The organism is uncultured Sulfitobacter sp. (assembly GCF_947500075.1).
Classification (GTDB): Bacteria; Pseudomonadota; Alphaproteobacteria; order Rhodobacterales; family Rhodobacteraceae; genus Sulfitobacter.
Genome location: NZ_CANMQS010000015.1, coordinates 1 through 45,073 on the forward strand (window position 1 = coordinate 1; position 45,073 = coordinate 45,073).

At 61.0% G+C, this 45,073-nt stretch carries 43 protein-coding genes; 16 read left to right on the forward strand and 27 right to left on the reverse strand.

The genetic code is table 11. The annotated features are described in order from the left end of the window. From Q1A91_RS23070 to Q1A91_RS23080, 3 genes are all read right to left on the reverse strand, one after another. On the reverse strand, positions 1-694 hold a 694-nt coding region (locus Q1A91_RS23070), incomplete at its 3' end, for a glutamate synthase-related protein (RefSeq protein ID WP_299883096.1). 107 nt (positions 695-801) lie between these two features. Further along, the gene (locus tag Q1A91_RS23075) at positions 802-1,494 is read right to left on the reverse strand and encodes a hypothetical protein (protein WP_299883097.1); all 693 of its coding nucleotides are present in this window, start codon (positions 1,492-1,494) and stop codon (positions 802-804) included. Beyond that, positions 1,491-2,435, reverse strand: coding sequence for an amidophosphoribosyltransferase (locus Q1A91_RS23080; protein WP_299883098.1), 945 nt, complete (start codon positions 2,433-2,435; stop codon positions 1,491-1,493). Before Q1A91_RS23080 ends, Q1A91_RS23075 begins: the two co-directional genes overlap by 4 nt. Before the next feature lie 122 nt (positions 2,436-2,557). Between Q1A91_RS23080 and Q1A91_RS23085 the strand changes: the two genes are divergently transcribed. The 13 genes from Q1A91_RS23085 to Q1A91_RS23145 all read left to right on the forward strand — a co-directional run bounded on the left by Q1A91_RS23085 (position 2,558) and on the right by Q1A91_RS23145 (position 18,083). Continuing rightward, complete coding sequence (locus Q1A91_RS23085) at positions 2,558-3,220, forward strand: GntR family transcriptional regulator (protein WP_299883099.1); 663 nt, start codon at positions 2,558-2,560, stop codon at positions 3,218-3,220. A 186-nt stretch (positions 3,221-3,406) separates the two neighbouring features. Beyond that, on the forward strand, positions 3,407-4,594 hold the full coding sequence (gene repA, locus Q1A91_RS23090; protein ID WP_299883100.1) for a plasmid partitioning protein RepA: 1,188 nt from the start codon (positions 3,407-3,409) through the stop codon (positions 4,592-4,594). After that, a complete protein-coding gene (gene repB, locus Q1A91_RS23095; protein WP_299883101.1) occupies positions 4,584-5,507 on the forward strand; it encodes a plasmid partitioning protein RepB in 924 nt (307 codons plus the stop codon). The genes repA and repB overlap by 11 nt, the downstream gene beginning before the upstream one ends. A 174-nt stretch (positions 5,508-5,681) precedes the next feature. After that, on the forward strand, positions 5,682-6,818 hold the full coding sequence (gene repC, locus Q1A91_RS23100; protein ID WP_299883102.1) for a plasmid replication protein RepC: 1,137 nt from the start codon (positions 5,682-5,684) through the stop codon (positions 6,816-6,818). Positions 6,819-6,936: 118 nt separating this feature from the next. Beyond that, on the forward strand, positions 6,937-7,986 hold the full coding sequence (locus Q1A91_RS23105; protein ID WP_299883103.1) for a peptidase M29: 1,050 nt from the start codon (positions 6,937-6,939) through the stop codon (positions 7,984-7,986). Between the two features lie 21 nt (positions 7,987-8,007). After that, positions 8,008-9,321, forward strand: coding sequence for an acyl-CoA dehydrogenase family protein (locus Q1A91_RS23110; protein WP_299883104.1), 1,314 nt, complete (start codon positions 8,008-8,010; stop codon positions 9,319-9,321). Between the two features lie 2 nt (positions 9,322-9,323). Next, positions 9,324-10,598 (forward strand): alpha/beta fold hydrolase, encoded by a 1,275-nt coding sequence (locus Q1A91_RS23115; RefSeq protein ID WP_299883105.1) that lies wholly within the window; start codon positions 9,324-9,326, stop codon positions 10,596-10,598. Further along, the gene (locus Q1A91_RS23120; RefSeq protein WP_299883106.1) at positions 10,595-11,263 is read left to right on the forward strand and encodes a TetR/AcrR family transcriptional regulator; all 669 of its coding nucleotides are present in this window, start codon (positions 10,595-10,597) and stop codon (positions 11,261-11,263) included. Before Q1A91_RS23115 ends, Q1A91_RS23120 begins: the two co-directional genes overlap by 4 nt. A gap of 148 nt (positions 11,264-11,411) precedes the next feature. Beyond that, positions 11,412-12,674 carry an imelysin family protein gene (locus Q1A91_RS23125; RefSeq protein ID WP_299883108.1) on the forward strand — a complete coding sequence of 421 codons (1,263 nt, stop codon included), beginning with the start codon at positions 11,412-11,414 and terminating at the stop codon, positions 12,672-12,674. Positions 12,675-12,746: 72 nt separating this feature from the next. Beyond that, on the forward strand, positions 12,747-14,240 hold the full coding sequence (locus Q1A91_RS23130) for a di-heme oxidoredictase family protein (protein ID WP_299883180.1): 1,494 nt from the start codon (positions 12,747-12,749) through the stop codon (positions 14,238-14,240). Continuing rightward, entirely contained in the window at positions 14,237-15,253 is a 1,017-nt protein-coding gene (locus Q1A91_RS23135) for an imelysin family protein (RefSeq protein WP_299883110.1), read from the forward strand. Before Q1A91_RS23130 ends, Q1A91_RS23135 begins: the two co-directional genes overlap by 4 nt. 4 nt (positions 15,254-15,257) lie before the next feature. Continuing rightward, the gene (locus tag Q1A91_RS23140; RefSeq protein ID WP_299883111.1) at positions 15,258-16,337 is read left to right on the forward strand and encodes a DUF1513 domain-containing protein; all 1,080 of its coding nucleotides are present in this window, start codon (positions 15,258-15,260) and stop codon (positions 16,335-16,337) included. A 69-nt stretch (positions 16,338-16,406) separates the two neighbouring features. Then, entirely contained in the window at positions 16,407-18,083 is a 1,677-nt protein-coding gene (locus Q1A91_RS23145; protein ID WP_299883113.1) for an amidohydrolase, read from the forward strand. Position 18,084: 1 nt separating this feature from the next. Here Q1A91_RS23145 and Q1A91_RS23150 read toward each other — a convergent pair whose 3' ends face one another. From Q1A91_RS23150 to Q1A91_RS23165, 4 genes are all read right to left on the reverse strand, one after another. Continuing rightward, positions 18,085-19,275 carry a multidrug effflux MFS transporter gene (locus Q1A91_RS23150; RefSeq protein WP_299883115.1) on the reverse strand — a complete coding sequence of 397 codons (1,191 nt, stop codon included), beginning with the start codon at positions 19,273-19,275 and terminating at the stop codon, positions 18,085-18,087. A gap of 240 nt (positions 19,276-19,515) precedes the next feature. Further along, complete coding sequence (locus Q1A91_RS23155; RefSeq protein WP_299883117.1) at positions 19,516-21,315, reverse strand: NAD(P)/FAD-dependent oxidoreductase; 1,800 nt, start codon at positions 21,313-21,315, stop codon at positions 19,516-19,518. A 286-nt stretch (positions 21,316-21,601) separates the two neighbouring features. Further along, positions 21,602-22,897: a hydantoinase/oxoprolinase family protein gene (locus Q1A91_RS23160; protein ID WP_299883119.1), complete on the reverse strand. Its 1,296-nt coding sequence runs from the start codon at positions 22,895-22,897 to the stop codon at positions 21,602-21,604. Beyond that, positions 22,894-23,973 (reverse strand): DUF917 domain-containing protein, encoded by a 1,080-nt coding sequence (locus Q1A91_RS23165; protein WP_299883121.1) that lies wholly within the window; start codon positions 23,971-23,973, stop codon positions 22,894-22,896. The genes Q1A91_RS23160 and Q1A91_RS23165 overlap by 4 nt, the downstream gene beginning before the upstream one ends. Before the next feature lie 199 nt (positions 23,974-24,172). Between Q1A91_RS23165 and Q1A91_RS23170 the strand changes: the two genes are divergently transcribed. Then, positions 24,173-25,081: an AroM family protein gene (locus Q1A91_RS23170; RefSeq protein WP_299883123.1), complete on the forward strand. Its 909-nt coding sequence runs from the start codon at positions 24,173-24,175 to the stop codon at positions 25,079-25,081. Positions 25,082-25,458: 377 nt separating this feature from the next. On the opposite strand, the gene Q1A91_RS23175 is transcribed toward Q1A91_RS23170, so the two are convergent. The 7 genes from Q1A91_RS23175 to Q1A91_RS23205 all read right to left on the reverse strand — a co-directional run bounded on the left by Q1A91_RS23175 (position 25,459) and on the right by Q1A91_RS23205 (position 31,828). Next, positions 25,459-26,451: an IS30 family transposase gene (locus Q1A91_RS23175; protein WP_299883125.1), complete on the reverse strand. Its 993-nt coding sequence runs from the start codon at positions 26,449-26,451 to the stop codon at positions 25,459-25,461. Between the two features lie 105 nt (positions 26,452-26,556). After that, on the reverse strand, positions 26,557-27,261 hold the full coding sequence (locus Q1A91_RS23180; RefSeq protein WP_299883127.1) for an ABC transporter ATP-binding protein: 705 nt from the start codon (positions 27,259-27,261) through the stop codon (positions 26,557-26,559). Next, complete coding sequence (locus Q1A91_RS23185) at positions 27,262-27,990, reverse strand: ABC transporter ATP-binding protein (protein ID WP_299883129.1); 729 nt, start codon at positions 27,988-27,990, stop codon at positions 27,262-27,264. Further along, the gene (locus Q1A91_RS23190) at positions 27,987-28,931 is read right to left on the reverse strand and encodes a branched-chain amino acid ABC transporter permease (protein WP_299883131.1); all 945 of its coding nucleotides are present in this window, start codon (positions 28,929-28,931) and stop codon (positions 27,987-27,989) included. The genes Q1A91_RS23185 and Q1A91_RS23190 overlap by 4 nt, the downstream gene beginning before the upstream one ends. 225 nt (positions 28,932-29,156) lie before the next feature. Further along, complete coding sequence (locus Q1A91_RS23195) at positions 29,157-30,008, reverse strand: branched-chain amino acid ABC transporter permease (protein WP_299883132.1); 852 nt, start codon at positions 30,006-30,008, stop codon at positions 29,157-29,159. A gap of 70 nt (positions 30,009-30,078) precedes the next feature. Continuing rightward, positions 30,079-31,359, reverse strand: a complete 1,281-nt coding sequence (locus tag Q1A91_RS23200; RefSeq protein ID WP_299883134.1) for an ABC transporter substrate-binding protein — start codon at positions 31,357-31,359, stop codon at positions 30,079-30,081. Between the two features lie 121 nt (positions 31,360-31,480). Continuing rightward, positions 31,481-31,828 (reverse strand): hypothetical protein, encoded by a 348-nt coding sequence (locus tag Q1A91_RS23205; protein ID WP_299883136.1) that lies wholly within the window; start codon positions 31,826-31,828, stop codon positions 31,481-31,483. A gap of 191 nt (positions 31,829-32,019) precedes the next feature. Here Q1A91_RS23205 and Q1A91_RS23210 point away from each other — a divergent pair, with 191 nt between their 5' ends. Continuing rightward, entirely contained in the window at positions 32,020-34,542 is a 2,523-nt protein-coding gene (locus Q1A91_RS23210) for a CHASE3 domain-containing protein (protein WP_299883138.1), read from the forward strand. 56 nt (positions 34,543-34,598) lie between these two features. On the opposite strand, the gene Q1A91_RS23215 is transcribed toward Q1A91_RS23210, so the two are convergent. The 8 genes from Q1A91_RS23215 to Q1A91_RS23250 are packed head-to-tail and all read right to left on the reverse strand — an operon-like array spanning position 34,599 to position 41,302. After that, positions 34,599-35,021, reverse strand: a complete 423-nt coding sequence (locus Q1A91_RS23215) for a Rid family hydrolase (protein WP_299883140.1) — start codon at positions 35,019-35,021, stop codon at positions 34,599-34,601. Next, positions 35,018-36,199: a malate dehydrogenase gene (locus tag Q1A91_RS23220; protein WP_299883143.1), complete on the reverse strand. Its 1,182-nt coding sequence runs from the start codon at positions 36,197-36,199 to the stop codon at positions 35,018-35,020. Before Q1A91_RS23220 ends, Q1A91_RS23215 begins: the two co-directional genes overlap by 4 nt. Continuing rightward, positions 36,196-36,819 carry a BMC domain-containing protein gene (locus tag Q1A91_RS23225; RefSeq protein WP_299883146.1) on the reverse strand — a complete coding sequence of 208 codons (624 nt, stop codon included), beginning with the start codon at positions 36,817-36,819 and terminating at the stop codon, positions 36,196-36,198. Before Q1A91_RS23225 ends, Q1A91_RS23220 begins: the two co-directional genes overlap by 4 nt. After that, positions 36,816-38,195, reverse strand: coding sequence for an aldehyde dehydrogenase family protein (locus Q1A91_RS23230; protein WP_299883149.1), 1,380 nt, complete (start codon positions 38,193-38,195; stop codon positions 36,816-36,818). Before Q1A91_RS23230 ends, Q1A91_RS23225 begins: the two co-directional genes overlap by 4 nt. After that, positions 38,195-39,379: a hypothetical protein gene (locus tag Q1A91_RS23235; RefSeq protein WP_299883152.1), complete on the reverse strand. Its 1,185-nt coding sequence runs from the start codon at positions 39,377-39,379 to the stop codon at positions 38,195-38,197. The genes Q1A91_RS23230 and Q1A91_RS23235 overlap by 1 nt, the downstream gene beginning before the upstream one ends. Positions 39,380-39,398: 19 nt before the next feature. Next, positions 39,399-39,710 carry a BMC domain-containing protein gene (locus tag Q1A91_RS23240; RefSeq protein ID WP_299883155.1) on the reverse strand — a complete coding sequence of 104 codons (312 nt, stop codon included), beginning with the start codon at positions 39,708-39,710 and terminating at the stop codon, positions 39,399-39,401. A gap of 32 nt (positions 39,711-39,742) precedes the next feature. Further along, on the reverse strand, positions 39,743-40,006 hold the full coding sequence (locus Q1A91_RS23245; protein ID WP_299883157.1) for a EutN/CcmL family microcompartment protein: 264 nt from the start codon (positions 40,004-40,006) through the stop codon (positions 39,743-39,745). A gap of 3 nt (positions 40,007-40,009) precedes the next feature. Then, a complete protein-coding gene (locus tag Q1A91_RS23250; protein ID WP_299883160.1) occupies positions 40,010-41,302 on the reverse strand; it encodes a glutamine synthetase family protein in 1,293 nt (430 codons plus the stop codon). Between the two features lie 95 nt (positions 41,303-41,397). On the opposite strand from Q1A91_RS23250, the gene Q1A91_RS23255 reads away from it, so the two are divergent. After that, positions 41,398-42,540, forward strand: coding sequence for an FAD-dependent oxidoreductase (locus Q1A91_RS23255; RefSeq protein ID WP_299883163.1), 1,143 nt, complete (start codon positions 41,398-41,400; stop codon positions 42,538-42,540). Here Q1A91_RS23255 and Q1A91_RS23260 read toward each other — a convergent pair. The 5 genes from Q1A91_RS23260 to Q1A91_RS23280 all read right to left on the reverse strand — a co-directional run. Next, complete coding sequence (locus Q1A91_RS23260; RefSeq protein ID WP_299883166.1) at positions 42,529-42,876, reverse strand: hypothetical protein; 348 nt, start codon at positions 42,874-42,876, stop codon at positions 42,529-42,531. The genes Q1A91_RS23255 and Q1A91_RS23260 overlap by 12 nt on opposite strands. An 86-nt stretch (positions 42,877-42,962) precedes the next feature. After that, complete coding sequence (locus Q1A91_RS23265) at positions 42,963-43,334, reverse strand: PIN domain-containing protein (protein ID WP_299883169.1); 372 nt, start codon at positions 43,332-43,334, stop codon at positions 42,963-42,965. Further along, a complete protein-coding gene (locus Q1A91_RS23270) occupies positions 43,331-43,522 on the reverse strand; it encodes a type II toxin-antitoxin system VapB family antitoxin (protein ID WP_299883172.1) in 192 nt (63 codons plus the stop codon). The genes Q1A91_RS23265 and Q1A91_RS23270 overlap by 4 nt, the downstream gene beginning before the upstream one ends. Positions 43,523-43,573: 51 nt before the next feature. Continuing rightward, a complete protein-coding gene (locus Q1A91_RS23275) occupies positions 43,574-44,269 on the reverse strand; it encodes a type 1 glutamine amidotransferase (RefSeq protein ID WP_299883174.1) in 696 nt (231 codons plus the stop codon). Then, positions 44,266-45,073, reverse strand: an 808-nt coding sequence (locus Q1A91_RS23280) for an FMN-binding glutamate synthase family protein (protein ID WP_299883177.1), incomplete at its 5' end; no start/stop codon positions are given. The genes Q1A91_RS23280 and Q1A91_RS23275, both read right to left, overlap by 4 nt.

Here is a 45,073-nt window from a genome sequence, read left to right on the forward strand (position 1 = left end):
GTTGATCGACCCCTTCCGGCAGCGTCCGCATCTTGGATACGCGAGGCGAGACTTTCATGCCCAGCAGCAGCCCCCCCGTCCCCGGCTTGGCCCCCTGCCCCACCACCAGTTCCAGCGCATCGGCGCGGCGCAAATGGTCAAGGTCGACGCCATAGCGCGCCGGTGACATCTGGTAGAGCAACCGTGACGACGCCGCGCGCTCTTCCTCCAGCATCCCGCCTTCGCCGGTGCAGGTCATTGTGCCGACCTTCGTCGCCCCATGACCCAAAGACGCCTTGGCAGAGGCGGATAATGCCCCAAAGGACATCGACGCGATGTAGATCGGAATATCCAGTTCCAGCGGTTTTTCCACCAGCCCGCGACCGCCGCCAAGGATGGTCTTGGTCTCACATTTCTCCCGGTAGCCTTCCAGCGGCAGGCGCGTCATCGTGGCGGGCACAAAGGTCAGGTCGTCAAACGTCGGCAGCTGCTTGTTGAACGTGTTATACCCGCGCACCTGATAGCGGCCCAATTGCGCCAGCGCGTGCACCTCCGAGATCGCCTCGGGCGTCCAGCGAGTGGAGCCGCCTTCGTCGTAGGAGGACGGCACGCCAGCGGGGCGGCCTTCAACAGCGCCTGCATCGCGGAAGCGGATTTCGTCTTCGGAGGCCATCTCGAAGGGGTATTCGTGCGGCGCTTTGGGTTGGTCAGTCATCTATGTGTCTCCTCGCGGGCAACGATGGGTGCAAGCACCCATCCTACGTGCAGCGGGTTGTGTAGGATGGGTGCTTGCACCCATCACAACCAACCCCATCTCCAAATTCAAATCATCAACCAGGCGCTCGCGTCCCGCGCCTCGAAATACCAAAGCCGCTGACCCGACACCATCTTGCGCCAGTCCCGCGAACTGTCCACCAATCCCAGCGGTTCCAGAATGGCATCGACTTCGGCCACTTCCTCCGCTGTGGGTTCGATCACGTTCACATCCACGCCAAGGCTCTCCACCGGTCCGGCAACCCAGACCTCGCCTTCCCACAGGGCATCGGCGCAGCTCTCCCCTGCCCCGCCAAGTGCGATGATCTTGCCCGCATGCGCCATGAAGCCCGACTGATAGCCAATCGTGCCTTCGACAACGATGTTGCCACCCTTCATCGCCACACCACAGCGCGGCCCGGCATCGCCTTTGACATGGATCGTGCCGCCGATCATCGCAGCACCGCAGGACATGCCCGCGCGCCCGCCTACCTCGATATGACCCTTGGCCATACCTTCGCCGGTGGCCCAGCCGGAATTGCGCTCAATCCGCACGTTAGAGCCTGTATTCAGCCCCCCGCAGTAGTAGCCCACTGACCCCTCGAAGGTGATATCGGCGCCATCAGGCAGACCCACACCAAGGTTGTGACGGCTCAGCGTATCGACCACGCGAATGGGTTTGCCGCTTTTGCAGGCGTCCTGAATTTCCTCGTTGATCTCCCGGATGTGGCGTTTGCCGACCTCGATGACAATCTCGCTCATGCCGCCATGCTCCGGTTGCCCACGCCCCAGATGCCGACAAGGCTCGGCCCGTCGTGGTTGATGACCTCGCATTCGTCGGGGAAGACGGTGCGCACGGCTTGCTCTTCGGTGGCCGCCGCCAGCTCTCCGGCCTGTTCAATCACCACCAGCGGTTTCATCGCAAAACGGTCCTTGGCAAAGCCGATGCCATCCGGCGTGGTGATCATGAAGGTGAAGACACCATCAATCGAATGGATCGACTTGCGCAACGCCTGCTCCATGCTCAGCCCCTGTTTCATCTGGTCGGAGACCCAGACCGCGATCAACTCTGAATCGTTCTCCGTCAGGAAGCGATACCCCTGCCGCTGCAATTTGTCGCGCCAGGTGAAATAGTCGGTAATCTGCCCGTTGTGCACAATCGCCACATCCGAAAAGGGCCGCGCCCAGAAGGGGTGGGAGGCATTGGGCAGCACGCTCGATTCCGTGGCCAGCCGCGCGTGGCCCAGACCGTGGGTGCCGATCATGTCGTGCACCTTGTGCTTCTCACCCACCTCTTCCGATCCGCCGATGTCCTTGACGATCTCCAGCGACCGGCCACAAGACTGCACCTCGATCCGGCCCGACAGCTCATCGGTGTCCTTCACCCAGGCGGCCAGGTCACGCGGATCGCTGATTTCCATGCGGAAACAATAGTGTTTGTTGGCATCCGTGATGATCGACGGATCACCCATCAGATCCGCGCCATGGTCCTTCAGCGTCGCGCGGAACAGTTCCAGATCACCATCCATTTGCGCCTTGTCAAACCCCATGCCACGCAGCACATATCCTGCATCCATCGGTGCGCCGTAGACGGCAAACCCGGTGCTGTCCGCGCCGCGATGTTCCTGCGCTGCCATCAGCGCCACAAGGTCCCTGCCAACGGTGCCGGGGGCGTTAAGAATACGTCCTGCAATGCCGCACATGGGCGTTCTCCTCCAAGGTCAGTTTCGGATACTGTATACAGTATTCAGAGCATGGCAAGAGCTTCGTTGCGCCGGTTGTATTTTTGTATACAGTGTCCAGAATACAGAGTATCAGGGTCCCTATGGCATTGCGCAGCATCACAACTCAACGACGCCGATTGGCCGACGAAGTCTATGACCAACTGGTCAAGGCGATCATGGAACGTGAAATCGGACCGGATGACCGTCTGGTACAGGAAAAGCTGGCCGCCGAGTTGGACATCAGCCGCACGCCTGTGCGTGAGGCACTGTTGCGGCTGGAGAAAGAAGGCGTGCTGCATCTGGCGAACTCCGGCGGGTTCCGGCTGTCACGGATTTCCGAGGAAGAGACGCTTGAGCTCTACCATGCCCGCGCCGCGATTGAGGGGCAGGCCGCGCGCATTCTTACCGCGCGCAACGATGCCGCCGAACTCGACGGCCTGCGCGCCCTGATCACCAAGACCGAAGACCTCAAGAACCCCACGACGCGGGATTACTTCATCGCCAACCGCACCATCCACCGCGCCTTCATGGAAGCGGCGGGGAATCGGTTCCTGTTGGAAATGTTCGATATGATCTGGGGCCGCGCGATGGCCTTTCATCTGTTCGCCGCCATCGAAAACGCTGATATCGCGAAGTCCCTGGGCAACCACGTGGAACTGGTCGATGTCATCGCCACCGGTGACCGGAGCGTTGCACTTGAGGCCTTTACAACCCATATTCAACAGGGGTTTGAGCTGCATATCGACGGCATCCGCAGCAGCTGACGCCCCCCTGCCCTCTTGTGGTCTGTTGCCAACCAGCCCCTAGATCATGACAAAACACTTGCCAGAATCTGTTTTCTTGCCCATTCATATACGGAATGAGGCAAATATAACGACTAAAACCGTAACAATCGGTTGGCGAGGCGGAACATGGCAAAAGACGGAGCGAGAACTCCGGGGGTGACGCACGTGCGCAAGCAGGAACGTATCGACGTTCTGGTGGGGGCGCACGCGGAAAAACTCTCTGAACGGCTGCAGGCGCACCGCGCGCAGCTTTTTCCCCCAGATGCGACACGGCAAATGCGCACTTTCACCAGCGGCGAAGCGGCTGATCTGCTGGGGGTGAAGGACGCATATCTGCGCAAACTCCACCTCGAAGGCAAAGGCCCTTCGCCGGAGGTGATGGGCAATGGCCGCCGGATGTATTCCGTCGATGATCTTCAGGCTCTACGTACCTATTTAGAGACGGGTGCGAAGCAATCCGGCACCTACCTGCCCGGCCGGCAGGACGGTGATCATTTGCAGGTCATCACCGTGATCAACTTCAAAGGCGGCAGCGGCAAAACCACCACCGCCGCGCATCTGGCGCAGAAGATGGCGCTGGACGGCTACCGCGTGCTCGCCATGGATCTTGACCCGCAAGCGAGCCTCTCGGCCCTGCACGGCTTCCAGCCGGAATTTGACCTGCTCGACGGTGGCACGCTGTTTGATGCGATCCGCTATGACGATCCGGTCCCCCTCTCCCGGATCATCCAACGCACCCATATCACCAACCTCGACATTGTTCCCGGCAACCTCGACCTCATGGAATTCGAACATGAGACCCCCCGCGCGCTGGTGGAACGACATGGTAACCTCTTTTTCACCAGAGTAGGCGACGCGCTTGCCGAAGTGGAAAAGGACTACGATGTGGTTATTCTCGATTGCCCGCCGCAGCTGGGGTATCTGACGATGTCAGCCCTCTCTGCCGCAACCGCCGTGCTGGTCACGGTGCACCCTCAAATGCTCGATGTGATGAGCATGTGCCAGTTCCTGCTGATGGTCTCCAACCTTCTGGGGGTCGTCAGCGAAGCGGGGGGCGACATGTCCTATGATTGGCTGCGCTACGTGGTGACGCGGTATGAACCGGGCGATGGGCCGCAGAACCAGATGGTCAGCTTCATGCGCTCGATGTTCGGCGATCATGTGCTGAACCATACGGTGCTGAAATCCACGGCCATCTCGGACGCAGGGATCACAAAACAGACCCTCTACGAGGTCGAAAAGGGCCAATTCGTCCGCGCCACCTATGAACGCGCGATGGAAAGCCTGAACGCCGTGAACGGCGAGATCGAAGCACTGGTGCAGGAAGCATGGGGGCGGACCAATGGCGCGTAAAGATCTGATGAAAGGCCTGATGGAAGCGCCGGAGACAAAATCCGCCACCCCCAAGCCCCCTGCCCGCGTCGATCCGGCAAAACCGCGCTACACCTCCGGTGCGATTGGCGCCGTCAGCCGCTCGATTGCTGATCTCAAAAGCCGATCCATTGTCGATCTGGACCCCCGCATGATTGACAACGCGGGTCTGAAAGACCGGCTCGACAAGGACGACCCCGATCACGCAGCGCTGGTCAAATCCATTGAGGAATACGGCCAGCAGGTGCCCGTGCTGGTGCGCTTCAGCCCCAATTACGAAGGCCGGTACGAGGTCGTCTATGGCCGCAGACGTGTGCGCGCGCTGAAGGATCTCGGTTTGCCCATCCGCGCCATGGTGCGCGATCTGGACGATAAGGCGCTGATCCTGGCACAGGGGCAGGAAAACTCCGCCCGTAAGGATCTGACCTTCATCGAAAAGGTGAACTTTGCCCGCCAGATGCGCGACGCGAAATATGACCGAAAGATCATTGGCGACGCGCTGGCGATGGACAAAACGCTGATCTCGCGGCTGTTTGCCGTGGCCGATCAGGTGCCGGTGGAATTGATTGAGGCGATTGGGTCGGCGCCCTCCGTGGGCCGCGACCGCTGGCTGGCGCTGGCCGACAAGATCAAGGGCCGCGATCTGGCGGAGTTTGCGGTTGGTGACAGTTCTGATGCGCGTTTCAACGCGGTGATGGCGGCGACCAAGGTCAAACCGCCCAAAGCGAAGCCGCCCGCTCAGATCAAAACCACAGACGGCACCGACCTCGCGCAGGTCGCCCGCAAGGGGGATCACACGCAGATCACCGTCACCGACGACACAGGTTTCGCCGACTGGCTCGCCGAAAACCTGACAGAGATTCACCGCGACTGGCAAAAGAAGCGCGGCGGATGATGAGGAGCAGCAACAAGGAGGCACGACCCGGCAGGACATAAGAAAGCCCCCCGGAATACACATCCCGAGAGGCCTTGGTTCGTTGTCTAGCACCTCCGAATCTGGCCCAAGAGTTGACAGCTGTCAACTCTCATCGCTTCCGGCGGCACGATAAGTTTTGCCCAGTGAACATCTATGGACGTATTGACAACGACGCCCTTCGGGCAGCGGCAGGTGACGGCTGGCTTGATGGAACGGGCCGCATTGGCGCAGCGCCCGCCACAGGTGCCGCACAGCGACAAGTGGGAGCTGTTCCGCGAACTCACCACCGCGCGGCTGGCCTATGGTGTGACGGATCGCGATCTGACGGTGCTGAACGCACTGCTCAGCTTTCACCCGGACAAGAACCTCAGCGACAACGCCTCGCTGATCGTCTTTCCTTCCAACCGATCGCTGGCGGAACGCGCCCATGGCATGGCCGAAAGCACGCTGCGCCGCCATCTGGGCGCTTTGGTGCGGGCGGGGATCATCGCGCGGCATGACAGCCCCAACGGCAAACGTTATGCGGCACGGGACAGGGCAGGGGAGGTCACACGCGCCTTCGGCTTCGATCTGCGCCCCTTGCTGGTGCAGGCGGGTCAGATCGCACAGGCCGCCCAAGCCGCACGTGACGCAGCGGAGCGGTTGAGGCGGCTGCGGGAGGACGTGTCCCTGCTCAAGCGCGACGCTGCAAAGCTGGCCGCCTGGGGGGTGGAGACGGGGCAGGGCGGTGATTGGTCCGCTGTTGAAGCCGAACTGCTGGACCAGCACCGCGCGTTTCGCCGCAAGCTGTCTGCGGAGGCCTTGGAAGAGCTCCGGGGCAGGGCGCAGGCCGTGCTGAAAACGGTACAGGAAAAACTCCGTAAATCAGACAATATGAGCGGCAGTGACGTTCAGAATGAGCGGCACTATTCTAATTCAAAACCAGAAGATCCTGATCTTGAACTTTGCTCAGAAGAGACAAAAGGCGAGGCGCCGAACCTGCCTCTGGCCGTGGTGTTAAAGGCCTGCCCTGATATCCTGCCCTATGCAGGCGACCAGATCCGACATTGGCACCAATTGGTTGGTGTGGCCGCGACGGTGCGCGGTATGATGGGCATCAGCCCCGGCGCCTGGGAGGATGCGCAGCGGGTGATGGGTGCGCCCGTGGCCGCCGTGACGGTTGCAGGTATTTTGCAGCGGGTTGATCAGATCAAATCGCCGGGGGGCTACTTGCGCGCCTTGACGCGACAGGCGCAGGATCATGCGTTCTCCCCCGGTCCGATGATCATGGCCTTACTGCGTTCGGGGTGAAGTGGGGCAAAAGTTGACAGCTGTCAACTTTTGTTTGGACGCAGAAAACCCTTGACCTGTAACGCTTTTTGGAAAACCCTTTACGCAAGAGTAAAGTTTTGGTGGGGAGTTGTCAGCGATGATGCAGGAACGGATCGAAGGCAAATGGCTCGCGTCGTTTCGCCGTGTGCTGGCTTTGAATGGCATCGGGGAGGGGACGCAAGTGGTGCTGATCGGGGAAACCCAGTCACGCCCCGTGCTGCTGCATCTGTGTGAACTCGCGCTCTATGATCTGGGCGCTGCGTTCTGCCAGATCACCATGCCAACCCCGCCGCAGACGGCGCCGGTTCCGGTCAAAAGCACGGGCACCTCGCTCGCGATCCAGAACAACCGCATGGCAGTGGAGGCGATGAAATGCGCCGAAGCGATTGTCGATTGCACGGTTGAGGGGATGATCCATTCGCCTGAGTGGCCGGAGATTGAAGAGGCGGGTGCGCGGCTGTTGGTAATCACCAATGAGCATCCCGAAATTCTGGAGCGCACCGAACCAACGGCCGATCTCGGTCCCCGTGTGGAGCGGGGGATCGAGATGCTTCGTGCCGCTTCGGAAATGCGCGTGACCTCCGCAGCCGGAACCGACCTGACGATTGATCTCAAAGACGCCCCTTGCGGCGGCACCCCCGGTTTCGGCACCACGCCCGGCGCGGTGGCCCATTGGCCCGGCGGTCTCTGCCTCGCCTTTCCCGGTCCTGGCACAGTCAACGGGCGGATCGTGATGGACGTGGGCGACATGAACCTGACGTTCAAAAGCTACCTCAGCAGCCAGATCGATTTCACGGTGGAGAATGATTTCGTGACCCAGATCAAAGGCACCGGCCTCGATGCGGAACTCTTCCGCGATTACATGGAAGCCTGGGATGACCCAAAGGCCTACGGCTTCAGCCATGTGGGCTGGGGCATGAACCCCGCTGCGCGCTGGGTATCGGGCGCGCTCTATGACAAGCGCGACATGCAGGCGGTGGAGTTCCGCGCCTTCGCCGGAAATTTCCTGTGGTCCACCGGCGCCAACCAATACGCGGGCCGTTTCACCGAAGGGCATTTCGACCTGCCCATGCGCCATTGCACCATATCGCTGGATGGTGTGGACGTTGTGAAAAACGGCGTCCTGCATCCTGACCTCACCGCATAGACCTCTCAAAGGAGCCTCCCTATGAGCCACTTTAGTGACTACTACGACATGACCCGCGTGCGCCCCGAAGTGGCCGCGGTGCTGGAGACGATCAACACGCTGGGCGCAGAGAAATTCGTGCACCGTGCCAAGGGGATCGACGATGATGCGAGCTTCCCGGTGGAGAACTACAAGGACCTCGCCGCACACGGGCTGATGACGCTTACCGTGCCGGAAGCCTACGGCGGGCATGGGTTCACCTTGGGTGAATATGCGATGGCGGGTGCGGAGATCGGCAAGTACTGCGGGGCCACGGCGCTGACCTTCAACATGCACAATTCCACGATGATGTGGTCGCGGTTCATGTATGAAATGCCCCACCTGACAGACGCGGAACGCGCCGCTTTCGCCCCTTTGCGCGAACGCCAGTTCCGCCGCGCGGTGGAGGAGCAGGGGATCTACTCGCAGCCCATTTCAGAGGCGGGTCAGAACTGGACCTCCAAGCCTGCGCAGACCCAATGCCGCAAAGTGGATGGCGGCTGGCGCATCACGGGGTTCAAGAAATTCGCCTCCCTCGCGGGGTATTGCGATTACTATTCCATCGTTTGCACGGAGGTCTTCGAGGGGCAGGAGCCGCAGCACGAGGACACGATGATTTTCGTGGTCCACAAGAATGCGGAGGGTCTCAGCGTGCAGGGCGAATGGGACCCGCTGGGGATGCGCGGCACCAATTCGCGCGATCTGATCCTCAAGGACGTGTTTGTGTCTGAGGATGACATGCTGATGCCCAAGGGGATTTTCATCAAGACGATGCCCTACTGGCCGCATATGATGGCGACGCTGTCACCGACCTACATGGGTGTGGCGCAGTCGGCCTATGATTTCACCGTCGAATACCTGCGCGGGGAAACCCCCGGCCTGCCACCCATCGACCGGCGGCAGTTCACCACCAAGCGCCATGCGGTTGGGCAGATGTACGCGCGGCTGGCGGGGATGCGCGCGCTGTGGTGGCAGGCGTTTATGGAGGCGAAGGGCTTCCCCTCCAAGGCTGAAGTCATGCGTATGTACGCGGCGCAATACAACGTCATGGAAGGCGCGCAGGAATTGGCGGCTTTGGCGATCAGGACCTGCGGCGGGCAGTCGATGTTGAAGTCCTTGCCGCTGGAGCGGATATACCGTGACAGCCGCTGCGGGGCGCTGATGTTGCCTTATACCTCTGAAATCATGGAAGATTATATGTCCACGCTGGCGCTTTTCGATGTGGAGGAACTGGACGATGCCCCCGGAGACGCGCATGGCGCGCGGACCTCGCTGTGGCGGGGGGACGGCGGGCAATTGGCCTTGGCGGCGGAATAGCCGTGGCACGGGACAGCGCGCGGGCGCAGGTCCAACTGGATGTGACGCCCGACACCGCATGGGCCGCGTTGCGCGATTTCTGCGCGCCCTGGCATCCGTGGATCGCGACCATGCAGGCAGAGGAGGGCGGGGGCGTTCGGGCCTTTACGGTCAAGGCCGAAGAGACGCTCTACCGCGAACGGCTCACGTGGTTTTCCGATACCGACAAGGTCATGTGCTACACCCATCTGCAAGGCATCGACGGCGCGCAACGCTATGACGGGATGCTGAGTGTTGCGGCGGCAGAGAAAGGTGGCAGCATCGTCACCATGAGCGCGGAGATTGAGGCGCTGGCCGAACGCGCAGCGGATATCGCGTGCGGCACGACAGCTGTGTTTGAGGCCGGTTTGGCCGCGTTAGAGACGGGTCTGTCGCAGGCCGGGGCAGGGGGCGCTCCTCTGAAGCCGTTGCCTTTGGAACATCGCACCATCGACGATCTGCCACGTCTGGGGCTGACCATGACCCCTGCAAAAGACGGGCCATTGCTGTTGTTTCTGCATGGCATCGGCGGCAACCGCTCCAACTGGACGCGGCAGCTGGGGCGGGCGGGGCATGTGGTGCAGGCCGCCGCGCTTGATCTGCGGGGATATGGCGACAGCACGCTGGGCGCGGGCCAATCCACGGTGGAGGCCTATTGCGCGGACATCCGGCGGGTGATGGAGGTGCTGGGCAAGTCTCAGGTCATCCTCTGCGGGTTGTCCTATGGTGCATGGATCGCGACGGCATTTGCGGAAAGCCATCCTGATCTGACGGCGGGGTTGGTCGTCTCTGGTGGTTGCACAGGCATGTCGGAGGCCGGACCGGAAGAACGCGACGCTTTCCGCGTAAGCCGGGAGGTGCCGCTGGATGCCGGGCAAGCGACGGCGGATTTTGCGCCCGGTGTGATCGGGGCAATCAGCGGGCCGGAGGTAGACGCAAACATCCGCGCCGAACTGACCGCCTCCATGGCGGCGATCCCGACAGAGACCTACCGCGACGCGCTGCGCTGTTTCACCAACCCGCTGCGGCGGTTTGACTTCGCGCGCCTGACGATGCCGGTTCTGTTGATGACCGGTGAGCACGACAAACTCGCCCCGCCGACAGAGATCAAATCGGTTGCCCATCGTATCCATGCCGCCAGCCCAAACCCTGACGTGCGGTTTGAAATCATTGCCGGGGCAGGGCATATCTGTAACGTGGAAAAACCTTATCTCTATACCGCGCCCTTGATGGAATTCCTGCGCAGGGTCGCGGGATGAAACAACTGCCCCGCCGCGAATTGAACCGTCTGGCGCGCAAGCAGCAATTGCTGGATGCAGCCTTGGTTGTCTTCGCGCGCGAAGGCTATTCCGGCGCGTCGATGGATGCTGTCGCGGCAGAGGCAGGCACCTCAAAACCGACCCTATACAAGCATTATCCCAGCAAAGAGGCGCTGTTCACCGCGATGATGCGCGCGCGCCGCGATGACATGTTGCTGAGCATTGAACCGGGTGACCCAGACGCAATGGTCGCGCAGTTGCACGGATTCGCCTGGCGCTATGCGCGCACGGTGATGCGGCCCGACTTGCTGGCACTGGCCCGGCTGATCATTGGTGAGGCGCAGCGGTTTCCGCACATCGGCGTCGCCTATCAGCAAAGCGGGCCGGATCAAGTGCTGGACGGGGTGATGACATACCTCAGCCACCTGCGCGATGAGGGACGTTTGCAGTTTGAGGACGCGGAACTGGCCGCGCAGGATCTGTGGGGGCTGGTCTTGTCCGCGCCGCGGACGCGCGCGCTCTATGACCCTCAATGGGTGCCATCCCAGGCCGAGCTTGCGCGGTATATCCACAACGGATTGCGTGTGTTTCTGGCGGGCTATGCGGCGTCGCCCGAGCGTGATCTGGAGGAGTTGGAAGCGGTCATTGCGGCCGGTACGCCCTGAGGCGCGTCTTGTCAGATTGACATACCTTATAAATTCACTCAGAATTATGGTACACCCCAGCCAGCCGTCGTTTTGACAGGTCAGCCAAGTTTCCCAAATCCGTGCGGGCGCGCCTTTGTGTCCCCCACACCTTCAAAGGGACTGACCCATGAAACGACCCCACCTGTTGACCTCTGTTGCCCTGATGGCACTTGCCGCGCCGGCCTTGGCGGCTGAGAAGACCGATGTGCTTGCCACCTATGCTGACATTGCAGCGGCCAAATACGAAGACAGCCTGATCACCGCACAACGATTGCAGACGGCGGTGACCGCGCTGGTCGCGGGCCCATCTGCGGAAAGCCTGACAGAGGCGCGGCAGGCATGGCTGGCCGCACGGGTGCCGTATCAGCAGACCGAAGTCTACCGCTTTGGCAATGCCATCGTCGACGACTGGGAAGGCAAGGTGAATGCCTGGCCGCTGGATGAGGGGCTGATTGACTATGTCGATGCCTTCTATGGCGGAGCGTCGGATGAGAACGCCTTTGCCGCGTTGAACGTGGTTGCCAGCGCAGGGTTCACCCTGTCGGGGCAAGAGGTGGATGCCGCCGCCATCACGCCCGCGCTGTTGTCTGATACCCTGCACGAAGCCGACGGGGTGGAGGCGAATGTTGCCACCGGTTATCACGCGATCGAATTTCTGCTGTGGGGTCAGGATCTGAACGGCCATGGCCCCGGTGCAGGCAACCGGCCCTGGACGGATTACGCAGGCGGCGCGGCCTGTACCAACGGCAATTGCGACCGGCGGGCGGATTACCTTGTTGCGGCCACGGATTTGCTGGTCTCCGATCTGGAATGGATGGCGGCGCAGTGGCGTGACGAAGGGGAAGCACGGGGCACCCTGATGGCCGATCCGGATGCGGGAATTGCTGCGATGCTGACGGGCATGGGGTCGCTGTCCTATGGAGAACAGGCGGGCGAACGGATGCGCCTTGGGCTGATGCTCAACGATCCCGAAGAAGAGCATGACTGCTTCTCTGACAACACCCATAACAGTCACTATTATGACGGTTTGGGCGTGCAGAACGTCTATCTGGGGGCATACATCCGGGTTGACGGATCGCTGGTTTCAGGCGCGTCCCTGTCGGATATGGTTGCGGCCACGGATGCAGGTCTGGATGCGGAGATGAAGACCAAACTGAGCGCTACGATGATGTCGCTGGGGCGGATCAAGACCGCGGCAGAAGCGGGTTTTGCCTATGACCAGATGCTGGAACGGGGCAATGCCGCCGGGGAGGCGCTGATCATGGGCGGTGTGGAGGGCCTGATTGATCAGACACGCTCCATCGAGCGGGTGGTGCGGGTGCTTGGGCTTGACCAGATCGCCTTTGAAGGGTCCGACAGTCTGGATGATCCGGACGCGGTGTTTCAGTAAGAAGGCGCGGGCACAACGATGATGAGGCGCGGATTGAAATGGCCCGTCAGCGCTGCGTTCTGCGGGGTGCTGATGGCGGGCATTGCAGCGGCTGAGGGGCCGCCCTGGGCCGGTCTGGGGGACCCGCATCTGAACGTGGTACCCCGCACCCCGGCAGAGGCGGCGCGGATCGCAAAGGTCACCGCACTGACGGCGGATTTCAGCAGACCCCAGAAATTTGAGGAACGCCCGGCGGGTGCCGCGACCGTGCGGGTGGTGCCGACGGCGGATGCGTTTTCCAAACCCTCAGCCAACATCCGCTTTGAGGATGAGCTGGACTTCAAGGTCGGCAATGGATTGTTCCGCAAACTGTGGGTGTCCGCGCCGGCGTCGACCTTGGCGTCTGATGGGTTGGGCCCGCTGTTCAATGCGCGGTCCTGCCAGCGGTGCCACATCAAGGATGGGCGCGGGCACCCGCCCGAAGGCCCCGAGGACAACGCGATTTCGATGTTCCTGCGTGTGTCTATTCCCGGCGCGGATGCGGGTCTGATGCGGGAGATTGAAGGGTATATCGCCACGTTGCCGGACCCGACCTATGGCACGCAGTTGCAGGATTTTGCCGTGCAGGGGCATGTGTCGGAATACCGGCTGGCAATCAGCTATGAAGAGGAGGTTGTCACGCTGGCCGACGGGGTCAAGGTCACGCTCCGCCACCCGAGGTACGAAGCGGCGGATCTGGGATATGGACCGCTGCACCCGGCGGCGATGCTCAGCCCGCGTGTGGCCCCGCAGATGATCGGGCTGGGCCTGTTGGAGGCGATCCCCGCGCAGGATATTCTGGCGGGGGCGGATCCGGATGATGCGGATGGGGACGGCATTTCGGGCCGTGCCAATGTGGTCTGGTCTGTGGTCCATGATCAGCCGATGCTGGGGCGGTTCGGGCTGAAGGCCGGCGCGCCCACGGTGCTGGAACAATCCGCTGGTGCCTTTGCAGGTGACATTGGCATATCCTCTCCGCTCTTTCCGGCGGCGGCGGGGGCGTGTACGGCGGCGCAAAGCGCGTGCCGGAATGCGATCCACGGGGATGGCGATGATCGCCTGTTTGAGATTGATGCCGAAGGGCTGGACCTTGTCACTTTCTATAGCCGCAATCTGGGGGTGCCCGCGCGGCGCAATCTGGATGATCCAGCAGTCCTGCGCGGCAAGCAGGTGTTTTATGAGACGAACTGCACGGCCTGTCATCGCCCCAGTTTTGTGACCCACCGGCTGGTCGATCAGCCGGAGCAGAGCTTTCAATTGATCTGGCCCTATACGGATATGCTGTTGCACGACATGGGGCCGGGATTGGCAGACAATCGGCCCGAGGCACGCGCGACCGGGCAGGAATGGCGCACGCCGCCGCTGTGGGGCATCGGGCTGACGCAGCAGGTCAGCGGGCACACCTATTTCCTGCATGATGGTCGCGCGCGATCACTGTTGGAAGCGGTGCTGTGGCACGGCGGTGAAGCACAGGCGCAACGCGATGCGGTGGTCGGCATGACAACAGCAGATCGCGACGCCCTGATCGCGTTTTTGGAGAGTTTATGAGACGTTTTGTGATGATTCTGGCCTGCGTTCTGATCCCGTCTGCGGTGGGGGCAGGGCCAAAGGCCATGGTCATCGAGGATAGCATCGAGGGGCATATCCTGCCCCGGTTTGAACGTTTGGCGGAGGCCTCGGACGTTCTGGCACAGACAGCGGGGCAGGGCTGTACCGGCGCCTCAGACGCCCTTGTCAGAGCCTATAGGGATGCCTTTGACGCCTGGATTTCTGCCAGTCACCTGCGGTTCGGCCCGACGGAGGTAGAGGACCGCGCCTTCGCGCTCGCCTTCTGGCCGGACAGCCGGGGCAAGACGCCGCGCGCCTTGCGCAAGCTGATTGCCGAAGCGGATCCGATTGGCCTGTCGGTGACGGATTATGCGCAGATGTCGATCGCGGCACGCGGGTTTCATGCGCTGGAGTTTTTGCTGTTTGATCCCGGTGTCAGCTCAACCGGTGACGCGGGCTATCGGTGCCGGTTGGTCCAGACTGTGGCGGGGGATATCGCGGTGACGGCGGGTGCGATCCTCAAGGATTGGCAGACGGATTACGCGGCGCGGCTGCGCACCCCGCGCGCGCAGGGGACCTACCGGACGGAGGACGAAGCGGTGCAGGTGCTGTTCAAGGCCCTGACCACCGGGTTGCAGTTCACGTCCGAGGTGCGGCTGGGGCGGCCTTTGGGGACGTTCGACCGGCCCCGTCCGAAACGGGCGGAAAGCTGGCGGTCCGGCAGGTCTGCACGGCACGTGATGCTGAGCCTGCGTGCGACCCGTGATTTGGCGTTGCGGCTGGCGGCGGGTGATGCGGCGGTGCACGCGGCGCTGGAGGATGCGTTCGGGCGCGCCTTGACCCGGCTGGAGGCATTGAACGATCCGGTGTTTGCCGGTGTGGCTGACCCGCAGGGCAGGTTGAAGGTTGAGGTGATGCAGCAGGCGGTGGACAGCATCCGCGCGGTTGTGCAGCAGGATCTGGGGCCGACGCTGGGTGTGGTGGCCGGGTTCAACGCCTTGGACGGGGATTGAGGACATGGGACAGCGCACCGGGCGTCGGCAGTTTCTGGGGGGGTTGCTTGCCGCCGGGTTGATCCCGAAACCAACCTGGGCGGATGCCGGGGCGCCTGCGTTCCTGTCCGCTGCGGCGCGCCCGGATGGCAGATATGTGCTGTGCGGGATCACCGCGCCGCTGGAAGTGGTGTTCGAGATTGATCTGCCCGCGCGCGGTCATGCGGCAACGGCCCATCCCCGGCGTCCCGAAGCGGTTGCCTTTGCCCGGCGGCCGGGGACCTTTGCGGTTGTGATTGACTGCCTGCAAGGCCGGGCCAAGGCCACGCTGACCGCACCGGAAGGCAGGCATTTCTATGGGCATGGGGTCTATTCTGAAAGTGGGGATTTCCTGTTCACCACGGAGAATGACTTTGAAGCGGGGCAGGGCCGTGTCGGGGTCTGGGACGTGGGCGCAGGATACAAGCGCATCGCAGAGTTTCCCAGCGGCGGAGTAGGTCCGCATGACATCAAACGTCTGCCGGGACGGGAGACACTCGTTGTCGCAAATGGAGGGATAGAGACTCATCCTGCCAGCGGACGGGCGAAGCTCAACCTGCCCGACATGCAGCCCAACCTTGCTTACATCGACGATGGTACCGTCACAGAAGTGACAATGCTGCCCGCTGGGATGCACCGGAACTCCATCCGCCATCTGGCGGTCAGCGCACAGGGGGCGGTGGCCTTTGGCATGCAGTGGCAGGGCGATGGTCCGGCGGCGGCGCTGGTCGGGTACCACTGGCAAGGGGGGGCAATGCAGGTGATGCGCACGCCCGGAGAAGACCTGCGTGCGATGGCGGGCTATATCGGCAGCATTGCCTTTGCCCCCGATGGAAAGCGGATTTGTGTGACCTCCCCGCGCGGGGGGCTGTTGCAGACCTATGACGCGGTCACGGCCCAGTTGCAGGACAGCAGACCGCTGGCGGACGTCTGTGGCGTTGCGCCGCTTGTGGGTGATTTTCTGGTAACCTCCGGCACCGGGGTTTTGCAACGGATGTCACGCCTTGCGGTGCCCCATGCGGTGCCGTTGATGTGGGACAATCATCTGGTTGCGGTCGCGGCGTAGTCTTCGCTCTTGTTCAGCCGGGTTTGGCGCAGGTAGGCTGATCCGAGATCACCAGCGATGGAGCGCGCCATGACCCCAGACATCATCATCCACAACGGCGCGCTTGTGACCTTCGATGACAACACTCCGGAGGCGCAGGCGCTGGCGGTTGCGGGGGGCAAGATCACTGCCGTGGGAGAAGATGCGGGCATTCTTGCGCTGGCAGGGCCGCAGACCCGGATCGTAGACGCAAAGGGCGGGACGGTTCTGCCCGGTTTCATCGACAGCCATGTGCATCTGTTCGGCGGCGCGGTCGAACTGGCCTGTCCGAACCTCTACGGCGTCAGCGGTCTGGACGCGATGAAAGCGGTGATCCTGCCTTTTGCCCAAGCCAACCCGGACGACCTGATGATTTTCTGCGTGATGGCGGATTATGACATTCTGGGCACGGGAAAGATGCTGACCCGGCACGATCTGGATGCCATTCTGCCGGATCGTCCGCTGGCGATGTTCTCGCCTGATCACCACACCATCTGGGCCAACACGCCTGCGTTGGAGACGGCGGGCCTGTTGCAGGGGGCGCAGGTCGATGCGGGATCCGAGATCGTGATGGGCGCGGATGGCCTTGCCGCAGGCGCGTTGCTGGAACCGGGGGCCTATGCGCCGGTGCTGGAACTGACCCGCCATGGTGGGCGGGAGATGCTGGGGCTGACCACGGGCAAGGACCCGGTGCCGCCCGCCACGCCTGCGCAGCGGGAGATGGACAAGGACGTGATCGAACGCGGGCTGTTGCATTGCGCGGCACAGGGCATCACCGGGCTGCATCTGATGGATGGGAACACCTACCAGCTGGAGCTGTTGACGGAGCTTGAGCAGGAGGGGCGGCTGGCCTGTCGCTGCAATGTGCCGTTTCACATGAAAGGGGTTGATCCGCTGGACCGGCTGACGGCCGAGGCCCCGGTGATGCGTGATCGGTTTCAGGGCGACATGGTGCGCTGTTCCCACGTGAAGATGTTCATCGACGGGGTGATCGAAAGCGGCACGGCCCTGATGCTGGAACCCTATCCCGGCGAGATGGGGCAGGGCGGCAATGCAGGGGATGAGGTGTTCACGCAGGATCACTTTGTGGCGTGTTGCGTGGAAGCCGACAGGCTGGGCTTTCAGATTGCGGTGCATGCCATTGGCGACGCGGGCGTGCGGCGCACGATTGACGCCTTTGAAGCCGCACAATCCGCCAATGGTCCCCGCGACAGCCGCCACCGGATCGAACATCTGGAGGTGATGCATGTGGATGACATTCCGCGTCTGGCCGCGCTTGGCATTGTCGCTTCGATCCAGCCGGGGCACGCGCCGATGGGGCATATCTTTCCCCCCACGGGGGTCAGCAACTATCTGCATCCGCACCAGTTGGCGGGGGCCTATGCCTGGCAGACGATTCGGGAGACCGGGGCGCGGGTGGTGTTCTCAACCGATTGGCCGGTGATTCCGGTGGATGTGATGGACAACATCAAAGCCGCGGTTGCGCCGCTGGATCTGGGGGAGGGGTGGATTGATCAATCCCAGAGCCTGATGGACACGCTGGCCAGCTACACCCGCGACAATGCCTGGGTGGCGTTTGAAGAAGATCAGGGCGGACGATTGCAGGTGGGAATGCGCGCGGATATCGCTGTGATGAGCGATGATCTGACGACGCTTGCACCGGCGGACGTGACAGAGGCCCGCGCGGTGCTGACGGTTTGTGCAGGTCGCGTGACGTTCGAGCGGTAGATCAGGCCTGCTGCACCCGCCGCAGCCGCGCCGCCCAGAGGGCAAGGCACAGCCCGGCCCCCGAGGAGGCGAGCATGAGCCCCAACAGGGTTGCCCCTCCGTCAACCTCTGGCACAATCACCCCCGTCAGCGCGGTCAGCACCGCACCTCCCGCCACGATCAACGCGCCGCTGATCCCGGCGGCACTGCCGGACAGATCGGGCCGGACGGACATGGCACCGGTACTGCTGCCGGGCATCGTGATCCCGTTGCCCAGCCCCACGAAGACCGTGCTGGCAAAGAACAACGCAGGCGATTGAACGCCAAGGGTCAGAAGCACAAGGCCCGCCGCCAGCCCGCTGCATGCCACGATGCGGCCTGCCAGCATCATTGTCGTCAGTTCATACCGCGCGCCGTACCGCCCGGACAAAAACCCGCCAACCATGAACCCCACTGTGATGGTGCCGATGTAGACGCCCAGTTCCGCTGTTGTGACGCCGAATTGCGACAGGGCAACAAGGGGCGCACCGGTCAGGAAGATGTAGAACGCCCCGACAGAGAATGCCCCGCAGAGCGAGAACGCCCAGAAGAGCGGCTCTGACAACAGCGCGCCTGCCTTGAGGGGTGGTGCATCGGTGCCGGGGGAGGTGTCGGGTCTGGTCTCCCCCAGATCGATCCAGCAGAGCGCGAACAGGATAAACCCCGAGACGGTGTAGAACACAAAGATTGCCCGCCAGCCGAAGGCGGTGTCGAGCAGACCGCCCAACATAGGCCCTAACATGGGCGCAATGGCCATCGACATCCCGATATAGCCGATCAGGCTGACGGCCTCCCGTTCGGTTCTGGTGTCGCGGACAATCGCCATGGACAGTGTGTATCCAGCCGTCATGCCGCCCTGAAACACCCGGAAGAACAGGAAGGTTTCAATATCCTGCGCCAGCACGCAGCCAGCAGACGCGCAGGCGAAGATGAACACCGCCACCAGCAGCACCGGCCGCCGCCCGATCCGGTCCGACAGCGGCCCGATGACCAGTTGAATGACCGCCGTCACCGCGAGCGAGGCAGAGACGGCAAGGCTGACCATGGCATAATCAGTGGCCAGATCATTGGCGATATTGGCCAAGGACGGCATGAACATGTTCAGCGACAGGGGCGAAAAGCCGGTCAGCAGGATCAACGTCAGCAGATGGGGAGGTGTGGCGGGTTTGGTCATTTGGGAAAGGCCTGCGGTAGAAACAAAAAAGCCCCCGAACAATGTCGGGGGCGCATGGGTCGGGATATGGAACCCCTTAACGGACCATGCACCTGTTGCCTGCGACGACGAAAGTCAGTTTCATTTCACTCTCCTGTTGGGGGAACCTACGGGCAGATTTGTTTCTGCGCAACAGGCAAGACTGCTGCGCTGTTGAGTAAGAGGGCAGCCTGCCAACGCGCGGCAGGCTGCACCGATGCTTCAGCTTGTATGATGCACTTCTTGCAAGCCGTAGACAGGGGTGTCGATCCCCTCCATCCGCGCCTTGAGTTGCAGGGACAGAAACTGCGAGTAGTGCCGCGACTGGTGCAGGTTGCCGCCGTGGAACCACAGGTTCTGCTGCTGCGTGGGTTTCCACATGTTGCGCTGTTCACCTTCCCACGGGCCGGGGTCCTTGGGCGTGTCTGACCCCAGACCCCAGACCTTGCCCACCTTGTCGGCCGTTTCCTGATCCACCAGATCCGCGACCCAGCCGTTCATGGAGCCATAGCCCGTGGCATAGACAATCACATCCGCCTCCAGCTTGGTGCCGTCGTCCAGCACCACACCGTCTTCGACCACTTCGGTGACCTGCCCGTGGGCGAGCTTGATCTCTCCGTCAATGATCAGCTGGCTGGCGCCCACGTCGATGTAATACCCCGACCCGCGGCGCAGGTATTTCATGAACAAGCCCGATCCATCCGCGCCCCAATCGAGCTTGAACCCGGCGTTCTCCAACCCCTTGTAAAAGTCCGCATCAACCTCGGCGATTTTCTCATACACCGGGATCTGGAATTCATGCAGGATCGCGTAGGGCAGGGAGGCGAAGATCATGTCGGCCTTGTTGGTCGTCATGCCTGCTGCCACGGCGCGTTCGGAATAGAGATCGCCCAGCCCGTGTTCCATCAACGGCTCGGACCGCACGATATGGGTGGAGGAACGTTGGACCATCGTCACATCCGCGCCGCCTTCCCACAGGGCTGCACAGATGTCGTGGGCCGAATTGTTGGAGCCGACGACCACTGCTTTCTTACCTTTGTAGGCATCGGGGCCGGGGTGTTGTGAACTGTGGTGCTGATCGCCTTTGAATCTGTCCATGCCGGGGAAGCTGGGCAAGTTGGGCTTTGCGGACATACCCGTGGCAAAGATGACATGGGTGGGGTTCAACGTCATGGCGGTGCCGTCACGGTCAATGTCGACGGTCCAAGTGCCTGCGGCTTCATCAAAGCTGGCCTTCTTGCAGGTCGTCTTGGTCCAGTAGTTCAGCTCCATCACGCGGGTGTACATTTCCAGCCAATCGCCCAGCTTGTCCTTGGGGGCAAACACCGGCCAGTTCGGCGGGAAGGGCAGATAGGGCAAGTGGTCGTACCACACCGGGTCATGCAGGCAGAGCGATTTGTAGCGGTTGCGCCAGCTGTCACCGGCCCGTTCGTTCTTCTCAACAATGATCGTGGGCACGCCCAACTGCCGCAGACGCGCGCCCAGTGCGATGCCGCCCTGACCGCCGCCAATGATCAGGCAATAGGGTTGGTCGGTGATGCCGAGGGTGGCCAGCTCATGCTCGCGTTCTTCTTTCCACGTCTTGTGATCCTTTGCCGCGCCATGATGGGCGCCGAGGGGGCGTTCATTGCCCAAAGGTTCCTCATGCCCTTTGAGTTCCACCATGGAGGTCAGCAGCGTCCAGATCTTGCCGTCGCGCAGACGGACGAGGCCATAGCCGCGTGCGACGCCTGTCTCGAAACTGATCCAGGCGGTGGTGATTCCGTCTTCCTCTGTCGCCGTCTCCCCTTCGGCGATGGCCCAGCCTGTGGGGGCGGTTGAGGTCAGCTGGCTTTTCAGCATGTCGGCCACTTGGTCAGGGCCTTCCATCGTCTTGATATTCCACGTGAAGGTGACCAGATCGCGCCAGTAACAATCATCGGTAAACATCGCGCGCGCGGCGTCGATATCGCCTGCCTCAAGCGCCTGACCGAAGCTGTCCAGAAACGCCTGACACTGATCGTGTGTCGAAGAATCGAGCATGTAGTGTCCTCCCAAAGTCTCTACCCGGCCAAGTCTGCGAGGCGGGAGGACATCGGGCAACGACAAAGTGACGTAAGGGCAGGCAATTTTCCGCCAGTCGGGGTGCTGTGTTGGCGGCGCGGCGCAGGATTGGTCGGGTGCGGTGGTTTGTTTTGAAGCCACGCGCGGGCAGGAGTGGCGACTTTGGGCCGCTCTCGACGCCGAAGGTATCGCGATGCGGCAATGGCCACTTGCCCTCGTCAAATCAGGGCAAGACTGAACGCCTCATCCTACAGTTGCCACCGGCCTAGTCGATATCGCCCACAACGCGCACCCGGACCCGGCGAGAGCCTCCGGGCAGGTATGCAATAGGCAGATCTTCAACCTCAATTGTCTTGATGCTTCCAACACAGGCTCCAGCCTCGGCTGCGCGGCACCGGGCGATAGCCTCGGCCTCCGCAAGCGCGGCATCACGGGACAGCCCGCTAAAAACCTGGTCGACCTCGCCCGACACCTGCGCCATCGCGGCACCGATTGCATTTGCGACCCCGGCTTGTTCCATGCGGTGAACCTTACCTACACCGGCAAGCGTATCCGGGATCAAGAAAGAACCACCACCAACTGCAATCAGATCAACAGGCGCAGACGATGTTTTCATGCGGTCTATGCTGTCTTCCAACATCGCAATCATCCGTTGCAGAAGACCGTTCACCTGTGCTCCATCAAGATGACGAACACGGCTCTTGTCACCGATGTCGGCGCGCCCCGCAGCAACGAGAAGATCGGTTGCAGTTAACGTGTCTCCACCAAACACCAGCGCCGCGCTGCTGATGCGGTAGCCAACGCTGCGCGGGCCAATCCTGCCGCGCTCTACATCCACGATCGAACCGCCGCCCAAACCAATCGGGAGCAGGTCCGGCATGCGAAACAGCGTTCTGACGCCACCAACTTCAACGATATTATTCGCTTCGCGGGGAAAGCCATTCACAAGGCATCCAATGTCGGTGGTCGTCCCGCCGACATCAGCAACCATCGCATCTTCGAGCCCCGTCAGGAACGCCGCCCCCCGCATCGAGTTCGTTGGTCCGGAAGCAAAAGAAAACACCGGGCTCTTTGCGGCGACTTCCGCCATCACGACCGTTCCGTCGTTTTGCGTCAAATAGAACGGGGCATCTATGCCGGCTTGCTCCAAGGCGGAGCCGAAGGCATCGACGGTCTTTCGCCCAATGCTTTGCAAAGAGGCATTCAGCATCGCTACGTTTTCGCGCTCAAGCAATCCAATCCGGCCGAGTGTGTGAGACAGAGTTATCTGAACATCGGGCACAACGGACCTGATTATTTCGGCCGCTTCCAGCTCACACTCCGACGTCAAAGGTGAAAACAGCGCGTTGACCGCAACGCTACGGATGCCAGCCTCCGCGATCTGATGGGCCGCACCGTTTTTCAAATGACTGGCCTGATCGAGCACGCCTTTCGTGGCGCTGACAACGCCACTCATCACATCGGACGTCGTTGGGACTTTTATCGAGGCCAGGATTTTTTCACCGTCAATCGGAACTGCGTCCGTGTTGGTTCCGCCGACGTCGATGCCAATACGTTTCATATCGCAAATACCGATCTGTAATCAAAGTCATAGCCGAAAGTGCGAGGGCCGACATTCAAGAGGCCCCGCTCAGTTCTCAAGATCTCTGGTGAGGGCAAAGCGATCACTGTCACACGCTGCCCATAGCGCACGGTCTCGGTTCCAATTGCATCTCCACTGTCGGTGTCCAGCAGGCAAATGAGATGAGGGGTCATCGCAATCGGTTCCTCATTGCGGCGCGCAACGAGCCATTCGTTCTGAAACTCCAGCACAAGGTCTTCCCCTTGGTCGTTTCCGAGGCCGGACACCTTTGCCTTGCCCCTGAGAAACCCACCCGTGGCGACCCGATCAACATCGGTAATCTTGCCGACGAAAAGGGTCTTGCCGCCCTCCAGTTCCAGGATCGCCTGAACCGGGTCGTTGTGATTGCGCCGCGCTTCGAGCACGGTTTGGCCAATGCGGGTAGCTTGGGTCACGGTATGGAGGATTCCCCACTCCTTAACTTCGGCACCGGTGCGCGGGGCCTTGCAGGTTGATGCGACAGAGCCGACCTCAGTTGTGATTGTTCGCGATATGCGCTCCATCCAGATCCAGGATGGAACCTTTGAGACAATGGATTCGTTGTCACGGCAATCGACCAAACTGAGCGGATACATCTTCAGGTTCCCGATCGCGAAGCTGGTGTTCTGAGCTTCCGGATAGGCGCGTCCCATGGCATCCGCATCGACCACGGGGAGATCCAGAAGCGCGGCAGCCAGGTAGGGAGACAGCACATTGCCGCCGCCGATTTCGACCGCCATGATCGCAGTGAATTTCTGACCGATGAACTCTTCCATCAAGCAAACCGCACGGGCGAGCGTCGCGGGATCTATCAACCTCTCCTGCCCGACGAGCGGCGCGCCCATCTGCGACACAACCGCCACCAGATCGTCGTCGCGCAGGTCTTCAGGTTGGATGAGCCTACAGGTTTTACCCTGTTTGTAGAGGTTTGTGAGATTAAGCTGCGCGAGGTAAGGACTGCCGCCGCCCCCAGTCCCAAGGATCCACGCTCCAATAGCAAGGGCGTCGATACTCTCTATTGGGAATTCCCGCTCCATATGTTCCTCCGCCTGATTGGGGTGACCGTATCGCAGCGGGTATTCTGTGTGTATAAGGGTTAGCCCTTAGTGTCGCCTAATTCCCTTGCCCGCCGCTGGTCACTATGAAGGTTGACAAATACTTGTTCCGAAAGTCAGCGTGCGGTGGCTTCGGTGCGCCCTACATCATGCCCGCGCTTTTGAGTGAGAGCCTATAACAGTGTCCAAAACTCGCATCCTTTTTGTCACGATTGGCCAGTCTCCGCGACCGGGTTTGCTGGCCGCGCTGACCGAAAGCCTGGCAAAGCCTGCGAAGATCACCGAGATCGGACTGCTTGACGGATTGAGTGGCTCGGAGATCGAAGACTTGCAGGCAAAACCGGACGAGCCTGCGGTTACCGCGCGCCTGGCGGGCGGCGTATGGCTCTCGCTGTCTCGACGCAAGATAGGCAACCGTGCGAATGCGAAGGTCGCCGCAGTGGGCGGAGGAGATTTTGATCTCGTTGTTCTCATGTCGACCGGAATTTTTCGTGACCTGGAAAGCACTTGTCCGACAGTCAATGCACAACGCGCGCTGGAATCTGCGGTTATCTCGGTTGCGGCGCAGAGCGACACCGTCGGTATGATCTATCCATTGGCGCAACAGGCCTTGGCCCCCGATATTCCATCGATCTCGCTGTTTGAGACCGTCTCTAGACATGCAGCCCATTCAAACACTGACCAATTGAAAAAGGCGGCACGGGCCCTCAAGGATTGCTCCTATGTCGTTTTGAATTCTGTTGGCTACACAGAGGATGACCGGCGCGCGGTTTCCGAAACGACCGGGCGGCCAGTGATCCTGCCGCGTCGGATTGTGACCAACTCGATTCGCTTGATCCTGAGCAGCTTGGTCTCTGCGCCCGTGGCCGAATTGTCGGGTGAACTTCGTGCAAAGCTTGAAGATCTGACAAACAGAGAGCGTCAAGTCCTGTCCCTTGTTTGTGAAGGCCTCACGAACAAGGAGATCGCACGTCAACTTAGCATCAGCCACAAGACCGTCGAAATCCATCGCTCGAATGTTCTTAGAAAAATGGGAGCGCCATCATCGGGAGCACTCATACGGCAAATGGTCCAGGCGGGCTTCGCTTAACCCACTAGGTGTTTACCCGTATTGCGCAAACAGTGAGCGGCCATAGCATGGTGAGCAACGTGTTTCACTGGACTCAAGATGGCCGTATCCCAAAAACCACTCGTTATTCAGAACAAGTGCATTGAGGTTTATTCCGACGTCAGTGGCACCGAATTGGCCCTTTGCACGCCCTTCATGAATGGTGAAACCCTCCTTTGGCTTGGAGGGAAGACATGACGAAGCCAGCCCCCTCCATTGCGCAAGACGAACCCCTTTCTGGCGTCAGCCGCAATCAGCTTGGCGCCACGCAATACGCTGGGTCTGTTGATCCTGCCCTGCGGATTGTTGTTCGTGCTTTTCTTTGTGTGAAGGCTCAAGGGTCGTTGCGACAGTTTCCGCTATCTCAGTTTCAACATCTCTGCTCTGAATGCTTCGGTTGGGGTTCGCCATCCGAGGCACTTTCTGGGTGTGCCGTTCAGGCGGTCGCAAATCGCCTTCATATTGCGATTTGAGAGCGCCGCCAGTTGCGTGTCTCGGGGCAGATAGCGCCGCGCCCGTTTGTTTAGGTTTTCAACTGAACCCTTTTGCCACGGTGCCTGTGGATCGCAGAACCATGCCTCTGTGCCTATCCCAGGCTTCAGTTTGCGCCAGTTCCTGAACTCAAAGCCGCGATCAAAGGTGATGGATTTCCGGGCTGGTTGGGGCAGGGGCTCCATCACGCCCATCAACCTGTTCATCAGGTGCGTCGTGCTGCGATCGTTGTTGCGGAAGAGGACAGCAAAACGGGTCTTGCGCTCGACCGGAGAGGCGACATTCATCTTGCCCTGAGCGCGTTCAAAGATCATCAGATCACCTTCCCATTCGCCAAATGTCTCGCGGGTATCAACGTAGTCAGGACGTTCGTGGATGGACCGATCCGGCGGGAACACAAGGCCACGGGGCCTGCGTGAATGATGCGGACGCCGCTTTTTGCGACGGTTGGGCAGGTAGCGCGCCAGCTCTCTGGATTGGCCATCCGGGCTGTAAACATAGGCGTAGATCGTTTCGTGGCTGACGCGCACGGGCTGGCCTTCAAACTGCAATCGGCCTGCGATCTGTTCTGGCGACCAGCCTTCTTTGAGCTGCTTAATCACTGCCTTTCGCAAGCCATCCAAACGTACCAGTTTGCGACGGCGGGCGCGTCGAGCCGTCGCATAGTCCTGCGCGTTAACTCCATAGTACCCATTCAGATAAGGGATCTCTTCATCGTTGTAATAGTTGCGCTTGATCTCGCGGTAGACTGTGGATCTATGCCTGCCAATCTCGGCCGCAATTTCACCGATTGATAATTTAGCATTCAACATATCTTCAATCTTGCGCCGCTCGCGCAGGTTCAGCTCTCTATGCGCCATCTTTCATTCTCCTTGCTTTCCAGCAAGATAGGGGAAATTTCGCAACCCAGTTTAGAATGTGCCCCCGCTACAGCCTCCGATACTGAGAATGAGGTTTATGTTAAATTACGCCCCGAAGTAGCTTTTTGCCAGCTGGTCATCCTTGGCCAGCTCTTCTGCCGTACCCGTGGCTGTGACGTGGCCGCCTTCCAGCACGTAGAGGCGGCTGGCGAGGGACAGGGCGAAGTTTGCGTTTTGCTCGGTCACGATGACGGTGAGGCCAAGTTCGGCGCTGAGCTTACGAAGGACCTCAGCGATCTCGTTGCAGACCTTGGGGGCCAGACCGATGGTCGGTTCATCCACCAGCAGGATTCTTGGCGAGGTCATCAGCGCGCGGCCGAGTGAGACCATCTGGCGCTCACCCCCTGACTGGGTCGACGTCTCCTGCCCCTCGCGTTCTTCCAATCGGGGAAAGAGACGGTGCACGGCGGCCATGTTTTTCTCGATGTCTTCCCGCGCGGTATAGGCACCGACCAGAAGGTTGTCGCGGACGGTCATGTGGGGGAACAGGTTGAACCGTTCAGGCGCGTAGCCGATGCCGCGTTTGACCATCTGGGAGGATTTGAGACCCGTCACATCTTCGCCGTTCAACCGGATCGTGCCGGTGGTTTTGACCAGCCCCATGATGCAATCCAAGAGGGTGGATTTGCCCGCACCATTCGCGCCAACGATGGCGATTGTTTCGCCCGGTTCGACACTAATGCTCACGTTAGAGAGGGCCTGGGCCTTGCCGTAGAAAGCGCTGAGGTTGTCGATGTCGATGATGCCCATTTATCCCTCCCCCAGATAGGAGGCGCGGACGGCGTGGTCTGCCAGCACCTCTTTGAAGCTGCCGTTGGCCAGAAGTGTGCCGCGTTCGATGGCGATGGCGCGGTCGATCAACGGCTCCATCGCGGGCAGATCGTGGCTGACCATGAGGAAGGTGAAACCGCGCTGGCGGAGGTCCTGGATCAGTTCCGCGATCATGGCGATTTCGCCGGTGGTGAGGCCTGCGAAGACTTCGTCCAGCAGCAGGACTTTCGCCCCGGTGGCAAGTGTCCGGGCGAATTCGAGTTTGCGCAGGTCGCCCATGGCCAACTCGGTCGCAGGGCGGTCGAGGTCGGCGGTGGCGAAGCCAACCGATTGTGCGATCTCCCCCTCGCGCGCGGTGTCGCCGGTGCCGAAGATCATGGCGCGCAAGCTGTCCGGCATCAGGCCCACGCGGATGTTTTCGCGCACGCTGAGGTCCGCAAAGGGGCGGGGGACCTGATAGGTGCGGCTGACGCCTTTGGCGATGCGGTCAGGGGTGGACAGGGTTGAGATTTCCTCCCCCATAAACGTGATCGTGCCGGAGGTCTGGCGCAATTCGCCCATGATCTGACTGAACACGGTGGTTTTGCCCGCGCCATTGGGACCGATGAGGCCGAGGGATTCACCCTGCGCCAGATCGAAGCTGAGGTCGTTTGTGGCCGTGAGGCCGCCGAAGCGTTTCACGAGGTTGCGGATTTCGAGGGCGTTCATGTGCGTGCCCCCCGCAGTTTGGCCCAGCCGCTGTCGATGATCGCCATGATGCCTTTGGGTTGGTACATGTAGAGCAGCAGCGCGATCAGCCCGTAGACAAAGAACCGCTCCTGCCCCGGCAGGAAGGGGCGGAGCCATTCGAGCATGAACACCATGAAGAACGCGCCGATGATCGGTCCGAGGATGGTGCCTGCCCCGCCGATCAGCACCGCGACGATGATCTGGAACAGCACGTTGATGTCAAAGAACGCGCGCGGGGTGATCGTGCCGAGGTAGTGGGCGTAGAATGCACCGCCCAGCCCGGCGATGGCGGCGGAGACGAGGAAAGCGAAGCTTTTGAGGCGGGTGGTGGAGAGGCCCGATCCGCGCACGGATTCCTCGTTCATGCCGATGGCCCAGAGTGCTGTGCCCAGCCGCGTGCGCATCAGGAGCCAGGCGAAAAGGGCGATGGCGAGCATGAGACCTGCTGCGAGGTAATAGCCGTTTTCCGCGCCGCGCGTGAGGGCCGGCAGGCGGGAGATGCCACGGGTGCCGCCTGTCAGGTCCGGGCGGACGACGGGCACAAGTTGATACATCAGTTCCATGACCGCCAGCGTGACGAGGGCGAAGTAGCTGCCTTTGATGCGCAGGGCAGGCAGGAGGACGATCAATCCGCCGATCATGGTGAAGAGGACCGCGAGGGGGATCGAAGCCTCGACCGGGAAACCATAGCGGCGGGTCAGGATCGCGGTGGTATAGGCGCCGATGCCCACAAGGAACGGGTGGCCGAAAGAGATGTAGCCAGTGCGGCCGGAGAGGATGTCCCATGAGATGGCGAAGATGGCGAGGTAGCAGGCGAAGATCATCGTGCGCAGGGTGCCGTTGCCGACGAATTGCGGCATGGCGAACATCAGCGCGATGAAGGCGGCCCAGAGGAGGAAGTGGTGCGGGCGGAGGTTCATACGGTGGCCTCCGGGCGATTTGAAGCGCAAGCGTATGCGCCAGACCCGGCCTCGGGAGGGGTTGGGCTTGGTTGGACAGTCTTTTTGGCCAAAACAGTTGCAGTGCTTTTGACATCCGTTTCAAAAGACCCTCCCGGGGGGGAGGTCGGGTCTGGCGCATGCGCGCCGGTTGCTCTTTGGAGTGACGGTTGTGTGAAAACGCGGGTGTTGTGGGGACGGTTCATGCTAATGCTCCTCCCGCCCAAACAGCCCCTGCGGCCGCATGATCAGCACCCCGATGATCAAGAGCATCGTGAACACCCCGCGCAGCTCCGGTGCCCAGACGGCGACCACGATGATCTCCAGAAACCCGATGATATGCGCCACGATCAACGTGCCGATGATCGACCCGATCCCGCCGACGATCACAATGGCGACCGAGATAATCACGGGCGCCACCCACATGGTAGGCGAAAGCTGCGTGTAGCTGGCAAAGAACACGCCGCCTGCCGCACCCAACCCGCCTGAAATGGCCCATGTGATCATGTTGATCCGATCCGGGTCCACGCCCGAAATCGCCGCACCCTTCTGGTCCATCGACACGGCCTGCATCGCGCGGCCTGTGTGGGTGCCCCGAATGAAAGCGTACAAGGCGAGGATAATCACCCAGCTCATCACCGTTGCGGCCAGAATGTTATACGTCACCTGCGCGCCCGAAATCGTCACGACACCGGGGATGATCGGCAGCAGGATCTTGGAGGCATCGCCAAACAGCAGCACGACAGCCGACTGCATGATAACGGCCAGGATCAGGGTCGAAATCTCCACCGCGACCGGATCACCCTTGAGCGGTTTCACAATCAACCGATGCTTGAGCAATCCCATGATCGCGCCCACCACCACGGCCCCCAGAAAGCCCACAACCTTGGGCATGCCAATCTGCTGGGACAGCCAGAAATAGATGTACCCGCCCACCATGATATAGGCGCCATAGGCCAGGTTCAGCGTCCGCCCGATGGAGAAGATGAGCATGAAGCCCATCGCAATCAGGGCGTACAGGCCGCTGAGCAACAGCCCCTGAATGATGATCTGCATCATGGTGTTTGCCAGTATTGGAAGGTGTCGGGAAAAGGATGAGGCGGGCGCGTCCGGCCCGCCTCAACAGGGATTATTTCACCCAGCTTGGCACTTCAAATTCGGTATTTGCATACTCGAACGGATAGACCACCCCGACGGAGCCGTCTTCTTTCCACTGGATGACCACCATCGAAGGCTGCGCATCCTCATAGGGTGCGGTCAGATCAAACAGCGCGTTCTGGGGATAGGTGCGCTGGGTCACTTCCTCAACCTCACCATGCTGCCAGAAGCCGTAGCGCAGCCACAGCTTGCCGTCTTTCTCCAGCTTCAGGTCCTGCTTGAGCATCGCCGCGTTCCACGCTTTGACGTCACCAAAACCACCCGCTTCTGCCGCGGCGGCCATGGCCTGCTTGAGACCGTGATAGGCGTTGAAGCCGTTGAAGTGCGGCATCTTGGGGCGGCTGTCATAGCGCGCCTGATAGTCGGTCACGAACTGGGCGCTGACCGGGTCGAGCTCAAACCCCACGGAAGGGATCGGCGACAGGGTGGAAATCCCACCGCCCGCACCGCCGGTGTCTTCCCAGTATTCCAGCCCAAGAGCCGAAACGTTCACACCTGTCATCGCCATCGGCACCTGCAACTTCACATACTGCGAAGAGATGACCTGTGAATTCACCGAAGACACCTGATAGATGAAATCCGCTCCCGAGGCCTGCGCCTTGGAGAAGATCGGCGCGAAATCGACGGTGCCGATGTCGTAGTTGATGATCTCTTTCACTTCGATGCCCGCAACCGGACCCAGCGCATCGGTGACCAGCCCGGTGATTGCCTCACCAAAGGCGGTATCCTCGGCCAGAATGACCACGCTTTCCCAGCCCATCTTGGCCTTCAGCACATCCGCACCAAAGTTGATATAGAGCGTCGCCAGCGCTTCGTCGCTTGCGATGTTCATGAAGTAAGGCGCCATCAGATCGGGGTCTTCGACCACCATGTCGATGATGCCGATATAGGACGTCCAGGTGTCCAGCGTCGGGATCTGGAACTCCTGCATCCGTGGCAGCCAGCCGAGCGAGACGTCGTCAATCGAGCCGGAGATGATGAAATCCACCTCTTCGCTCTCGGCGAGATACTCATAGGCTTTGACGCCTTCGGTTACGTCTTCACCGGTGTCGGCGCTCACAAGCGTGATCTGTTCGCCCATCACACCGCCCGCGGCGTTCAGCTCATCAATGGCCATTTCCGCCCCGCGCAGGGTCGAAAGCCCGGTGTCGGAGCTGAGTGATCCGATGAAGCCCACCTTGATTTCTGCCATGGCCGTGGTGGCCATGAGGGTAGCGGCCACTGTGGTGGCGATCCCGTATTTGAATGTCATAAACGTCTCCCTTGCTGTTGGCTGCGCCCCTTTTGGGGTCTCACTGTATTCTGTATACAGTACACAACTCTGCAAAGGGATCAACGATTATGAATCGATTCCGTCAAACTTGGTGATGGGTCTAGTCGGTCACCGCAACGCAACAGGCTTCGTCCAGAATGAACACCTGTTGGGGGTCCAGCATCTGTGGTGCATTGTCGATGTACCACTTCGCGCTCTCTTCGTTGTGCAAAGCCAGCAGCCCCAGCAAATCGCGGGCATTGGCGGGATATCCACGACGCTCTTCAATCTCCGGTTTGCCCTGTGCGGCAGCCATGATCTGCGCCAGCACCCCGCCACTGGTGCCTGCGGCGCGGGTCTGCACGGTGACGGGGTGGGAGTCCAGAGGTTGAAACTGTATCCCAACCCAGCCGTCGCGGACCCAGGTTGGAGAAGAGCCATGCGGGGTGGAGATGATTTCAAATAGCATCTGTGGAGCCTAACGCGGTGCTGGCGGTCAGGGCAAATGGAGAATGCAGCGACAGATGCCGCCTGAAAACAGGTTGCGCCATACAGACAAAATTAAGGGCGGCTTGTTACCCAGCAGCATGGGAATCTGCAGATGGGAAAAACATGGCGCGTTGGTTTGAAAATCTTTCATTGAATCGCAAGGTCTTGGCTGTGATCAGCGTCCCTTTGACGTTGATGGTTGTTGTGGGTCTGGTTGCGGTGGTCGTTCTGCAATTCATCTCCTACAGCGCCAGATGGGTCGATCACACCCATCGTGCGATGGCAAAAAGCGATGGAATCGTTGCTGCCGCCGTTGACATGGAAACCGGCATGCGTGGTTTCCTTCTGGCGGGTCAGGAGAGTTTTCTGGAACCCTATGTCGCTGGCGAAAGCCGGATTTTCAGCGCGCTTTCCGAACTGCAAACAACCGTTTCAGACAATCCGCCGCAGGTTCAAAGGCTGCGGGAGGCGGAACAGATCATCGCCGAATGGCAGCAGGAAGTTGTCCAGTTCCAGATTGATCTGCGCCGGGAGATCGGTGATGCGGAGACAATGAACGACGTCGCCGACATCGTCAGCGAGGCGCGCGGCAAGACTTTCTTTGACAGCTTCCGCGGACAGATCGCCCTTTTCATCAAGCGAGAAGAAGATCTGCTGGTGGACCGAAACGCCATCCTTCAGACCTCCATCAACAGCGGGCGTATGGGGGGGTCAGACGCGCTGAATGCGATCGAATGGGTGGCGCATACCTACAAAGTCATTTCGCGGGCGCAGGAAATGCTCGGGGCCGCCATTGATATGGAAACCGGAATGCGGGGGTATCTGCTGGCTGGAATTCCTGAGTTTCTGGAACCCTACAACAACGGCGGCACCACGTTCGACACCATCCGGGCTGAGCTGGCGCAAACCGTTGACGACAATCCAGCGCAGGTGCAGTTGCTTGGCGAGATTCAGGCAACCATTGATGCCTGGCGCGCTGAAGTGGTGACACCGATGATAGATCTGCGGACCCGCATCGGGGATGCAAAGACAATGGATGACATGGCAGATCTGGTTGGTGAAGCGCGCGGCAAGACGTATTTTGACGCCTTCCGGCTGAAAATGGCGGACTTCAAAGCCGAGGAAGCAGCACTGCTGGAGGTACGCTCGGAGAACCTTCAGACCGCAAAGACCGTTGCTTCGATCCTGATTGCTGTCTTCGTGGTGACTGCCTGCATCAGCGGGTTCATGTTGGCTGCGCGGGTTGGCAACAACATCGCGCGCCCGATCGGCGACATCATCGCCGCCATGCGTGCGATCATCGATGGCGCCACCGATGTCACCATTGACGGGCAGGACCGCAAGGATGAGGTCGGCGCGCTTGCCAAAGCGGCCTTTGCCTTCAAGGAAAATGCACAAAGGATTGTAGGACTTGCAGAGGCAGATGCGGAGAATTCGCGGAAACTGGAAGAATCAGCACGAAGCCTCGCGGCGGAAGCAGAAGCCGCCGCCGAACAGCAAAAAGAGAATGTGAAGAGAGAACAGCGGCGCAAGGATCTGGTGGACAAGCTGCAAACCTCGATCAAATCCGTGGTGAGCGATGCGCTCGCCGGTGATTTCTCCTCCCGTGTGATCACGGATCTGAGCGATGAGGACCTGATCGAGGTTGCTCAGACCGTCAACACCATGCTTGAGAACGTGGACGACGGGATTGCCGCAACCCGGCAGGCCATGGGGCGGGTGGCACAGGGCAATCTGACCACCGGGATGCAGGGTGAATTCAAGGGGGCCTTCAAAGAACTGCAAAGCAACGCAGATGAGATGATCTCAAGCCTCAAGGAACTGATTGGGGGCATCTCCAACAGCACGGAAAGCCTTGCCCATTCGTCAAGTGAACTGCGCGACACATCCGATGTGCTCTCCCGACAGGCGGAACAGAACGCCGCTTCTCTGGAAGAGACGTCAGCGGCATTGGAAGAACTCTCCGTGAGCATCAAGCAGGTGGACAGCAACATCGCCCATGCCAACAAGAACGCCCAGACCGCCAGCCAGGATGCGCGGGAAGGCAGCTCCGTCGCATCAGAAGCGGGCGAAGCGATGCACCGCATCAATGAGGCGTCGAGCGAGATTTCAAAAGTTGTCAGTGTCATTAATGACATTTCCTTCCAGATCAACCTTCTGGCTTTGAACGCAGGGGTCGAGGCTGCGCGCGCCGGCGAGGCAGGCCGGGGGTTCTCTGTGGTTGCGTCCGAAGTGCGGCAACTGGCGCAGCGCGCCAGCGACGCATCGGGTGAAATCGCCAGCGTCATCGCAAAAAGCGACACCGCAGTTGCAGATGGTGTGGAGAAGGTGAAAGCCGCTGAAACCTCCCTTCAGAACATCTCGCAAAGCGTGCTGGATGTGTCGGGCAATATTGATGAAATCGCCCGCGCCGTGTCCGAACAGGTCAATGGCGTGTCAGAGATCAACACAGCCGTTGCGCAGGTCGATCAGAATACTCAAAAACAATCGGCCTCTTTCGAAGAAGTCACAGCAGCAAGCGCGCTTTTGTCGGGGGAGGCTGAGACCCTCAAACAAGCAAGCAGCCGTTTTGACATCGGGTCAAACGTGGTCAGCATGCGGTCACCCCCGCCCAAGCCCAAAGCTGCACGCCCAAAGGTCAGCGTCGCACAGCCTCACGTGACAGGTAATCTTGCGGCAGAAGGTGACGCCTGAGATGAGTTCTAGGGCATGTACCCCAATCATGTAGCGAACGTCGGGAGCGGCATTGTCTAAACGCCGCCACTGCCCTCCCCCACAACCCCATCCGCATCATGCACAACCGCATCCACATCAATCTCCACCACCAGCCCCGGCTGCGTCAGCCCGGCGGTCACCGCCGTCAGCACCGGGTTGATCCCGTCAAACGCCTCCCCATGCGCCTTGATGAAACCGCCTGCGTGGCTCATGTCGGTCAGATAGACCCTGACACGGGCCACATGGCGCATTTCGGCACCTACCTCGCGCAGGAATTCCTCGGTGCGCATGAGGATGTATTTGGTCTGCGCATAGGCGTCATAGGGCGCGTGGATCTTGCCGGTAGGATCTAACGCGGTGGTGCCGGCGGTATAGGCAAACGGCCCGATGCGTTTGGCGCGGGCATAGCTGCCGATCTCCTCGAACCGGCCACCTGCCTTGTGGATTTCGACCGTCATAGGCCAAGCCGGGCGCGGATGGCGTCGGCGGCGGTGTGCAGGGCGGCGTGTTCATGATCGGTCAGGCGCAGTTCTTCGACCTTCACCAGACCCCCCTGCCCCAGATGCGCAGGCACGCCCAGCACCACGCCGTCGATGCCGTATTCCCCCTCCAGCATCACCGAGACGGGCACAGGCCCGCTGCGCGCGCCGCGCATGTGGTCAATGAGTTCAATCGAGGAATGGGCGGGGGCGATGGTGGCGGAGCCGGATTTCTTGAGCGCAACCACCTGCCCGCCGCCAGTGATCGCGTCCTGCACGCAGGCGTCGATTTGATCGTCGCTGAGGAAGACGCTCAAAGGCCGCCCCTTGATCGTCGCGCGCGACGGGATCGGCGCCATTTCCTCACCATGGGAGCCAAGCGTGATCGCCTCCACATCTGCGGGGCTGACGCCTGCGGCACGTGCAAGGGCATGTCTGAACCGACTGCTGTCGAGGGTACCTGCCATCCCCAGCACCCGTTCGCGCGGGAAACCGGTGGCGCGCAGCATCTCGACGGTCATTTCGTCAAGCGGGTTGGTGACAACGATCACCACCGCATTCGGTGCCTCAGACCGGATCGCCTCGCCCGCAGCCCGGATCACCCGCGCGTTCACGTCAATCAGATCGGCCCGCGTCATGCCGGGGGACCGCGCGCGGCCAGCCGTCACCACGACCACTTCGGCCCCCGCGACCATGTCCAGCGTTTCGCCACCAATGCAGCGCCCACTGGCGCCCGTAATCCCGGACGTGTGGTTCAGATCCAGCGCGGTCGCTGCCGCCATGCCGGGTGCGATGTCGATCAGCGTGATTTCTTCCGCCATATCCGCCATCGCGGCCAGATGCGCGATGTTGCCACCAACGCCCCCTGCCCCGACCAGCGCGAGTTTTCCCAACCGCCGCGCCTTGCGGGGCTGCCGCGAGGGCGCCTGCCATTTGGGAGAGCGCCGATAGAGCGACCGCCGCATCGACGTCGCCCCATCGGTGCGCACGGGTGCCGGCATCTCCACCGGCCCATCGACCAGCCTTAACCCCAACCGCTCCGCCGTTTCACGGGCCAGCGCGGTGACGATATCATCCGGCATCACCTCGACAATCAGCCGCCCGCGTTGGCGCGCGTCTTCAACGGCGTCGGCCCCGATGACGCGCCCTTCGCTCATGCCGCTTTGCCGTCCACGGCTTCGATGGCTTTCACCGCCGCTTCAACGCCTGCCTTGACCGAGTTCTCCGATCCGGAGATGAACAGCCGCCCGAACCGCCCCACGGCGCGCACTTCGACCATGTCGATCTCTGCCGCCTTCTCCGCCTCGTTCGCCGCGATGGAGATATAGGCGGCCGGGGCACATTCGATGATGCCGAGTGTCTGACCGGGCACCAAGAGGGAGCCCTTGCGCCATTTGTTCAAAAGCTGCGCCTGATAGGGCTCAACGCTGGTGATGATCTGCGTATTCGTGATGGAGGGTTTCAACCGATCCGACATTGACGCGCCCAGTTCCGACAGCATCGCGTCGCGCGCGGCGGTGACTTCGGCGTTGGAGGGGGAGCGCAGGATGAAAAACCCGAACTCCCGCTCCACCATCTGCGTGGTCGCCTCCACACTCGACGCTTTCAACGCCCGGTCGATGAGGGAGAACACCCCGTTGCCCGGCGCGAATTCCCCGATCAACACGGTATCCCCTGACAGCGGCACAGAGCCCTGCACCGTCGCGCCGTTATAGGCGGCGAACTTCGGCTGGAGGTTGTCGATTTGCATCAACGCCCGAATGGTAATCTCGCTCATGCGCCGTATTCCTTATAAATGTCGCGCCAGGGGCGGCTTTCGTAGGCCACGCGCTTGATGTTGATGAGGTGCAACGCAGTCACGTTGTCGGAAGTGATGGAGCCGGACCATGTGCCTGTGCCCAGCATGAAAGAAGGCTCTAAATCGGTGGAATAGCCCATGCCGCCCATGATTGCGGGGGTGTTGACCAATACCCGACCCGTGGGGATCGTGGCGAATTTGGCGACGATTTCCGGGTCGTCGCAGTGCAGGACGGAGGAATGCCCCCAGCCTTCGAAGCGCGCGATCTGTTGGGACAATTCCAAACCATGTTCCGATGATTTCGCCGCGTAAAACGCCAGCACCGGGTTCAGCTTTTCCGCCGACAGCGGGCGCTGCCAGCCGATCTCCGTCTCCTCGCTCACCAGACAGCGGGTGCGCGGCGGGATGGAGAACTGCGCGGCATCGGCCAAGGCTTGCGGGGATTGCCCGACACGTTCGGCGTTCATTGCCTGTTTGCCGGTGAAGATCACGGATCCCAGACGGTCCGCTTCTGCCGGTGTGCAGAAATACGCGCCCTTGAGTTTCATCTCGTGCCGAAGATCGCGGGCAACTTCCGGATCGGCAATAACCGCCTGTTCAGAGACACATGCAGTGCCGTAGTCAAAGCACTTCGAGGTCACGATCATCTCCGCCACTTCGGCCAGATCGTGTTTCTTGGACTTGTGCACGTAACAGGGCACGTTCCCCGCCCCCACGGCAAGCGTCGGCTTGCCGGAGGAATAGGCGGCCTTCACCATCGCAGGACCACCCGTGGCCATGACCACAGAGGTGCGGCGGTGGCGCATCAATTCGGCGGTGCCCTGAATGGTGACCTGATCCATGCACTGAATCAGCCCCTTGGGCGCGCCCATCTGTTCGGCCACGCGCGCCATGATGGCGACGGTTTCCATCCCGCAGCGCACGCCGCGCGGGTGCGGCGCACAAACGATGGCGTTGCCGGCTTTCACCGCCGACAGCACCTTGTAGATGATCGTCGACGTGGGGTTTGTGACCGGGATCAACGCCGCGACCACGCCCATCGGCTCCCCAAAAGCGGCGATTTTCGTAGCGTCGTCGCGCCAGAGCATGCCCAGCGTGGTCACGTCCCGCAGGTAATCCGCCACGGACAGAGCATTGAACAGGTTCTTCACCCGCTTGTCCGGCACATTGCCGTATCCGGTCTCATCTACAGCCAATTGCCCCAGCCGTTCGGCCTCGGGTTCAATCGCGCGGGCCATGACGTCAACGATGGCGTCCACATGGGCGGGATCAGTCCCTAAGAAGGCTTTGTAGGCCTCAAACGCCCGTTCGGCCATGCGGCGCGCGGCGGCGATGGATTGAAGATCTGCGTCCATCAGCGGCCTCCCGGCGTGAGCGTGTCGAAGTGACGGCGGGCGTCATCAATGGTGTCTGCGGTGATGCCCATCGTCTCCAGTTTGCGACCAGAGGCGGCGACATCAGCGTCGAGGATGGCCCCGGTCAGCGCGATCAAGGCTTGCGTCTGCGGCACGGCGATGCCTGCCAATCCAGCAGCGGAACACAGCGGCACCAGCGACCCGATCACCCCGTCGCGCAGCATCGCGCGGGCGGTGTCGTGGTCGGGCACAGCGCGGGTGCCGTCGCCCTTGGCGGTGCCGGAATAGGCGGCGATCCAATCATCCGTCGCAGGCAAATTGCGCACACCAAAGGCACGGGCCACGGCGCGGCGTTCCTCGGCCAGTGTCTCGATCAGGCGCATCTGATCCGGGCCGATGAGGGCATGAAACGTCTCGTTCTCCGGCAACGGCACGCCGCCCATGGGCACGGCGATCCCGCCTGCGGCCAGCCCTGCCCCACCCATCACGAGCGCGGGGATTTCAACAGAGGCGGAAAGGTCTGCAAAACCCGAAGCAACAACGCTGTCCACTTCTTGAAGGTTTGGCAGGATGTGGGACAGCCCCGCAATCGCCTCACTGCGCCCGCGCGGCAGGGTTGCGGCAGCCACGGATGCACGTGCGGACAGGGTCAGAACCGTGCCTTCCGCGCGATACCAGAATGGCAGGCCTTGTGTCTCTACCAAGGTGACATCGGCGGTGCATCCGCCCAGACGCAGCATCCATGCCGCTTCAACCGCACCCAAAGACCGCCCCGGTGCCAGCACCAGAACCTGCCCGTCCGACAGATGATCGGCCAGCACCATCGCGTAGGTGCGTTGCTTGTGAATGGGTCCGGTGAGGAAAATCGCCTCTGCCCCATCCACTGCGGCATCAAGTTCAGCAGTCAGGCCAATCGACGCCTCACCGCCGTCCACCTGATAACTGCCCAACGGCCCTGCCCCGCGCAACGCGATGCCCGAAGACGCGCGCAGCAATTCCAGCTCTCGCCCGTAGGCAGAAAAAAGCGTCACATCGCAATTCTCTGCCAGTGACAAGGCCGCAATCAGCCGTGCATCGGCTCCCCCGCCCAGCACCGCGATGCGGGTCAGGCGGGGTGCGTCCGGTGGCGCGGCGCTACGGCCACGGGAAGCAGCGCGCGCGAAATCCTCGAATTCGGCTGACATGAGCAGACCTCAGATGCGTTTAGGATGCGGAACCGGCACCAAGGTTTGCGATGATCTCTTCCAGCTCATCATGGGGGCGCGCGATGGTGTGCACGGAGACAACTTCGCCCACTTTGTTCGCCGCCGTAGCGCCCGCGTCCGTGGCCGCTTTCACCGCGCCGACTTCGCCGCGCACAAGGGTTGTGACCAGCCCGCCGCCTGCTTTGGTCTGGCCCACGATGGAGACGCTGGCCGCCTTGACCATCGCGTCCGCCGCTTCAATCGCGCCGACAAGGCCGCGTGTTTCGATCATGCCAAGGGCCATCTGGCCCGGTGTTGGTGCTTTCGCCATGGGAAGTATCCTTTGTTAGTGTCTGTTTGATGTCAGGTGTTGAGGTGTTCGACGATGGCAATCACGGCCAGATCGACAGGGGCCGAAGACAGCCCCGCCGCCATCCGCGCGGCAGAGCCTTGGGTGAGCAGAACCGTATCGCCCACGCCTGCCCCCACTGTATCGGGTGCAACCACGCCGGGCGTCAGAACCTTGCCCGCTGCATCGACCACATCCACGACCAGCAGCTTTTGCCCGGTCAGGCGCTCCGCCTTGGCGGTGGCGGTAACGGTGCCTGTGACTTTGCCAATACGCATGAGTTACAACGTCCGCAGATAGCGGGCGGTCTCAACAGGGGTGACCTGCTCGGTAAAGAAGCCCTGCTCGCGCTCTGCCATCTGGCAATAAAGCTCCCACAGGGTTTCCCCCATCACGTCTTTGAGCCAGTCAGACCCCCGTGCCAGTTCCAGCGCGGTGGGCAGATCGGTGGGGATCGGCTCTCCGTGGAATTCCTCATAGGCGTTGCCCAGGGTCGGCTCGGTGGGTTCCATCCCTTGCTCAATCCCGTCAAGGCCCGCGGCCAGATCGGTGGCCAGCAGCAGATAGGGGTTCGCATCCGCCCCCGCATCGCGTTTTTCAACGCGCACGGCTGAATCGGACCCTTCGATGATCCGCAACCCAACCGTCCGGTTGTCATAGCCCCATGAGGTGTTGATCGGGCAGAAGGTATAGGGCGCCCGGCGGCGATAACCGTTGGGCGTGGGAGAGCCGCAAATCGCGGCTTCCGACATGCGCTTTTGCAGGCCTGCGGTGAATTGCTTGCCCAGCGTGCTCAGCTTGCCGCCGTCGGCAAAGACGTTCTTGCCGTCTTTCCAAAGGGAATAGTGCACGTGGAAGCCATTGCCTGATTCCTCAAAGAACGGCTTGGGCATGAAGGTCGCCAGATAACCGTGGGCGATGCCCAGCTGCCGCACCAGTGACTTGAACAACACCACGCGGTCCGCACTCAGCAGCGCATCGTCGTAGCGGATGTTCACCTCGACCTGACCGGCAGCATACTCGGGGTTGGATTGCTCAATCGGGATGCCGCATTCGTTGATCTGGCGGCGGATCGGCCCGACGATATGTTCCATCCGCGCAGAGCGACCCAGCCCGTAGACCTGAATGCCACTGTCGCGCGGCTTGCCGGTTTCAGGGTCGAGCAGATAGAACTCCAGCTCTGCCCCGGTGGAAACATCGAACCCCATGTCCTTTGCCCGCTCCACCTGTCTGATCAGGGCATTGCGCGGGTCAATCGGGACGGGTTTGTGATCCATACCCTCGCCACGGGCGAAACAGACGGCCACGCCTTCTTCCCACGGGACGGCCACGGGTTTGGTCATCGGAAACATATGCATGTCCGGATAGCCGTTGTCGAAGTTCACATAAGGCGTGTCCCAGACATCGCAGTTGGAATCGATCGCCAGCATCGCCGCAGACAGCGCATTGCCCTGCGCACAAATGGTCTCCCAATGGGATGCAGGAATGCGCTTGCCCCGCATGATCCCGTTCAGGTCGCCCAATCCCAGAATGACAGTATGGGTGCCTTCCGGAAGGCTGAAATCCGTTTGCATCGCGTCTCTCTCCCTGTCGAGAATCTGATTGTTTTTGTATGTATTCTGTATACAGTATTCACGAATGCAGTGATCTGACAAGGAAAAATAGGACGATGGCTCGAAATTCCTGCGTGGTTGTCGGCGGTGGCATCGCTGGCGTTATGACGGCCCTTCACCTGCAACGGCGCGGCGAGCAGGTCACGTTGATTGACCGTTGGGAGCCGGGCCACGCCCGCGCAGCCTCCACCGACTACAACCGGGTCATTCGCGCGATTTCGGGCCGGGATGAGTTTTACACCCGCTGGGTCCGGCAATCGCGTGAGATGTGGCTGGAGATGCAGGCAGAGACCGGGCAGAATCTGATGTACGAATGTGGCGCGCTGATCCTCGCCACCGAAGGCCATTGCGATTGGGAGGATTCCACCTCTGAGACCTTCGACAAGGTGGGCGTGCCCTACTACCGTTTCACCCCGCCGGAGGTCCACGCGCGGTTTCCGCAGTTCAAGGTGGATGAGATCAAATACGCCTTGTTCGAGCCTGAAGCAGGCCTGCTGATGGCGCATCGCTGTGTGCTGGCGGGTCTGGACTTGTTCAAACGCGCGGGCGGTGTGGTGCAGCGGGGGATCGTGACCACCGACGCGCAGGAACGCCCGATGCTGGATGGCAAACCGATCCGGGCGGACCTAATCGTGATCGCAACCGGCGCCTGGATGTCAGAGATGTTCCCCCGCACGATCAAACCGATCTCTGCCATCATGGGGATCAATGTGCTTTATACCTCCACCCCCGATGGGTCGGCGGATTTCGATATGGAAAACATGCCCTGCTGGATCGACCACGGTCAGGGCAGCTTTGGCATTCCATCGTCGGAAGGGTCGGGCGTGAAGGCAGCGGTGGTGATCCCCAATGTGCCGATTGATCTGAACAACGACGAGCGCCTGATCGAAAAGGCGTCGCTCACCAAGACACGCCAGTACATTCGCCACCGGTTGCCGGGGCTGATCGGGCAGCGGGTGGTGGATTCAAAGTTCAATCAGGTGATCCTGACACCCGACACGCATTTCATCGTGGATTGGCATCCCGAACATGAAAACGTGCTGTTCGCAGGCGGCTGTTCGGGCCATCTGTTCAAACATGGCCCGGTGTTCGGGGATTTCGTGGCAGGGGTTGGCGTCAAGGACTACGGCACCGCCGACCGGTTCAAGATCGCCGGTCGCCGCAAACTCAGCCCCAAGGAAAGCCCCTCAGGACGTTAGGCTGTCGGGAGCCATATCCGCATAAATCGACGCATTCGGGCAGCGGGACGTGTCGAAATCCACCCCCAGATCAATTGCGTTCTGACAGGCCTTCGCGTTCACGCAATGCCCGCAGGTCTGGGCCAGTTCCAGCGCCATGCCATGGTCCGCATCGATCATCGCAGGGGTGACGCCAAACCGTGCGGCCAGCACTTCCATCCGGTGGCGTGTGCCATCCTTGCTGGTGACAAGGCGGTTATAATCGGCCCGAGACAGGCCCATATCGGCCAGTTCCAGATCGGTCAGCACCCGTTTGCGGTCTTCGAAGAAGTCTTTGACGAAAGTCATCAGTGACATGTTTTGCCCTCCCGAGAGCGGAATATGGGGTGATTCTTACGGGAAGGCGCAGGTGCAGTCTTTGATCTGGATCAGACTTCGAGGGTTTAGTGCAGGGGTTGGTAGGCGATCTTTAAGTTTTCAGCGATGCTGTTCACCCTGCGATCGCGGGTCCAGAGCCGCACGCCGGGGGTCAGTTTGCAAGCGGCGAGCAATGTTGCGTCGATGAACCCTATCCCGCGTGAATAGAACCTGTTTTCTTCAACGAAGTGACGTACTTCGGATATGCTTGGCTCCTTCACGGTCTTCAATAGATCGAGCATTTTGAGTGTCGCGCGACGGTTTGACAGTGACCCCATTGCGATCTCAGCGAGCACAAGCGGGTGCGTACGAAGCATCTTGCGGCGCAGGCACTCGCTCAGGAGCGGGTTTGGATCGCGGAAGTGGTCGATCCAAACGGATGTATCCGCGAGGATCAATCGAAACGGCGTCTTGGCGGGGCTTCGGCGTCTGGGCTGCTGCCACCCAGCAAAGCGAGCCTGCGGGACGCTTCTGCGTGGACGAGTTCTTTGAGGGCATGTGTCAACAGCGGCCCCCGTTCCTTGATCCCGGTAAGCTCTTCGGCGTCGGCCAGCAATTTGTCATCGAGCGTGACTGTCGTGCGCATGATCTCTCTCCTGAGGTTACCTGCATCAAATAGTGCATCATTTGATGCAAATCAAGATGCACCTTCACTCAGATGGGCCCGAAAGAAATCCCCGGCTTGTTTGGCAAACAGGTCTGCCTCCACGTCACTGGCATCGAACTGCGCGACCGCCTTGTCGGTATCGTCGTCCGACAACACCTCGCCTTTGCTGCGCTTGAGGAAGGTCGACACATAGTCCGGCGCATATTCAGGATGGAACTGCACCGACATCGCCGGGAAGTCATAGGCCAGCGCCGCAACCGGGCAATAGTCGGCTTTGCCGATTACCTCTGCCCCCGGCGGCACCTTTGTCACCTGATCCTGATGCCAGACATGGCCCGTGACCGTCTGCCCGTCGATCTCAAAGGCGCGCACGCCGATTTCTTCGGGGCCGACCTTCTCTGCCTTGCCGCCAAAGACATCCGCCATGATCTGATGCCCGAAACAGATCCCAAACAGGGGTTTTCCGGCCTCTTTGGCCTTGATCAGCCAATCGCGCAGGGGCTGCATCCAATCAGCATCGTCATAAACGCCCAGCTCTGACCCCGACAGGATATAGCCGTCAAACGCCGCCACATCCGGCAGCGGTTCGCCTTCCCGCACATAGATCACGGCGTAATCCGCCTTCAGATCGCGCCCGGCCCATTCCGCCAGAAGCTCTCCGAACTTGGCCTGATCGTGCTGGTATTCCTCCAGCCAGATACACAGGTCAATGACGCCGATCTTCACCAGTCATACGCCCTGTCGATGCCCGCCATCTTCACGCCGGTAAAGGCCGACGCCTGAAAGCTCAGTGCGCGCAGGTCTTCGGTCTCAAGGTTGTGGACCGACGACTTGCCGCAGGCCTTGGCGAGTGCTGTGATTTCCATGGTCATGGCCGTCAGATAGCGCGCAATGCGCTCCGCGCCAGCGGTCGGGTCCATGCGCTTTTCCAGCTCCGGATCCTGCGTTGCCACACCCACCGGGCAGCGGCCCGTATGACAGTGGTGACAGGCACCGGGCGAGGTGCCCAAAGCGGCGTAATCCTCCAGGTAGCGCGGGGAGTTACACCCAATCGCCACCATCGCCGCATTGCCGATCATCACCGCATCCGCACCCAGCGCGATGCACTTCGCCGCATCGACACCCGACCGGATCCCCCCCGCCGCAACCAGGGAGACTTTGCCCGACATGCCACATTCGTCCAGCGCTTCCCGCGCGGCCCGAATGGCGGACATGGTGGGAATCCCCGTGTGATTGAGCAGCAATTCGGGCGAAGCACCTGTGCCGCCTTCGGCCCCATCGACCACGACAACATCCGCGCCCGCCTTGGCGGCAACCGCCACGTCAAACCGGGGCCGGGTTGCGCCCATCTTGATAAAGATCGGCACCTGATAGTTTGTGGCAATCCGCAGTTCCTCAATCTTCACCGCCAGATCGTCGGCCCCAAGGAAATCCGGGTGACGAATGGTGGAGCGTTGATCGACCCCTTCCGGCAGCGTCCGCATCTTGGATACGCGAGGCGAGACTTTCATGCCCAGCAGCAGCCCCCCC

What these genes read in the sequence shown, in the direction of transcription:
- Q1A91_RS23075 (WP_299883097.1), bottom strand. Translation starts at nt 1,494, where the DNA reads ATGAGCGAGATTGTCATCGAGGTCGGCAAACGCCACATCCGGGAGATC.
- Q1A91_RS23080 (WP_299883098.1), bottom strand. Translation starts at nt 2,435, where the DNA reads ATGTGCGGCATTGCAGGACGTATTCTTAACGCCCCCGGCACCGTTGGC.
- Q1A91_RS23085 (WP_299883099.1), top strand. Translation starts at nt 2,558, where the DNA reads ATGGCATTGCGCAGCATCACAACTCAACGACGCCGATTGGCCGACGAA.
- repB (WP_299883101.1), top strand. Translation starts at nt 4,584, where the DNA reads ATGGCGCGTAAAGATCTGATGAAAGGCCTGATGGAAGCGCCGGAGACA.
- repC (WP_299883102.1), top strand. Translation starts at nt 5,682, where the DNA reads ATGGACGTATTGACAACGACGCCCTTCGGGCAGCGGCAGGTGACGGCT.
- Q1A91_RS23105 (WP_299883103.1), top strand. Translation starts at nt 6,937, where the DNA reads ATGATGCAGGAACGGATCGAAGGCAAATGGCTCGCGTCGTTTCGCCGT.
- Q1A91_RS23110 (WP_299883104.1), top strand. Translation starts at nt 8,008, where the DNA reads ATGAGCCACTTTAGTGACTACTACGACATGACCCGCGTGCGCCCCGAA.
- Q1A91_RS23120 (WP_299883106.1), top strand. Translation starts at nt 10,595, where the DNA reads ATGAAACAACTGCCCCGCCGCGAATTGAACCGTCTGGCGCGCAAGCAG.
- Q1A91_RS23125 (WP_299883108.1), top strand. Translation starts at nt 11,412, where the DNA reads ATGAAACGACCCCACCTGTTGACCTCTGTTGCCCTGATGGCACTTGCC.
- Q1A91_RS23130 (WP_299883180.1), top strand. Translation starts at nt 12,747, where the DNA reads ATGGCGGGCATTGCAGCGGCTGAGGGGCCGCCCTGGGCCGGTCTGGGG.
- Q1A91_RS23135 (WP_299883110.1), top strand. Translation starts at nt 14,237, where the DNA reads ATGAGACGTTTTGTGATGATTCTGGCCTGCGTTCTGATCCCGTCTGCG.
- Q1A91_RS23140 (WP_299883111.1), top strand. Translation starts at nt 15,258, where the DNA reads ATGGGACAGCGCACCGGGCGTCGGCAGTTTCTGGGGGGGTTGCTTGCC.
- Q1A91_RS23145 (WP_299883113.1), top strand. Translation starts at nt 16,407, where the DNA reads ATGACCCCAGACATCATCATCCACAACGGCGCGCTTGTGACCTTCGAT.
- Q1A91_RS23150 (WP_299883115.1), bottom strand. Translation starts at nt 19,275, where the DNA reads ATGACCAAACCCGCCACACCTCCCCATCTGCTGACGTTGATCCTGCTG.
- Q1A91_RS23155 (WP_299883117.1), bottom strand. Translation starts at nt 21,315, where the DNA reads ATGCTCGATTCTTCGACACACGATCAGTGTCAGGCGTTTCTGGACAGC.
- Q1A91_RS23160 (WP_299883119.1), bottom strand. Translation starts at nt 22,897, where the DNA reads ATGAAACGTATTGGCATCGACGTCGGCGGAACCAACACGGACGCAGTT.
- Q1A91_RS23165 (WP_299883121.1), bottom strand. Translation starts at nt 23,973, where the DNA reads ATGGAGCGGGAATTCCCAATAGAGAGTATCGACGCCCTTGCTATTGGA.
- Q1A91_RS23175 (WP_299883125.1), bottom strand. Translation starts at nt 26,451, where the DNA reads ATGGCGCATAGAGAGCTGAACCTGCGCGAGCGGCGCAAGATTGAAGAT.
- Q1A91_RS23180 (WP_299883127.1), bottom strand. Translation starts at nt 27,261, where the DNA reads ATGGGCATCATCGACATCGACAACCTCAGCGCTTTCTACGGCAAGGCC.
- Q1A91_RS23185 (WP_299883129.1), bottom strand. Translation starts at nt 27,990, where the DNA reads ATGAACGCCCTCGAAATCCGCAACCTCGTGAAACGCTTCGGCGGCCTC.
- Q1A91_RS23190 (WP_299883131.1), bottom strand. Translation starts at nt 28,931, where the DNA reads ATGAACCTCCGCCCGCACCACTTCCTCCTCTGGGCCGCCTTCATCGCG.
- Q1A91_RS23195 (WP_299883132.1), bottom strand. Translation starts at nt 30,008, where the DNA reads ATGATGCAGATCATCATTCAGGGGCTGTTGCTCAGCGGCCTGTACGCC.
- Q1A91_RS23200 (WP_299883134.1), bottom strand. Translation starts at nt 31,359, where the DNA reads ATGACATTCAAATACGGGATCGCCACCACAGTGGCCGCTACCCTCATG.
- Q1A91_RS23205 (WP_299883136.1), bottom strand. Translation starts at nt 31,828, where the DNA reads ATGCTATTTGAAATCATCTCCACCCCGCATGGCTCTTCTCCAACCTGG.
- Q1A91_RS23215 (WP_299883140.1), bottom strand. Translation starts at nt 35,021, where the DNA reads ATGACGGTCGAAATCCACAAGGCAGGTGGCCGGTTCGAGGAGATCGGC.
- Q1A91_RS23220 (WP_299883143.1), bottom strand. Translation starts at nt 36,199, where the DNA reads ATGAGCGAAGGGCGCGTCATCGGGGCCGACGCCGTTGAAGACGCGCGC.
- Q1A91_RS23225 (WP_299883146.1), bottom strand. Translation starts at nt 36,819, where the DNA reads ATGAGCGAGATTACCATTCGGGCGTTGATGCAAATCGACAACCTCCAG.
- Q1A91_RS23230 (WP_299883149.1), bottom strand. Translation starts at nt 38,195, where the DNA reads ATGGACGCAGATCTTCAATCCATCGCCGCCGCGCGCCGCATGGCCGAA.
- Q1A91_RS23235 (WP_299883152.1), bottom strand. Translation starts at nt 39,379, where the DNA reads ATGTCAGCCGAATTCGAGGATTTCGCGCGCGCTGCTTCCCGTGGCCGT.
- Q1A91_RS23240 (WP_299883155.1), bottom strand. Translation starts at nt 39,710, where the DNA reads ATGGCGAAAGCACCAACACCGGGCCAGATGGCCCTTGGCATGATCGAA.
- Q1A91_RS23245 (WP_299883157.1), bottom strand. Translation starts at nt 40,006, where the DNA reads ATGCGTATTGGCAAAGTCACAGGCACCGTTACCGCCACCGCCAAGGCG.
- Q1A91_RS23250 (WP_299883160.1), bottom strand. Translation starts at nt 41,302, where the DNA reads ATGCAAACGGATTTCAGCCTTCCGGAAGGCACCCATACTGTCATTCTG.
- Q1A91_RS23255 (WP_299883163.1), top strand. Translation starts at nt 41,398, where the DNA reads ATGGCTCGAAATTCCTGCGTGGTTGTCGGCGGTGGCATCGCTGGCGTT.
- Q1A91_RS23260 (WP_299883166.1), bottom strand. Translation starts at nt 42,876, where the DNA reads ATGTCACTGATGACTTTCGTCAAAGACTTCTTCGAAGACCGCAAACGG.
- Q1A91_RS23270 (WP_299883172.1), bottom strand. Translation starts at nt 43,522, where the DNA reads ATGCGCACGACAGTCACGCTCGATGACAAATTGCTGGCCGACGCCGAA.